The sequence below is a fragment of the Jiulongibacter sediminis genome (genome assembly GCF_001306455.1).
In the GTDB taxonomy this organism is placed as follows: Bacteria; Bacteroidota; Bacteroidia; order Cytophagales; family Spirosomataceae; genus Jiulongibacter; species Jiulongibacter sediminis.
Genome location: NZ_LGTQ01000012.1, coordinates 1 through 57,671 on the forward strand (window position 1 = coordinate 1; position 57,671 = coordinate 57,671).

At 41.4% G+C, this 57,671-nt stretch carries 50 protein-coding genes and 1 tRNA gene (1 of these 51 running past the window's edge); 25 read left to right on the forward strand and 26 right to left on the reverse strand.

Annotation, left to right across the window (positions count from 1 at the left end):
- The coding region (locus tag AFM12_RS14895; RefSeq protein WP_055149652.1) for an Ig-like domain-containing protein at positions 1–4,481 on the reverse strand (4,481 nt) is incomplete at its 3' end.
- A 120-nt stretch (positions 4,482–4,601) separates the two neighbouring features.
- Positions 4,602–4,739 (reverse strand): hypothetical protein, encoded by a 138-nt coding sequence (locus AFM12_RS19730; RefSeq protein WP_157687429.1) that lies wholly within the window; start codon positions 4,737–4,739, stop codon positions 4,602–4,604.
- Between the two features lie 524 nt (positions 4,740–5,263).
- Between AFM12_RS19730 and AFM12_RS20065 the strand changes: the two genes are divergently transcribed.
- From AFM12_RS20065 to AFM12_RS14905, 3 genes are all read left to right on the forward strand, one after another.
- Positions 5,264–5,428 carry a response regulator transcription factor gene (locus AFM12_RS20065; protein ID WP_374754272.1) on the forward strand — a complete coding sequence of 55 codons (165 nt, stop codon included), beginning with the start codon at positions 5,264–5,266 and terminating at the stop codon, positions 5,426–5,428.
- Positions 5,429–5,496: 68 nt separating this feature from the next.
- The gene (locus tag AFM12_RS14900; protein WP_055149654.1) at positions 5,497–6,855 is read left to right on the forward strand and encodes a D-arabinono-1,4-lactone oxidase; all 1,359 of its coding nucleotides are present in this window, start codon (positions 5,497–5,499) and stop codon (positions 6,853–6,855) included.
- A 73-nt stretch (positions 6,856–6,928) separates the two neighbouring features.
- A complete protein-coding gene (locus AFM12_RS14905; RefSeq protein ID WP_055149656.1) occupies positions 6,929–7,453 on the forward strand; it encodes a DUF4199 domain-containing protein in 525 nt (174 codons plus the stop codon).
- A gap of 111 nt (positions 7,454–7,564) precedes the next feature.
- On the opposite strand, the gene AFM12_RS14910 is transcribed toward AFM12_RS14905, so the two are convergent.
- Positions 7,565–8,152 carry a carboxymuconolactone decarboxylase family protein gene (locus AFM12_RS14910; protein ID WP_055149658.1) on the reverse strand — a complete coding sequence of 196 codons (588 nt, stop codon included), beginning with the start codon at positions 8,150–8,152 and terminating at the stop codon, positions 7,565–7,567.
- Between the two features lie 72 nt (positions 8,153–8,224).
- Positions 8,225–8,767 (reverse strand): peroxiredoxin, encoded by a 543-nt coding sequence (locus AFM12_RS14915; protein WP_055149660.1) that lies wholly within the window; start codon positions 8,765–8,767, stop codon positions 8,225–8,227.
- 166 nt (positions 8,768–8,933) lie between these two features.
- Here AFM12_RS14915 and AFM12_RS14920 point away from each other — a divergent pair, with 166 nt between their 5' ends.
- Positions 8,934–9,866, forward strand: a complete 933-nt coding sequence (locus tag AFM12_RS14920) for a hydrogen peroxide-inducible genes activator (RefSeq protein WP_055149662.1) — start codon at positions 8,934–8,936, stop codon at positions 9,864–9,866.
- Between the two features lie 226 nt (positions 9,867–10,092).
- Here the strand turns inward: AFM12_RS14920 and AFM12_RS14925 are convergent.
- Positions 10,093–10,166, reverse strand: a tRNA-Arg gene (locus AFM12_RS14925).
- A gap of 147 nt (positions 10,167–10,313) precedes the next feature.
- Between AFM12_RS14925 and AFM12_RS14930 the strand changes: the two genes are divergently transcribed.
- From AFM12_RS14930 to AFM12_RS14945, 4 genes are read left to right on the forward strand one after another with little or no spacing between them, the layout of a single operon-like run.
- Complete coding sequence (locus AFM12_RS14930) at positions 10,314–11,306, forward strand: SDR family oxidoreductase (protein ID WP_055149664.1); 993 nt, start codon at positions 10,314–10,316, stop codon at positions 11,304–11,306.
- Positions 11,299–12,036 carry a copper homeostasis protein CutC gene (locus AFM12_RS14935; protein WP_055149666.1) on the forward strand — a complete coding sequence of 246 codons (738 nt, stop codon included), beginning with the start codon at positions 11,299–11,301 and terminating at the stop codon, positions 12,034–12,036. The genes AFM12_RS14930 and AFM12_RS14935 overlap by 8 nt, the downstream gene beginning before the upstream one ends.
- On the forward strand, positions 12,037–12,618 hold the full coding sequence (locus AFM12_RS14940) for a DNA-3-methyladenine glycosylase (protein WP_055149668.1): 582 nt from the start codon (positions 12,037–12,039) through the stop codon (positions 12,616–12,618).
- Between the two features lie 25 nt (positions 12,619–12,643).
- Entirely contained in the window at positions 12,644–14,032 is a 1,389-nt protein-coding gene (locus tag AFM12_RS14945; protein WP_055149670.1) for an aminopeptidase P family protein, read from the forward strand.
- On the opposite strand, the gene AFM12_RS14950 is transcribed toward AFM12_RS14945, so the two are convergent.
- Positions 14,029–14,418: a hypothetical protein gene (locus AFM12_RS14950; protein ID WP_055149672.1), complete on the reverse strand. Its 390-nt coding sequence runs from the start codon at positions 14,416–14,418 to the stop codon at positions 14,029–14,031. The two genes, AFM12_RS14945 and AFM12_RS14950, sit on opposite strands and share 4 nt — an antisense overlap.
- A gap of 101 nt (positions 14,419–14,519) precedes the next feature.
- Between AFM12_RS14950 and AFM12_RS14955 the strand changes: the two genes are divergently transcribed.
- The gene (locus AFM12_RS14955) at positions 14,520–14,936 is read left to right on the forward strand and encodes a DUF1761 domain-containing protein (RefSeq protein WP_055149674.1); all 417 of its coding nucleotides are present in this window, start codon (positions 14,520–14,522) and stop codon (positions 14,934–14,936) included.
- A gap of 31 nt (positions 14,937–14,967) precedes the next feature.
- Here the strand turns inward: AFM12_RS14955 and AFM12_RS14960 are convergent, their stop codons facing one another.
- The 6 genes from AFM12_RS14960 to AFM12_RS14985 all read right to left on the reverse strand — a co-directional run bounded on the left by AFM12_RS14960 (position 14,968) and on the right by AFM12_RS14985 (position 22,521).
- On the reverse strand, positions 14,968–15,954 hold the full coding sequence (locus AFM12_RS14960) for an alcohol dehydrogenase catalytic domain-containing protein (protein WP_055149676.1): 987 nt from the start codon (positions 15,952–15,954) through the stop codon (positions 14,968–14,970).
- 5 nt (positions 15,955–15,959) lie between these two features.
- Entirely contained in the window at positions 15,960–17,090 is a 1,131-nt protein-coding gene (locus AFM12_RS14965) for a hypothetical protein (RefSeq protein WP_055149678.1), read from the reverse strand.
- A gap of 51 nt (positions 17,091–17,141) precedes the next feature.
- The gene (gene cysM, locus AFM12_RS14970) at positions 17,142–18,014 is read right to left on the reverse strand and encodes a cysteine synthase CysM (RefSeq protein WP_055149680.1); all 873 of its coding nucleotides are present in this window, start codon (positions 18,012–18,014) and stop codon (positions 17,142–17,144) included.
- 2 nt (positions 18,015–18,016) lie between these two features.
- Complete coding sequence (epsC, locus tag AFM12_RS14975) at positions 18,017–18,826, reverse strand: serine O-acetyltransferase EpsC (RefSeq protein ID WP_055149682.1); 810 nt, start codon at positions 18,824–18,826, stop codon at positions 18,017–18,019.
- 93 nt (positions 18,827–18,919) lie between these two features.
- Positions 18,920–21,310: a TonB-dependent receptor gene (locus AFM12_RS14980; protein WP_055149684.1), complete on the reverse strand. Its 2,391-nt coding sequence runs from the start codon at positions 21,308–21,310 to the stop codon at positions 18,920–18,922.
- Entirely contained in the window at positions 21,307–22,521 is a 1,215-nt protein-coding gene (locus AFM12_RS14985; RefSeq protein ID WP_082391370.1) for a DUF4249 domain-containing protein, read from the reverse strand. Before AFM12_RS14985 ends, AFM12_RS14980 begins: the two co-directional genes overlap by 4 nt.
- A 182-nt stretch (positions 22,522–22,703) precedes the next feature.
- Here AFM12_RS14985 and htpG point away from each other — a divergent pair, with 182 nt between their 5' ends.
- The gene (gene htpG / locus AFM12_RS14990; RefSeq protein ID WP_055149688.1) at positions 22,704–24,518 is read left to right on the forward strand and encodes a molecular chaperone HtpG; all 1,815 of its coding nucleotides are present in this window, start codon (positions 22,704–22,706) and stop codon (positions 24,516–24,518) included.
- A gap of 158 nt (positions 24,519–24,676) precedes the next feature.
- Here htpG and AFM12_RS14995 read toward each other — a convergent pair whose 3' ends face one another.
- Both AFM12_RS14995 and AFM12_RS15000 read right to left on the reverse strand, forming a co-directional pair.
- Positions 24,677–25,633 carry a hypothetical protein gene (locus AFM12_RS14995; RefSeq protein ID WP_055149690.1) on the reverse strand — a complete coding sequence of 319 codons (957 nt, stop codon included), beginning with the start codon at positions 25,631–25,633 and terminating at the stop codon, positions 24,677–24,679.
- Between the two features lie 59 nt (positions 25,634–25,692).
- Positions 25,693–26,292, reverse strand: a complete 600-nt coding sequence (locus tag AFM12_RS15000) for an IMPACT family protein (protein WP_055149692.1) — start codon at positions 26,290–26,292, stop codon at positions 25,693–25,695.
- A 65-nt stretch (positions 26,293–26,357) separates the two neighbouring features.
- On the opposite strand from AFM12_RS15000, the gene AFM12_RS15005 reads away from it, so the two are divergent.
- The 5 genes from AFM12_RS15005 to AFM12_RS15025 all read left to right on the forward strand — a co-directional run bounded on the left by AFM12_RS15005 (position 26,358) and on the right by AFM12_RS15025 (position 32,293).
- Positions 26,358–28,019, forward strand: coding sequence for a glutamine--tRNA ligase/YqeY domain fusion protein (locus tag AFM12_RS15005; protein WP_055149694.1), 1,662 nt, complete (start codon positions 26,358–26,360; stop codon positions 28,017–28,019).
- A gap of 83 nt (positions 28,020–28,102) precedes the next feature.
- Complete coding sequence (locus AFM12_RS15010) at positions 28,103–28,516, forward strand: hypothetical protein (RefSeq protein ID WP_055149696.1); 414 nt, start codon at positions 28,103–28,105, stop codon at positions 28,514–28,516.
- Between the two features lie 100 nt (positions 28,517–28,616).
- Positions 28,617–30,659, forward strand: coding sequence for a TonB-dependent receptor family protein (locus tag AFM12_RS15015; protein ID WP_055149698.1), 2,043 nt, complete (start codon positions 28,617–28,619; stop codon positions 30,657–30,659).
- A 51-nt stretch (positions 30,660–30,710) separates the two neighbouring features.
- A complete protein-coding gene (locus tag AFM12_RS15020) occupies positions 30,711–31,427 on the forward strand; it encodes a pirin family protein (RefSeq protein WP_055149700.1) in 717 nt (238 codons plus the stop codon).
- A gap of 11 nt (positions 31,428–31,438) precedes the next feature.
- Positions 31,439–32,293, forward strand: coding sequence for a pirin family protein (locus tag AFM12_RS15025; RefSeq protein WP_055149702.1), 855 nt, complete (start codon positions 31,439–31,441; stop codon positions 32,291–32,293).
- A gap of 46 nt (positions 32,294–32,339) precedes the next feature.
- Here AFM12_RS15025 and AFM12_RS15030 read toward each other — a convergent pair whose 3' ends face one another.
- Positions 32,340–33,356, reverse strand: coding sequence for a T9SS type A sorting domain-containing protein (locus AFM12_RS15030; protein ID WP_055149704.1), 1,017 nt, complete (start codon positions 33,354–33,356; stop codon positions 32,340–32,342).
- Positions 33,357–34,046: 690 nt separating this feature from the next.
- Here AFM12_RS15030 and AFM12_RS15035 point away from each other — a divergent pair.
- On the forward strand, positions 34,047–35,228 hold the full coding sequence (locus AFM12_RS15035) for a TlpA disulfide reductase family protein (protein WP_165492353.1): 1,182 nt from the start codon (positions 34,047–34,049) through the stop codon (positions 35,226–35,228).
- Position 35,229: 1 nt separating this feature from the next.
- Here the strand turns inward: AFM12_RS15035 and AFM12_RS15040 are convergent, their stop codons facing one another.
- The 3 genes from AFM12_RS15040 to AFM12_RS15050 are packed head-to-tail and all read right to left on the reverse strand — an operon-like array spanning position 35,230 to position 37,671.
- Positions 35,230–35,580 carry a VanZ family protein gene (locus tag AFM12_RS15040; protein ID WP_055149708.1) on the reverse strand — a complete coding sequence of 117 codons (351 nt, stop codon included), beginning with the start codon at positions 35,578–35,580 and terminating at the stop codon, positions 35,230–35,232.
- On the reverse strand, positions 35,577–36,686 hold the full coding sequence (locus tag AFM12_RS15045; protein WP_055149710.1) for a hypothetical protein: 1,110 nt from the start codon (positions 36,684–36,686) through the stop codon (positions 35,577–35,579). Before AFM12_RS15045 ends, AFM12_RS15040 begins: the two co-directional genes overlap by 4 nt.
- A gap of 4 nt (positions 36,687–36,690) precedes the next feature.
- Positions 36,691–37,671, reverse strand: coding sequence for an acyl-ACP desaturase (locus AFM12_RS15050; RefSeq protein WP_172678817.1), 981 nt, complete (start codon positions 37,669–37,671; stop codon positions 36,691–36,693).
- A gap of 111 nt (positions 37,672–37,782) precedes the next feature.
- Here AFM12_RS15050 and AFM12_RS15055 point away from each other — a divergent pair, with 111 nt between their 5' ends.
- Entirely contained in the window at positions 37,783–38,517 is a 735-nt protein-coding gene (locus tag AFM12_RS15055) for a lysophospholipid acyltransferase family protein (RefSeq protein ID WP_055149712.1), read from the forward strand.
- Between the two features lie 57 nt (positions 38,518–38,574).
- Positions 38,575–40,320, forward strand: coding sequence for an aspartate--tRNA ligase (aspS, locus tag AFM12_RS15060; RefSeq protein WP_055149714.1), 1,746 nt, complete (start codon positions 38,575–38,577; stop codon positions 40,318–40,320).
- A gap of 81 nt (positions 40,321–40,401) precedes the next feature.
- On the opposite strand, the gene AFM12_RS15065 is transcribed toward aspS, so the two are convergent.
- The 3 genes from AFM12_RS15065 to AFM12_RS15075 form a co-directional block, all read right to left on the reverse strand.
- Entirely contained in the window at positions 40,402–43,194 is a 2,793-nt protein-coding gene (locus tag AFM12_RS15065; protein WP_055149716.1) for a DUF7133 domain-containing protein, read from the reverse strand.
- A 105-nt stretch (positions 43,195–43,299) separates the two neighbouring features.
- Positions 43,300–44,640, reverse strand: coding sequence for a hypothetical protein (locus tag AFM12_RS15070; RefSeq protein ID WP_055149718.1), 1,341 nt, complete (start codon positions 44,638–44,640; stop codon positions 43,300–43,302).
- Positions 44,641–44,642: 2 nt separating this feature from the next.
- Entirely contained in the window at positions 44,643–45,734 is a 1,092-nt protein-coding gene (locus AFM12_RS15075) for a hypothetical protein (protein WP_055149720.1), read from the reverse strand.
- 88 nt (positions 45,735–45,822) lie between these two features.
- Here AFM12_RS15075 and AFM12_RS15080 point away from each other — a divergent pair, with 88 nt between their 5' ends.
- Entirely contained in the window at positions 45,823–46,584 is a 762-nt protein-coding gene (locus AFM12_RS15080; RefSeq protein ID WP_055149722.1) for an alpha/beta fold hydrolase, read from the forward strand.
- On the forward strand, positions 46,581–47,003 hold the full coding sequence (locus AFM12_RS15085; protein WP_055149724.1) for a secondary thiamine-phosphate synthase enzyme YjbQ: 423 nt from the start codon (positions 46,581–46,583) through the stop codon (positions 47,001–47,003). Before AFM12_RS15080 ends, AFM12_RS15085 begins: the two co-directional genes overlap by 4 nt.
- A 254-nt stretch (positions 47,004–47,257) precedes the next feature.
- On the opposite strand, the gene mdh is transcribed toward AFM12_RS15085, so the two are convergent.
- The gene (mdh, locus tag AFM12_RS15095; RefSeq protein WP_216598519.1) at positions 47,258–48,190 is read right to left on the reverse strand and encodes a malate dehydrogenase; all 933 of its coding nucleotides are present in this window, start codon (positions 48,188–48,190) and stop codon (positions 47,258–47,260) included.
- Positions 48,191–48,355: 165 nt separating this feature from the next.
- On the opposite strand from mdh, the gene AFM12_RS15100 reads away from it, so the two are divergent.
- The 5 genes from AFM12_RS15100 to AFM12_RS15120 all read left to right on the forward strand — a co-directional run bounded on the left by AFM12_RS15100 (position 48,356) and on the right by AFM12_RS15120 (position 53,043).
- Entirely contained in the window at positions 48,356–48,790 is a 435-nt protein-coding gene (locus tag AFM12_RS15100) for a YkvA family protein (RefSeq protein WP_055149729.1), read from the forward strand.
- Positions 48,791–48,857: 67 nt separating this feature from the next.
- Positions 48,858–49,049, forward strand: a complete 192-nt coding sequence (locus tag AFM12_RS15105) for a Sec-independent protein translocase subunit TatA/TatB (RefSeq protein WP_055149731.1) — start codon at positions 48,858–48,860, stop codon at positions 49,047–49,049.
- A 213-nt stretch (positions 49,050–49,262) separates the two neighbouring features.
- Positions 49,263–51,146 carry a LysM peptidoglycan-binding domain-containing protein gene (locus AFM12_RS15110; RefSeq protein WP_055149733.1) on the forward strand — a complete coding sequence of 628 codons (1,884 nt, stop codon included), beginning with the start codon at positions 49,263–49,265 and terminating at the stop codon, positions 51,144–51,146.
- Positions 51,147–51,203: 57 nt separating this feature from the next.
- Entirely contained in the window at positions 51,204–52,178 is a 975-nt protein-coding gene (locus AFM12_RS15115) for a threonine ammonia-lyase (RefSeq protein WP_055149735.1), read from the forward strand.
- On the forward strand, positions 52,162–53,043 hold the full coding sequence (locus tag AFM12_RS15120) for a DNA-3-methyladenine glycosylase family protein (RefSeq protein ID WP_055149737.1): 882 nt from the start codon (positions 52,162–52,164) through the stop codon (positions 53,041–53,043). The genes AFM12_RS15115 and AFM12_RS15120 overlap by 17 nt, the downstream gene beginning before the upstream one ends.
- A 139-nt stretch (positions 53,044–53,182) precedes the next feature.
- On the opposite strand, the gene AFM12_RS15125 is transcribed toward AFM12_RS15120, so the two are convergent.
- The 4 genes in view from AFM12_RS15125 to AFM12_RS15140 are tightly spaced (at most 56 nt apart) and all read right to left on the reverse strand, a layout consistent with a single transcriptional unit that may run on beyond the window.
- Positions 53,183–53,656, reverse strand: a complete 474-nt coding sequence (locus tag AFM12_RS15125) for a hypothetical protein (RefSeq protein WP_165492354.1) — start codon at positions 53,654–53,656, stop codon at positions 53,183–53,185.
- A complete protein-coding gene (locus AFM12_RS15130) occupies positions 53,653–54,105 on the reverse strand; it encodes a hypothetical protein (RefSeq protein ID WP_131458396.1) in 453 nt (150 codons plus the stop codon). Before AFM12_RS15130 ends, AFM12_RS15125 begins: the two co-directional genes overlap by 4 nt.
- A gap of 56 nt (positions 54,106–54,161) precedes the next feature.
- Positions 54,162–56,861, reverse strand: coding sequence for a COG1361 family protein (locus AFM12_RS15135; protein ID WP_055149743.1), 2,700 nt, complete (start codon positions 56,859–56,861; stop codon positions 54,162–54,164).
- A gap of 48 nt (positions 56,862–56,909) precedes the next feature.
- On the reverse strand, positions 56,910–57,671 hold the 3' portion of the coding sequence (locus AFM12_RS15140) for a hypothetical protein (protein ID WP_055149745.1). It continues 12 nt past the right edge of the window; only the last 762 of its 774 coding nucleotides appear in the window; its start codon lies beyond the right edge, outside the window; it ends in the stop codon at positions 56,910–56,912.

The following is a 57,671-nucleotide window of genomic DNA, read 5'->3' on the forward strand; positions in this document are numbered from 1 at the left end:
GATATGGCTTGAGTAAAAGTGTCTCCGGAAATATCTTCCCAAAAGGAAGAACCCGCCGCAGATGAACTCAAATTTCGTTGCCAACTGGTGTAACAAGTACCCGTACCACCTGTAACATGGGCTGTTAAAATAAACGGTTCTAAGGAGCAAATGGTATCAGCATCTGCTGTGACAGTCACCGAGGGATCATCAACTATTTCAATGGTTACAATATTCGAGTAAACCTCAGTATCACATTCATCCGTCACCTTTCTGCGGTAGCAGGTGGTTTGGTAAAGGGTTGAAGGATTAAAAGTTTCACCATTGGCACCTGCTATTTCTGACCAAACGACAGGCCTGGCTGAGCAATCTTCTGACATTTCCCATTGAATGGTCAAAACCCCTTTTCCACCTGAATGGGCGGTGGCATTTTGGATTGTTGGCGGGTTGTAACCTGCACAATTTACTGCTGTACTCTCATCAATAGCTCCGGCGACAAGTACCGGGCTACCAAAAATCTCAACAGAATCAGCAGGAGGACTAGTACAACCATCAAAAGTACATTTAGCAGAATACTTTACTGATGAAATCGGATTAACCACAATTGTAGCCGTAGTTTCATTGGTGCTCCAAAGGATATCTCCCGAGCAACCGGATAAACTAAGTTCTGCAGTTTGGCCAAAACACAGTTCAGTGGTACTCGCCGAAATAAACGGAGCTGCAATGCCTGATTTCACCGTAACGGTAACACTATTTACAGCGGCTTCTGAGCATCCGCCCAAAGTACAATTCGCCGTGTAGATTGTTGTAGAAGCTGGAGACACATCAATACTTTCTCCAGTCTGAGTATCAGACCACTCTACGGTTCCATTGCAGCCGCTAGCGGTCAAAGTGGTAGTTTCTCCTTCACAAATTTCGGCACTTCCGCTTAATGTGGTTTCGTCAATGACCGTCAGGTCAAGTTTACCCTGATCAGAGGTTTCTGTACAAGTTGTCTCGTTCGGGTTGAAAAAAGTCAGTTTTACCCGATAATAGGCATCATCATCAACTGCAGAAGCCGAGGCAATCTCAAAATTCGGAGATGAACCCGTTTGAACCGGATTCCACGAGCCTGATGTACCAATTCGTTTTTGCCACTCATATTCAATGATATTTCCGGTAGAAGCAGGTGGTTCAAAAGTGACATCATCACCTTCACAAGCCGTTTGGTTATCGAGATTGGCGGTGAATTCATTCACAAAAAGCTCGGCGGAGTCAGAGCTAACCGCACATAATCCCGTACCTATAACCATTCTGTAAAAAGTGCTGGCCGGATTTGAGGAATTACCTATTGAGCCGACCCGGAGCCTGTTTTCTGTTTCACCATCGATAGCCTCCCAACTGCCACCAGGCAACTTTTTATACCATTGCTGAGGTGCATCTGTGGAGGGTTGAGACTCAAAATAAACCACGTTGCCCTTGCAATTAGTTTGACCCTCAGGTCCGTAATCAAAACTCAAAGGCGGTTTTTGACCAATGATCACCGACTGGGTAGCCGTGCAACCATTAGCATCTTGTAAAGTAATAGTGTAGGTGCCACTTGCAAGTTCATCAAGAACATTAGTGGCCTGCGGGCTACCGGAGTCCAACTGAAAGCTATAGGGCAAAAAACTAGTCCCTGGAGTAAGTGTTACTGAGCCATCAGCAGCACCTACACAGGTTTCATTGACAACATCAGCAGTGGCTGATGGCTGAGGACTTAAAACTAAATTGACCGGAGTTCTGTCAGACTCACAGGTCATAAGCCCATAAGTTGCAGACGCCGAGACATAAAATACCGTATCCTTAGTAAGACTTGTACTTTCAAAGGGATTACCGCTTTGCAAAACCACAGTGGTGGAATTATTTGCGTACCAATTCAAGGTTGTTCCCGTAACTCCACTTTCATCCGTTGCTTCCAGAGCAACGGCACTTCCCGAGCAAAAAGCGTAAGGTATAGCCTGGCCATTAGCAGTAGCCGTAGGGGTTGGCGTCAGGTCATTTGCAATTGTATTAATGGTCAAATCCTTATTCAATTCACAATAACCTGAAGTCACATTGACAAAATAATTTCCGGAACCTGTTCCGGTATATTCAATTGAATTTTCTCCCACTAAATCTGATCCATTTTTACCCCATTGGTAAGTGTATGAGCCTTTCCCACCAAAAGCTCTTACTGTAAAAAGTACTGTTTTATTGAGATTTCCGTAAGCACAAACATCTCGGTTGGAACTCGAGAGAATGGTCGTCAGTGCAGGGTCAATAGTGACATCAAGTTTAGCCCGGGCACTTTCACAACCCTTTGTATCAGTTTGTGAAACGTAATAGGAAAACACTCCAATAGTGGTGGTGGAAGGTGTGGGAGCTGTGGCGGACGCCGTTCCGCCTGTGGCATTCATTCCGTACCAGTTTAACGTGTGCAAACCCTCTGCTTCTAATGGACCAGAGGTAGAATTTTGGCAAAAACCGGTATCGGCCACCACCGGAGATGAGGGTAAACTTAAAACCGTCAAAATCGCAATAGCCGAAGTACTATCATCACAGCCACCGGTCACCACGCAGGTGATCTCGGCTCCGTTGTCTGTAGCCAAAACGCCCGATAAAATCAAGGTGGGGCTATCAGTTCCCACATCTGCTCCGTCTTTTTTCCATTGGTACGAGAGCGTACCGAAACCCGTGGCACTTAACGTAAAGGTGGCATCTGCCCCGAGACAAACCTCCTGACTTTGGGGTTGTTCGTTGATTTTTGTTTGAGGATTCACAACAATGGCCGCCGCGATGGCTGTTGCCGTGCCGCATTCGCCCGTGGCTGCGTAATGATAATTGCCGGCACTAGTAGTCAAAACAGATGGAATTGAATAAGAAGATCCGGTTGCCCCAGAAATTTCACTGTCTTCAAAAAACCACTGATAGCTGAGAGTTCCTTCGCCGGAAGCATCTGCATTGAAGGTTAAAATATCACCTTCGCAAAGTGTTTGAGGACTCAAAGCAGAATTGATAGCAGTGGGTTCTTTGACTCTTAAACTCAAACTTACTGTTGACTCACAACCTGTGAAGGTATTAAAAATCTTTAGGTCAAAACCATAATTCCCACTGCTTTTGCCGGCCGGAAGTGGAACATCAATTGAGTTTCCCCTGATATAACCCGAGGCATCAGTATAGCCGGTTAGAGTTCCCGAAGTCAATATGACCTGGAAACTGTCAGCATCCGCGAAGCTTGTTAACGGAATTGAGAATGAAATGGCGTCAGGACAAACAGCTTCAATAGTACTCAAAACTACTGACGGTAAGGGATTTACTTTAGCTTCAACCATAGCAAAATCACTGGGACAGCCGGTAACGCAATCAATTTGCCGAACGTAGTAGTTTGTAGTTGCTGAAAGGCCAATATCAGTAAAATCATATTCAAACGGCCCTGATGCCACTGGCGAAGAGGCCGTATCAGTATACCATTCGTACGTTCCGCAGATTTCATCAAGTGCAACTAGAGTTACATCTCCCGGGCCGCAAATGCTATCTCCTAAAGCTGCCAGTAGATCTGGACGATCATATGTTGTATACCCTGTTCGACTTCTGGCATAATTACATGTAGATGCAGAAGTAGAACCATCTGTATTCATCACCTGAGAGACAAAATCAACTTCAAGCTCTGCCTCATCAAGTCCTTGGGGAGCTTTGGAAAGTGTGATTTGTTCTGCGGTAACTGAAAAAGGACTAACCGTCAACACCCCCGAGGACTCATCATAAAAGTTCCAGCTATAGCTATCCAGAGTACCTGTAACTGACGTACTGAAAGTAGCTTCCTCTCCTTCACAGAAAGTGGTTGAAGTTGTAGGCTGAATTGTTCCTATATTATTAATGGAGAGCAAACCAGCATTTGAAATTGTTTCACAGCCATTAGGATCAGTTACTTTTACACGGAAAGCATCATTATCATCAGCACCGTTTACGGTATTGATATTGAAACTACTGGTGGTCTGATCCTGATATTTACTTCCACTAAATGACCCAAAGGCCCCTCCATCGTTAGACCTCTCCCAGGTGTATGTCCAGGTGGCGTTGTTATCTACATAAAAATAAACCCTCTCCCCATAGCACCTCACTTGATTTTGAGGCTGAATGGTCAGTTGAGGCCGTTGGGCATCGATAAAAAATACGTCACTAAAATTGGAGTCTCCCGAGGTGTTATTAGTAATCCGTATCCTAAAATGGTTACTCAGTGTGTAGTTGGGGAGGACAATTAAGATTGACCCAGAAGTAGCATCACCGGTAATTCCTCCATAGTCTGACCAAGTGCCGGAGTCACCATCCTGAATTTGTAATTGATAAACATCTGCACTATTTATACTTGCAGAAATTTGAGCATCACTACCGTAACAAACAAAACCATCAACAAGGCTTGGTTGACCGGTAAACGATGGACTTTGGGCCAAAAGATTAAAATTGCACAGTAAAAGGGGGATTAGAGGGTAAAGTTTTTGCATGGATTAAGGTTGAGTGTGATTCGTTGAGAAATAAAAATACGAAAAACCTCAAATAAAAAAATCCGGTCAAACCTAACGTGACCGGACTTTTCCCTTAACCCTAACCTTTATGAAGTAAACCTATTTTTTATAATAATTCATTTCGTTTTTGTTAACTGAACTAAAGCCTCTGAGGATAAAATTGACCGCAAAGGCCGCTGTTGCGATGACGAAAAACACCCCAATAATTTGGCCGAGAGCCATGACTAAATCTTTCATTTCCATGTGCACTAGTAGTAATTGATTCACAAATCAAATTTCGCTTTAAAGAGAAAACGATAATAGCGTAGAAATACCCTTTTTCATTTCGGGAATACCGCAACTTTTTAACCCAAGACTCCAGAAAATAAAATATAAAGAATTAAAGGCGGCTTCTCTTGTAAAAAAATATTTTCGGAGCTAACTTGTTGCCGTACAGTTTATAAAGCTTATTCAAGCAAAATGGTTTAAGGCGAAACCCATCTCTCTTAGGAGGTGGGTTTTCTTTTAAACTCAGATCAAAACATATCAAAAGGGTCGTCTACATATCAGTCATTCTTGGACTCATTTTAGGTCTCCTCCGCTTAAGCCAGATCAGGATAATAAGCGGGTATTGGTCTGCTGAAGTTTATAGCGGCGTTATTGCCAGCATCTTTCTGGCTTGTGGTGTATATATCGGCCGACAATTTGTAGAGAATCGGACTGAGAGAGCATCTTATTTAAAAACTTCCTTAAAAACGGACCTTACTGAACGAGAACTTGAGGTGCTCAATGCCGCTGCAGAGGGCCTCAGCAATCAGGAAATCGCTGACAAGCTTTTCATTTCTATGCCCACAGTAAAAACTCACCTCTCCAACTGCTACGATAAACTAGGGGTAAAACGACGAACACAAGCTCTATTGAAAGCTAAAGAGCTGGAACTTCTCTGAGGCAACCTTGCGATTCTATAAAAAGCGTTGCAATTTATGGCCTCATAATTCAACCCTTTACTTTACCTATGAAACGCAGACAATTTGTACATGCGGCTACTGCCCTTACAGCCGGGAGTCTCTTTAGCCCCTTAATTTCATGCTCATCAGAAGAAAAAAAGATGACCGGAATAGCCATTAAAAACTGGGCTGGCAATCTGACCTATGCCACAGGCGATATCAGTTACCCGCTTACCACCGAGGAAATTCAGCAGTTAGTTAAAGACCAGAAGCAATTGCGAGCCTTGGGTACTAAGCATTGTTTCAATCAAATTGCCGACAGCAAACATTATTTGCTTTCACAGCAAAAGCGTCAGCAAATGATCAATCTCGATAAAGAAAAACATCAGGTGACCATTGAGGCTGGAACCCGATACGGCGATTTCTGCAAACTCATTGAGGAAGAAGGCTACGCCTTACGCAATCTGGCTTCTCTACCTCATATTTCAGTGGCCGGAGCAGCCGCTACAGCTACTCACGGGAGTGGCGTGGGCAATGGAGGCCTTGCGACAGAGGTGTCAGGTTTTAAAATTATCAAAGCCAATGGCGACCTTGTGGAAATCAGCAAAGAAAAAGAACCTGAGACTTTCAATGGACTGGCTGTTCATCTGGGATGCCTAGGAGTAATAACTGAAGTCACTCTTGATCTGGTGCCAAGCTATCAGGTAGAACAAAGAGTTTACCGAAACCTACCCATGGCGGCACTTGAAACGCATTTTGAAGAGGTGATGTCTGCCGGTTACAGCGTAAGTTTGTTTACCGACTGGCAAAATGAAAACGTCAATCAAGTTTGGATCAAAAGTCGGTCGGACTCCGATTCGATCATGAAAGACCCTGAGTTTTTCGGAGCAAAACTGGCGGATAAAGACATGCACCCTATTGACACCGAATCGTCAGAAAACTGCACAGATCAAATGGGCGTGCCAGGCCCTTGGTATGACAGACTCCCCCACTTTAAAATGGACTTTATGCCCAGCAAAGGAGAAGAGTTGCAGGCCGAGTTTCATGTACCTTTTGAGAATGCCTTCAAGGCCATGAAGCAAATTGAACAAATCAAAGACGATGTGTTTCCGCATTTGTTCATTTCTGAAATACGATCAATTGCCGGAGATGATATCTGGATGAGCCCTTTTTACCAGCAAAAGTCGGTGGCTATTCACTTTACGCTGAAGCCTCATAAAGAGGTACACACGAAAGTATTGCCTAAAATTGAAGCCGCCTTGCAGCCATTTGGCGTTAGACCTCACTGGGGTAAGCTCTTCACTATTCCGGGTAAAACATTACAGGCAAAATACAGCAAACTCGATGATTTTAAAGCTCTGGTAGCCGAATATGACCCTGATGGGAAATTCAGAAATGAATTCATTCAAAAGAACCTGTATAGTTAAAATCATACTTTAGTATGAGCTTTGTGATCAGGCTCTTCCGTTATTTTGGGCCTCTAACCAAAAAATCAGAACAATGTCAAAAGCAGCAATTAAGTATGGACTAATCTCGGGAGCCATTGTAAGCATTCTACTGGCTTTCTCAGCACCCTATATGATCAATAATGAGGGCAGCCTGGGTACATCACAGCTGATGGGGTACATCAGTATGATGCTTGCTCTGGTGCTGATCTATTTCGGAATTCGTGAGCGAAAAATGAAAGAACTGGGTGGAGAAATCACCTTTCTGGATGCTCTGAAAACCGGTGCCATGATTGCCCTTATTTGCTCTGTTATTTATACCATCAGTTGGATGATCATCTCCGGTATTTACCCAGAGGTCAATGAAAGCATCGCTAATATGTACCGTAACGAGATCAATGCAAAAGACATCAATGACGCTCAAAAAGCAGTGGAATTAGCTGAGGTAGATGAAATGATGCAAAACTACCAAAACCCTATCTTCAAATTCGGCATTACGATGCTTGAAATACTGCCGTTGGGATTGGTGGTGAGTTTAATTTCTTCTATCATCTTGAGGACGAAAAACATGAATGATTAGAAGCAACCCGGAAAGGACGTCCACTTTTGATTTTCAGATCATTGTAAAAGATAGAAAAAAAGCCTGTTCTTTTTCCTGAACAGGCTTTTGCTTTTGAAATCGAATTGTTGATCATAAAACTACAATCAAACTTTTGATAACCGCTACTAAGCGAATAGAATCAAAGATTCTGGCCTCGGTGCCACCATGTGATTTCACTGAAGCTTCATGAGATGTGACACATTGCTCGCAGCCATTAACAGCAGAAAGAGCAAGGCTCATCAGTTCGAAAAACTCTTTGCCCAGCACCGGCTTCATCATAATTGACATTCTGATACCGGCCGGCATGTTTTGATAATTTTCATTGCCGCTCATGAAATGACGGAAACGATAGAAAATATTGTTAGCATTCATCAATGAAACGCAACCGGCCACCTCATTCAGCTCATCATCCGTAGCTTCCAGGCTCTTAGCCAATTCTGTCAAACTCGAGGCAAGAACTTCGCTTTTTTCATTAATGGCTACTGAAAGAGCAAGGAGAACAGCTTCTTTCTGAGTCAGTGTTTCCGCTTTCAGAACGTTGGTGACATTAATTTTCAAATCTTTGATGAAACGGGTATCGGCCTCATTATGCCTGTCAAGCCAAACATTTTCGAGTGTTTCTGGCAGATTAACAGCCTCTAGAAGGCTCTTCTTTGTATTTGCAGCTAATCCTATCATAATTTCTTTGAATAAGGGCGGCCGATTGCTCAGCCGCCCTGCTTTTGTAATTTGTGTTTCTTAAAGTTCTGATTAAACGGTTAACGTTTCTTCGCCAGCTTTCCAGTTACATGGGCAAAGTTCGTCTGTTTGAAGAGCATCCAATACTCTCAACACCTCATCAACGTTACGACCAACAGAAAGATCATTGGCAGAAACCCAACGAATAATCCCCTGAGGATCAATAATGTAGGTTACTCGATAAGCAATCTTCTCGTTTTCTTCAAGGATACCAAGGTCCTCAGCAAGGGACTTTGAAGTGTCAGCTAACATTGGAAACTGTAGTCCTTTCAAGTCCGCATGATTTTGTCTCCAGGCAAGGTGAACAAACTCAGAATCAGTAGAAGCTCCGATAAGCATTGTATCTCTGTCAGCGAAATCTTCAACTTTATCGTTGAAAGCAGCGATTTCTGTAGGGCAAACAAAAGTAAAATCTTTCGGCCACCAGAACATTACCATCCACTTCTCTCCTTCGATATGATCCTGATTTGTGATATCATAAAACTCAGATCCTTTTTCAAGAGATACAACTGATGTCTTTTTGAATTCAGGGAATTTTTTACCTAGTCCTAGCATGTTATTAATTAAAATAGTTATTGAAATAGTACAACAATTAGACTCTCAGAAGAGCCTATTTCAGCGTTCCGAATTTAAATAGTGAAATCGGATGCAAAAATGACCTTAATCATTATCAGTGTCAAATACGGATTACTTATCATTGCATAAGTAAAACTTATACCTCATGACTATTAGTCAGATACAGTACCTGATTGCCGTAGCAAAACATAAAAATTTTTCAAAAGCGGCTGCCGAATGCTTTATCTCTCAACCCGCCCTTAGTATGCAAATCAAACAACTGGAAGACGAGCTGGGTGGAAAACTATTTGACCGGTCAAAAAATCCATTAACGCTGACCCCGATGGGCGAAAAAGCAGTCAATCAAGCTGAGATTACGTATTATGAATTCAAAAAGTTAAGTCGCCTGGCTGAGGACAATCAGGAGCCTTCCGGTGAAATAACATTGGGAATTATACCCACTCTTGCACCGTACCTCCTCCCAATTTTCATCAAAGAATACACGAATAAATATCCAGGAGTCAAACTCAATATCAGGGAGTTAACCACCGCAGAAATCATTGAGGAAATTACCAACTATAACCTTGACGCAGCTTTACTCGCCACACCATTACATCATCAGGAGCTCATTGAAATACCACTGTTCTACGAGCGAATGCTGGCTTATGTCAGCCCCGAGTCATCGCTGTATCAAAAAGAGTATGCCATAGCTTCTGATATCGAGCCCAACGAACTTTGGCTGCTGGAAGAAGGGCATTGCCTGCGTTCACAAATTTTGAAATTGTGCGAACTTCGGAATCAATCAGAAATGAGCTCTAACATCACATTTAAAGCAGGAAGTGTGGAAACATTAATGCGTTTGGTAGACAATTATCAGGGCATCACTATTGTTCCTGAGCTGGCAACAGTCCACCTAAATGAAATTTCAAAAGCCAAGCTTCGAAATTTTCTCAAACCTGAACCCACGCGTGAAATCAGCCTGATTCACCACCAATATTGTTCAAAACAATCGATCATAAATAGCTTGGAAGAATCAATACGGGGACAAATTCCGGATAAGTTTCTTCAGGAAAATAAGAGAGTGATTGAGGTACTTTAGTTGAATAAATCTGTCATCAATTAGACTTTTAAAGAAGTAGATATAAATCATTGAAGTCAGTTATGCTCGGAAATAAAAAAAGCGAGCCAAAATGACTCGCTTTGCGTGATCCCGGACTGGGCGTCCCCGAACGATTCGAACGTTCGACCGTCCCTGGAATTCGGAATCTTCTATCCAGCTAAGCCTATAAAAACAAAAAAAGCGAGCCAAAATGACTCGCTTTGCGTGATCCCGGAACGATTCGAACGTTCGACCGTCTGCTTAGAAGGCAGATGCTCTATCCAGCTGAGCTACGGGACCTTCCTAAATCGGAGTGCAAAGGTAAACAGCTTTGAGATTCTACACAACGTTGACCAAAAGAAAAATTTTCGACCCGAATCCCTTTTCCATTTTTGCAGGCTTCTGACGGAAACTTAATAAGTTTGAAAACTTAACCAAAACGCACTCATGAAAGCACTATTTATTGGCGGCACGGGTAATATAAGTACGCCTGTAAGCGAAATTGCCGTTCAACGGGGTATCGACCTCTATCATTTGAACCGTGGAAACAGAGAGCCTATTCCGGGGGTAAAAAGCCTGGTGGCTGACATTACCAAACCTAAAGAATTGGAAGCTGCCCTGAAAGGCCACACCTGGGATGTGGTGGTCAACTGGATAGCCTTTAACACCACCGATGTAGAAAGAGACATCGAGCTTTTCAAAGGCAAAACAAAACAGTACGTCTTTATCAGTTCGGCTTCCTGTTATCAGAAACCTCCGGTCTCACCTATTATAACAGAGTCCACACCTTTGAAAAATCCATATTGGGATTATTCCAGAGAGAAAATCGCTAGTGAAGAAGTGTTGATCAAAGCTTTCAGGGAAGAGGATTTCCCAATGACGATTGTCAGACCGTCGCACACTTATTATTCCGTGTTCCCGATTACACTCGGAGGCTGGACAGAATATACCGCCGTTCATCGAATGAAAAAAGGTCTCCCTGTGGTAGTGCAGGGCGATGGCACCTCCCTTTGGACGGTGACCCACGCCCGTGATTTTGCTAAAGCTTTTCTAGGCCTAATGAATCATCCGCTGGCTATCGGAGAAGCTTATCATATTACTTCTGATGAAGCATTGACCTGGAATCAGATTTATACTTTCCTGGCCGATGCTGCCGGGGTAGAGGCCAATATTGTTCATATTCCTTCTCAAAAAATCATTGAATATGCTGATCAAAATGGCTTTCCATCTGAAGAGGGAAATCTATGGGGGGATAAATCACACTGTGCCTTATTTGATAACTCAAAAATCAAAAAACTCGTACCTGATTACGTTGCCACCATTCCGTTTTCCGAAGGCATTAAGGAAACCCTAGCCTGGTTTGAAAGCAAACCTGAGCGAATGATCATCAATGAAACGACCAATCGTTTCTTAAGCGAACTTGTTAAAAATTATGGCTGATAAAAAGTACCATTTTGAGCTTTGCTCATTTACCATTGAGAGTTCAAGAACTGCTCAAAAAGCGGGAGCTTCTCGTGTAGAGCTCTGTGACAACCCCATCGAAGGTGGCACCACTCCCTCCTATGGCGTTATCAAAGCGGTAAGAAATAAAATCGATATTGAACTTTACCCGATTATTCGCCCAAGAAGTTTGAACTATTTCTACTCTGATGATGAATGGGAAAGCATACTTGAAGACGCCAGAATCTGCAAAGAACTCGAATGTGATGGCATCAGTATTGGTGTTCAGAAACAAAATGGAGAAGTGGATACCGAGAAAATGAAAGCTTTGGTAGAGCTCGCCTACCCGCTAAAAGTGACCAGCAACAGGGTTATCGATGCCGCACCTGATCCTTTTGAAGCTTTGGATTCCTTGATAGAAGCAGGCTGTTACCGCGTCTTAACCTCCGGCCAGGCCGCGGCCGCACCTGAAGGAATTGACGTTTTGAAAAAACTTGTGGAACAGGCTAATGGAAGAATCAGTATTATGCCTGGAGCAGGAGTCAATTCAGGCAATATTGCGAGTCTGGCAAAAGCAACTGGAGCCTTTGAGTTTCATGCCTCAGCACGTATTAAAGCCCAAAATCCAGTTAACTATCAAAACCCAAAAATTCTTGACTCGGGTGATATGTTTATTGCTGATTTTGGGGAAGTGAAAGCAATGGTAGATGCCTTAAATGCTTTGCAATAAATGACTTCAATTCTCAATCAGGATTTCTTTGAATCATTTGACACTTTGACATTGGCTCAAAAACTCCTGGGAAAAGAATTGATTCATGAAAGCACCGAAGGCATTACCTCAGGTATTATTGTAGAAACGGAGGCCTACCTTAATAACGACAAAGCCTGTCATTCTTTTGGCGGAAAAACACTAAGAAATAGTCCTATGTTTGGGCCGGCAGGCACATCCTACGTATATCAAATCTATGGTATTCATCATTGTTTTAATATCGTCTCCTCAAAATCAGGAATTGGCGAGGCCGTACTCATCCGTGCTTTGGAACCGGCCTCAGGCATAGATTTGATGCAAAGCAGAAGACAGAAAGTAAAACTGAAAGACCTGTGTAGTGGCCCGGGAAAGTTGGTTCAGGCAATGGACATTTTGAAAAATCAAAATGGAAACAAATTGTTCAACCCACCTTTATATCTAAAAGAAGGGATAGAAGTAGGAGCAATCATTGAAACTACCCGAATTGGTATCGGAGAGGGAAAAGACGAGCATCTCCCCTACCGATTTTATATCAAGGACAACAAATTCATAAGCAAACCGTAAATTGCAGAATCAACAAACACATTTCATGAAATTATTCCCTTCTCAGACCTATATCAATCGTAGAAACGCCCTAAAAGAAGCTGTCGGCTCCGGCTTGATCTTGTTTCAAGGCAATGATGAGGCCAGTATGAACTATGCCGACAATCATTACCGATTCAGGCAAGACAGCACTTTTCTTTATTATTTCGGAATTAACCAGGCCGGTTTAAATGCGGTAATCGATTGCGACAGTGGAGAGGAAATCATTTTTGGTGATGAGTTTTCTATCGATGACATTATTTGGATCGGTCAGCAGGAGACTTTGAGTAACAAAGCCGAGAAAGTGGGTATTTTGAACGTTCGCCCCGCTCACGGAATTGACTCTTTTCTAGAAATTGCCCGGCATAAAAAAATACATTATCTCCCGCCCTATCGTGCAGATAACCTGAATAAACTGTCACAGTGGCTGCATTTGCCCGGCTCCAAAGTAAATCAGGAAGTCTCTCAAAAGCTGCTAATGGCTATAATTAACCAGCGGTCATACAAAAGCGAAGAGGAAATCGAACAAATGACCGAAGCGGTTAATATTTCCGGGCAAATGCACATCAATGCAATGAAAGCCGTAAAACCGGGTCAATATGAATTTGAAGCCGTCTCCGAGATTTACAGAACCGCCAAAGCCAGTAATTCATACCTGGCCTACCCAGCCATTTTCTCAATAAACGGACAGATTTTGCATAACCATTATCATGGCAATAAAATGCAAAGCGGCCGATTGGTTCTTAATGATTCGGGTGCCGAAAATGAGATGTGTTATTCCGGCGATATTACGCGAACCATCCCGGTTGACGGTAAATTCACAACACAACAGAAGGACATTTATGATATCGTTTTAGAGATGGAAACAAGCTCTATTGATAGCCTGAAACCTGGACTACTTTACAAAGACATCCATGTCAACGCTAACAGACTTATGCTTTCTAAACTCAAAGAATTAGGTTTGGTAAAAGGCGATATCGAAGAAATGACCAATCTGGGAGTAGGTGGCATATTTATGCCTCACGGCCTTGGCCACATGATAGGCATGGACGTTCATGATATGGAGAATTTCGGGGAACAGCTGGTAGGCTATCGGGAAGGCTTGGAAAGAAGTACTCAGCTCGGTTTAAAATCATTGAGACTAGGCCGCGAACTTGAAAAAGACTTCGTCATTACCGTAGAGCCGGGCCTGTATTTTATTCCGGATCTGATAGAAAAGTGGAAAGCTGATAAGATCTTCACCGACTTCATCAATTACGACAAACTCAAAGAATACTATGATTTTGGCGGTATCAGAATTGAGGACAATATATTGATCACTGAAAACGGTTCCCAAATTTTGGGTAAACCAATTCCTAAAACGACAGAAGAAGTCGAAGAAACAATGGCTCTTTAGGCACATTTATAGATTTTGGCCTCCTCGTCATAAATCAAAGTAAAAGTACCAAACTCCTGATCCTCAACCTCGACGTTGAGGATCATTTCTTTATTTCTCACGGTTCCGAAAACCCGGGAAGGTTTTGGAATGTATAAGGATTCATCATCAAACTGAACCGGATATTCCTGAGTATACATAGCTGGGCTGTTGAATTTACCATCCTGTACCAAAACCGGCTGATTAACTTCTAAATGAGCACAGTCAAACTCAACGTACCAAGAAGTTTCAGCTACATCAAGTCTTGCATGTTCACCGCCCCACTTACCGGTTTGAATTCGATCAAATGACTCATCTTTACAGCCAAAGGCTATAATCACGAATAATAAGGGATAGATTTTTACCATTGCTTTTTCATTTTTGACTCATTAGAAAAACGTATATTCGTTTATAAGCTTATACCTTAAAATAAGTTTAGCAACAGATTTAACCCTTAACCTTAAACAACATGGATTTTTCAAACATCAATTTTCTGGCCGTACTGGTTGGTGGCATTCTTGCCTTTGCTTTTGGAGCACTGTGGTATTCTCCGGTTTTGTTTTCAAAAGCCTGGCAGGCCGAAGTAGGTCTAAGTGAAGATGACATCAAAGGAGCCAATATGGCCAAAATTTTTGGAACCAGTTTACTACTGATGCTCGTAATGTCATTAGGTATGGCCATTATGCTCAGAGGGCACGACGAAGGTGAAATCACCACTGTGACCGGCCTGATGCATGGTCTCTATGTCGGCGTCATGTTTGTAGCTACCTCGGTAGGTATTAACATTCTGTACCAAAGAAGATCTGTCAAATTATTTTTGATTGACGCCGGATATCAGGTCATTATGCTGATGATCATGGGTGCCATTATCGGAGCCTGGGCCTAATCATTAATTGCCTCGCAAGGCTGCGGGGCAATTACTTGCTTAAATTAAAAAGCACCTTTCCTTTTGACATTCCGCTGGCATAAGTTTCAATGGCTTTCTCGAAAGCATTGAGGTCAAAAGTAGCCTGAATATCATTCTCAAAACCTGAAGATAGCATTTTCTGTACTTTCCGTGTATCGGCCATAGCCTGAACAAATGACTTTTTAGCAGCCGTTTTACTTAGCCAGTAACCTCCTATTTCGTACTCATAAAAGATAAAATCCCGAGGAACATAAGCTCCGGGATCCTCCTGATTCATACTTCCATAAATCAACATTTTTGACTTTGGAGGCAAACAACTCAATACCTTAGAGGGCACTTTACCTCCTCCAATGGCATCAGGCAGTAATACTTTTTTAAAAGTACCTGCCCATTGCTTAAGCTCATCTCTCCAGCCTTCTTTTTCAGAGTTAACCACAAAGTCAACGTTCCAACCTTTGAGTTTTTCCACTTGTTCCTCGCGTCTCACAACACCACCAAAAGCAAGTCCTTCTTGCTGAGCAAGATGATGAACCATTTTTGACAAGGAACTGGCAGCCGCCGTCATAACCAGAGCATCGCAGCCATCGGCCTTTGCAATTTTTATAAAATCAAGGGCGGTTAAAGGGTTTACAAAGGACATTGCTCCCTGCTCCATGGGAACGCCCTTAGCCAAAGCAACACACTTAGTAGCATCTGTTAGCATATATTCTGCCCAGGGCCCGTCTAATTTATCAGATGCCGCACAAGCCACTTTTTTACCTTTAAGGTAATTGGCATATAGCCCGCCTCCACTTTCCACTACTGTTCCACTACCTTCAAAACCCGGAGCTGTAGGAAATGGCTTCTGAATACCATATACACCAGTCAAGAAGGCTAGATCAGACGGGTTTATTGGAGAAAAAGCCATTTTCACCAAAACCTGCCCTTTCCCTGGTTTCGGTATTTCTTTTTCTACAACTTCCAGTTTATTCGGGGCAGTCAGGTGTAGTGCTTTCATTTCAATTAATTATTATTTCCGATGGTATATACAAGATTTGTTTGAAACAAACTTACTTTTTGAAATATATCATAACCCGCTTTCGGCATATAAAAAGCTTCTAAAGCCAATTGCCTTTTCCATGAAACTCCCAAACCTCCATATAATTTAAGGTTGTTCTCAAACCCGAAAACAAACTTGGGTTTTACAAGAGAATTTCCTCCAAAATATTGATTGTACTGTAACCTATAGCTCAGCCTTTCTATTTGCGGCTGAAACGATAAATAAAAGTCGATAGATTTATTATAGAAGTCTCCCGGAATATTCAGGCGGGCACCAACAGAGGCCGATGCGAGCAAAGCCCTGTCGGTATATGATTTGTCTCCAAATTCGAGATTCTGTTCCTCAAAAGATAAACGGCCTAAGCCAACGCCAAACAACCCCGAAAACTTCAATTTTGCTTTATGAAGGTCCTCATTAATAGCTTGACCCTTTTCTTTCGAATATTTTCTCAATAAAGCAGCAATAGGCCTGACTGCATAATCCAGCTGAGTTTTCTGGCTAAAAAAATCAGCCCCTAGAACCTTTTCTAAAGTCTTCTTATACTCCGTATTTCTTACCTCATACTTTGAACTTGCAGCTACGTCACTATAAGTCATATACCGATAACTTTTCAGCTCATTTATAACCCCGTCAACAGAAAGAAAGAGTCTTGATTTTTCGTACTTATCTATTAATTGAATAAGCTGAAGTCCTTCAGATTCGAAAACTACCTCAGCAAACATATTGATATGTTCTGTTTCAAATTCGTGACCAAATTCATACGTAGTGGAAGCGACAACGCTGTTCAGGTCATCATTGGCACCTATATAAGAGATGTAAATATTTCTGAGAGCGATAAATTTACGGTGCAACCCTTCAGCAGTGATATCAAAAGAGTTTATCTCACCTACATTTCCTGATTTTTTTTGACCATCTATGCTTTCGCCGTAATAGATGTGCTCAGGAGATATGAGCCAATCCTGATATTCGACATACCCTTCTTTTGTATTCCCATTTAAATCAACAATTGTTGACTTCAGCATAGGATAGTTCTGACCAAATAGTAATGGTGAAATGCCTAGAAAGAAGGCAAAAAAAACTAGTCTTTTTTTCATTAGGGTTTATTTCGTTCAACTACAGAATATAAGAAACGGCTTTCTTTTTCTTTAAGCAAACAACTCACTACTCAAGTACCGGTCACCGCGATCACATACAATAAAAACGATCAAGCCCTCTTCCAGCTCCTCGGCGAGCTTCAATGCGGCATGTGCTGCTCCTCCACTGCTCATTCCAGCGAAAATCGACTCCGTTTTGGCCAGATTTCGGGCCATCGCTGTAGCATCCTCTGTTGAAATATCAATTACTCGATCTACTCGTGAAGCATCAAAAATCTTCGGTAAATATTCTTTTGGCCAGCGTCTTATTCCTGGTATTGAAGAACCATCTGTCGGCTGACAACCTACGATCTGCACAGAAGAATCCTGCTCCTTGAGATACATTGATGTGCCCATGATCGTACCTGTTGTACCCATTGAGCTTACGAAATGAGTCACTTTCCCATCGGTATCTCTCCAAATTTCAGGTCCTGTGCTCTTGTAATGGGCTTCGTAATTATCCGGATTAGCAAATTGGTTTAATTGAAAATACTCATCCGACTGCCCTTTTTCATCGGCATAATCCCGACAGGCCTCGATGCCATCCAATTGAATAACCTTTGCACCATAAGCTTCCATAGTTTGGGTACGCTCCCGGGTACTTTTCTCAGGAAGTACAAGCTCAATTTCAAGGTCGAACTGGCGAGCTATCATAGCCAGAGCAATACCTGTATTTCCACTAGTGGCCTCAATCAGCTTCATTCCGGGTTTAATATCCCCTCTTTCTAAAGCAGATTTGATCATATTCAAAGCGGCTCTGTCTTTTACCGAACCACCCGGATTATCACCTTCCAGTTTTGCGTAAACCTTAACTTTTGGATTTTTATTAAGTTTTTTGATTTCAACCAGCGGGGTGTTCCCAACCAGATCTAAAATGGTGGCCATAGTTAAACGAGTTCTTTTTCTTTGACCTGAATTTCAGGTTTATGATAGACAACAGAATTGGCCGGCACACTCTTGGTTAACCAAACATTACCACCAATCACACTTCCTTCTCCAATCGTGGTTTCACCGCCCAGAATAGTTGCATTGGCATAAATCACAACGCCGTCTTCCACAGTTGGATGTCGTTTTACATTGGCCATTTCTTTCTCAACACTCAAAGCTCCAAGGGTCACACCCTGATAAATTTTCACATTCTTACCAATGACGCTGGTGCCTCCAATCACAATTCCTGATCCGTGATCAATAAAGAAATGCTCCCCTATTTTCGCTGCAGGGTGGATATCAATTCCTGTGAGACCATGCACATACTCGGTCAAAATTCTTGGAATAAGATTGACCTCCATTTGCAAAAGCAAGTGGGCAAGACGGTAGTAAGCAATAGCTTTGAAGCCAGGATAAGCCCTGATAACCTCAAACTCACTAACAGCAGCTGGGTCGCCTTCGAGAATGGCTTTTACATCCGTATTAAGAACCCTGAAAAGTTCGGGTAAAGCCGCTTTGAATTTCTCAGCACGCTCCTCATTATCACATTTTTTGCACTGATCAGTCGCATTCAGGATATGTTTCAATTCATTTCCCAGATTCCAGATTTCTCCTTCTATCTCATGTACACTGGGGAAAAAGTCCTTTGCCTGCTCAGGAAAAAGCAAGTTAAAAACCTGATTTGCCCATGAACCTATCTTACTGGTTGGTGGCACCGCCTCTGTATCCTGATGCCTTCTGTAAAGCGTTTCTAAAAATTGTTGATCCATGATCAATGCAGTTATTATGTCACAATTAACGAACAATTTACCTGCCACGTTCGGCAGGCACAAAGAAAGAGTCAGAATTTTATCTTGCTGCGTCTACTCAAAAGTGAAATTATAGGCCAAAGAAACCACAGGAATCTTGAAGATATGAAGCCTGTAAGCTTTGGTCAGGTTATTCTCAGTTCTGAAAAATACCGAGTAAACATTTTTACGAGCATACAAGTTGTAAACAGAGAAAGCGAAATTCCCTTTCCAGCGTTTATCCCGCATTGATGGATTCATGATGTTCCATGAAAAATCAAGACGGTGATAGTCTGGCACCCGCTTATTATTCCGCTGATCATAAAATGGATAGAGGCTATTGAGGTAATTAACAAAGCCTACAGGCTCGGTGTAGGGTCTTCCGGTGTTGTATACAAAATTGAAAGAGAAGCTGTTGTGTTTGTCAACACTAAACTCTACCGAAGAATTAAAACTATGAGGGCGGTCGTAATTCGCGGCGTACCAGTCTCCGCCATTAACTAGTTCCGTAATATCAGCAGCTTCAGAGACCTTGTTAAAAGTCCGGGCGAAGGTGTAGTTTAACCAACCGGTCATTACTCCTTTCTTTTTTGAAATCATGGTTTCAATTCCGTAGGCTTTACTCACTCCCTGAACCAGTTGGGTTTCAGGATACATCTGAAGTAAAAAGTCAGCTCCCGGCTTATAATCAATGATATTGTTTGTAAAACGATAATAGCCCTCAATAGTGGCCTCATAAACACCTTGAGGAAAATTTTTATACAAACCTGCCGTAACCAAATGACTCACCTGAGGTTTAATATGCGTATCACTCGTTTTCCATCGTGAAGTAGGTATCGGCGTGGTGGTGTTTGAGACAATTTGAAGGTATTGTCGCATCAGATTGTAGCCCAATTTTACCGAAGTACCTTCTTGAATGGAATATCTTAATCCAAAACGTGGCTCAAAACCACGATAACTTTTCACCAATTCACCATCCTGATAGTCAACAGATTCTATGACAGAGAAATCATCCCGAGGCTGGCCTTCTCTGTAACTTCTTACATTCGCAGCTCCCAGGTTTTGAAACAAACTGTAACGAAGACCAGCCGTTAAAGCCAACTTTGACGAAACCGAAAACTCTTCATCCACAAAGGCAGCCCATTCATTGCCTTGTTCCTGAGGCGTCTGAATGAAGTTTACACTGGTACTGGCTCCCGGGTCAAGGGTGCCGGGATTGATTTGATAATTCGTTAATACTGCTCCAAACTCCGTTTTGTGCTTTTGGTTTTGATAATACGTACTCGCCTTAATCTGCCTTTGACGTACACCACTTTTTAACTGGATCGGATTATTCGTATCAAGCTCTCTGGTTGCAATCGTTGGTCGGTAATCAGCCACCATCGCCGAGAGCTGCACATCCATTTGATTATTAATAACATGCGTAAACTTACCAATAGCGTTCACGGTGTTATGCTCAAAGTAGGTCGTTGTGCCCACCACATTCGGCAAATTGGTCAGCAGATTCGTCTGGAAAAAATCCTGATTAACATAGCCCGTAGCCGTCAATGTATTTTTGTCATTGATTCGCCAGAAGCCCTTGGCTACACCTTCACCAAAAGTCGCTTTGATAGCCTCGAGGTCTGAATCAATGAAAGGAAGCAAGAAGTCATGATAGGAACCCCGCCCTGCCACATAAATCGCTGCTTTGTCTTTGACAATGGGAGCGTTAACCATCAATTTCTCTGAAATCAGGCTTAAGCCACCTTTGACCCGGAATTTGGTAACATCAGGATTTTGCAAAGCAATATCCATAACTGAAGCGGCTCTTCCTCCATACCGTGCCGGAACATTGCCCTTGTAGAGGTCCAGATTTCTCACCGCATCTGGAGGTGTTACCGAAAACAGCCCAAACATGTGAGTAGGATTAAAAACCGGGGTATCATCAATCAGAATCAAATTCTGGTCTGTAGTGCCTCCCCGGATATTGACCCCGTTTGAGGCTTCGCCGACGCTGGTAACCCCGGGAAGCATTTGAATACTTCTGAAAAGGTCAATTTCCCCGAAAGCCGAAGGAAGCTTTTCGAGTGTTTTGATATTGATGGAGTTGGCACCTAAAACAGGTTTTCTCACATTTTGATCGAAGCCTTTACTGGTTACCACCACCTGTTCGAGTCGATTACTGACTTCTTCCAGTTTGATTGCAGCATCAATCAAAGATTTGCCCTCCTGCAAAATGATCCACTCAGAAACATAACCAGTGTAGCGTATCTGAATCACATTTTCGGCATAGGGCAGTTCCACTCTGAATTTCCCTTCAGCATCCGTCTTTGTTCCCGTATTTCTCCCTTGATAATTAACTAGAACACTGGCTCCTTCCAATGGTTTATTGCTCAGCGAATCAAGCACGGTTCCCGAGCAAAACAATTGTGCTTTCAATGCCATAGAAGAAAGCAGAAACAGGAATATGATTGAAATCTTTCTCATTGTCCAAACTGCCAGTTACGTGGTGCTATCGGCGTTCTGTTTTCAGAAGCTCTGCATACTGCCAAGGGAATGAAAGTTCTTACCTCACTCTCCGGCTCCAAAATAGGATCACGATTATTCAGTGCCGCAAAAAGGTGATCGGGTAAAACGCCTGGAACATCAGCTCGTGATAACATATGCCTTAACTCTTTGACACCCGAAGCGGTAAAATAACCAAGCACAAGCTCTTCCGGTTTGTTGATATTCAAGACATTGCTTTTGATCGGTGCCGGAGGTGTATCGGCAAGTGAGCCTGAATTTACCGATTGATCTTCTATTAATTTAAGATACCTAAAGGCTCCGGGAGTCAAGGATTTTTGCTGAATCACCACCAGACTTGTATTCTTTTGTAAGGCCGGCACCTGAGCTATAGGCTTCTTCGTTTGCAGCTGACCATCGGTAAAAACATCAGAAAAAATCTGAATATCCTCACCTGGAAAAATCTCCCAGCAAAAGCCTGAGCACTCATAATCATAAAGGGTATTGGGGTGCAGGTTTGAGTCTATTACGCAGTCCCCCTCAGATGATGCCGTACCATCCTCGGTATAATATCTTCCCTGTTTGCAGGTATGGCAAATTTTCTGAATTTCGTAATCTGTCCAACTCCAGCTGTAAAAATTCTGCTCACCAGCGGGGTCTTTAAAGTCCAGATAAAAATCTTGAGTAGGTATCCTGATATTATACAATCTTGGCGTTTGAATTCCCTCCAGATTAAGTCTCACTTCAAAATTCTCAATATCGGCCACAGGTAACATTTCTTCTACTGAAGACTCGTAATTACGACCATCCGGCATTTTGATTTGCAATTGATAAGTATGGCCTACGTTCGCAAAAAACGTTTGAGGCATATCATAAATACCGGGTTCAGTCTCGGTTAAATTCCAAGAAGTTGAGCCATTCTCCAGAATTTTCACCTCTGCTCCCTGAATCGGCAAGGCTTCGCTATCCGGCGAAAAAATAGTTTTTGAAAATTGCGTGCTGACATATTCACTTTGGTCATCGGTTTCAAAAATTTTCACCCGTTGCCTTTCGTCACTCACATTGGTGATGGTGCCCTCTACAATCAAATATTTTTTACTTCCTGAAATGCGGACATCATAGGTATCAACACAGGAAAAAAACAGAGTCAAAAAGAAGAAGAAAAGAAGGAGTCGTCCGCTGTGTTGCTTCATGGAAAGCTTTAAATATTTCGTCAGGATTGTCACTTACACAATGCTTCAAAAGTACAGAATAAATCATTTTGTCAACAGCAAAAAGGACGAAACTGTCAATCTGTCAGCCTTTCTACCTTTGGAATGCCCTTTGATCATATCGATGTGAATTCAAAAGATTATAACAACAAAATTCATATACAATGTCAACAGAGAAAGGTACAATTTCTATTAACACGGAAAACATCTTTCCGATCATTAAGAAGTTTCTATACTCAGACAATGAGATTTTTCTTAGAGAGCTGGTTTCTAATGCCGTGGATGCTACGCAAAAAATCAAGAAGCTCTCTGCTATGGGCAAATACGATGGCGAGCTAGGTGATTTAAAAATCAACGTAGCGGTAGATAAGGAAGCAAAGACTATCACCATCTCTGATAAAGGTTTAGGAATGACCGCCGATGAAGTAAAAAAATACATCAACCAGATTGCCTTCTCCGGTGCTAAAGACTTCTTAGATAAATACAAGGATGTTGACGATAAAAACCCAATCATCGGTCAGTTTGGTCTGGGCTTCTATTCTGCCTACATGGTGGCCAAAGAGGTCGAAATTCATACCAAATCGTATCAGGATGAGCCTGCGGTAAAGTGGACCTGCGATGGTACAACAGAATACGCTCTGGAAGACATCGAGAAGGCCGAAAGAGGTACAGATATCATTCTTCACATCGCCGAAGACTCTGAAGAGTTTCTGGAAGAAGCCAAGATCGAGCAAATTTTGACGAAGTACGGTAAGTTCCTTCCGGTAGAAATTGAGTTCAAAGAAAATGTGATCAATAACCCGACACCGATTTGGGTAAAATCACCTTCTGATCTAAAAGACGAAGATTACCTGGCTTTCTACAAGGAGCTTTACCCGATGTCTGAAGATCCGCTTTTCTGGATTCACCTGAATGTGGATTATCCGTTTAACCTGACGGGCGTTTTGTATTTCCCGAAAATCAAGCAGGATTTCCAATTGAGCAGAGAAAAGATTCAACTCTACAGCCGTCAGGTATTTATTACGGATGATGTAAAAGATATCGTTCCGGAGTTCCTTCAATTGTTACACGGGGTAATTGACTCACCGGACATTCCATTGAACGTATCGCGTTCATATCTTCAGGCCGATGGCAACGTACGCAAGATCAATAGCCACATCACCAAAAAAGTGGCCGACAAACTTTCTGAACTTTTCAAAGAGGACCGCAAAGCCTTTGAAGAGAAGTGGGATAGCATCGGTTTGTTCGTGAAATACGGAATCATTTCTGATGAGAAGTTTTACGACAGAGCCAAAGACTTCATTCTTTTCAAAAACACCGAAGGAGAGTACTTTACACCGGAGGATTACAAAACTAAAGTAGAAGCTCTTCAAAAAGATAAAGACGAAAACACCGTGGTGCTTTACACCAGCCATCCGGAAAAGCAAGATAGCTATATCAAGGCCGCGAAAAAGCGTGAATATGATGTGATAGTTCTTGACGATGTGCTGGACTCACACTTCATCAATACGCTGGAGCAAAAACTGGAGAAAGTAACTTTCAAACGTGTAGATGGCGATTCTCTGGATAAGTTGATTGACAAAGGCTTAAATGAAGAATCTGTATTATCAGACAAAGAAAAAGAGAAAGTTGAAGGTCTTTTCAAAGAACTGGCCGGCAATAATGTGGTGGAAATCAAAGCTCTATCGTCTGATGACGCTCCGGTAAGCATCGTTCTTCCTGAATTCATGCGTAGATGGACAGACATGAGCCGAATCAATGGTCAGAGCAATATGTTCGGTGAAATGCCAACCATGTACAATCTAGTGGTGAACGGAAACAGTCCGGTGATTGCCAAAATGCTGAAGCTTAGAGGTGAAGAAAAACGTCAAACCTATGCCAAACAATTGTATGATCTGGCTCTGCTTTCTCAAGGCATGCTCTCCGGCGGAAACCTGACTGACTTTGTGAACAGAACGTTTGAGGAGATGGCTGAATAGGAAGTTTGAAAGTCATCAAGTTTTAAAGTTTGAAAATGAACCCTGGAGTGAGAGCTTCGGGGTTTTGTTTTATCATATACATAGAGTTCCATGTTTTATGGTCTGATAATTTTCAAGTATTTCTCATAAGATTCCATTGAAAGAAACTATATAATTCACTAAAAAGAGTATTTGAACTTAAACTGTAAAGTATAGAATCTGTCATTTTTGGGATGCCCTCTTAAAATTGAATCTTCATAAGGATTATACCCTATTTTATCGATCAATTCTGATATTGAAATTGAATCTTTGTATCTACCATAGCTATATTCTTCATAAATTTTAGCAAGAACAGGAATCCTAGTTGAGCCACTTGGAGAATTAATAACCTCTTTGCTTCGATAGGAGAAGAAAACTGACTCTTGCCCATATTGCTCCTCTAGACTTTTAAAATTTGGATAACTGGCAAACCCTACATCATCAATCCAATCAGATAAAACAAACCTATAATTCAAGGTCAATCCAATTTCAAGTTTCTTATTGACCCTAAATTTAAAATCACCAAAAAGGGGAATACCCATTAACCACTTTGAGTAATTGTAATTTTGACCACTAGTATGTAAAGGCCTAAGTTCAAACCATTCTGTAGAATCATCATTAATTCTTTTTGAAGCTTTGGGATTACTAAGTATCCAAGAAAATCCACTTCCAAGAGAAAGACCTGTTCTCTTTCTTGGAAAAATCTCTTGGCTTACTCGCCATGAAATCACATGTATGTCATTTCTAAAATGAAGATTTCTCACAAAACGTTGCCAGTAAACATCAAAGTTTTTTTGAGCCCAAGTGTAGTCATCTCCATACAATCTTGCATAAAAGTAGGTGGCGTGAAAATCAGGACCAAATTTAAACTTCTTAGACAGGGATAAACTTGCGGAATGTCTGATATTGGTTACAAAAACCTTGGGAGAAGGGATTTTGGATACAAAAGACAAATCTCCCAAATAGTTTACTGTTCCTAATCCAATTTGAAGTTTCAATGGCGAATTTATCGCACTATCCACCGGAAAACTTGGGGACATAGAAAAGGCATTTAACTTCAAAACCAGTAGAAAAATGAGTGGACTTATTATTCTCATTAATTCAGTTTTAATTTGAGGTAAATCTAAAAACAATTCTTTGAGAGTAAAATGTCAGTTCACCTCACCTCAACAAACCTTAACTCCTCCACCTCCCTTATCACCTCTTCCAACAGAGAAAGCCGTACCTCAATCGTCAGAATATACTGCGTGGTATAATCTTGCGAAATGATATTCAGTTCATGCTTTTTGATGATTCGCATGACGTCATTCATGTGAGCGATATCGAAAGATAATTGTAGCGTTTCATTGATGGTTTTTTCTTCCAACTTGGCTTCGGCCAAGGCCTCTTCAGTAGCGGTTTTGTAGGCATTGATTAGTCCGGGTACACCGAGTAAAGTCCCGCCGAAATAACGGACGACTACCACAAATACATTCCGTAAGTTTTTTGACAGCAGTACATTGAGAATGGGCTTTCCGGCAGAACCGCTGGGTTCACCGTCGTCATTCGCCCTGAAATTGAGATCATCGGTTCCTAAACGATAGGCGTAGCAGTGATGCCGGGCTTTGGGATGTTGCTTTTTGATTTCTTCCGAATAAAGCTTTACTTCTTCCTCATCTGTTACCGGAAAAGCATATCCGAAAAATTTGCTGCCTTTGTCTTTAAATAATCCTTCTGATGGTGCAGAAATCGTAAAATAGGTATCAGAAACAGACATGGTTTAAGGATTTCTTAAGTAATTTTGACGCCTTATAGATCGCAAGCTAAAATATATCGACCGGAATGTCCATCAAAGAAGAAAAAGAACGCAGTCTACATTTTATTGAGGAAATTGTAGAGGCAGACCTGAAAGCCGGAAAACACGAGTCTATCCTGACACGTTTTCCGCCGGAGCCAAACGGTTATCTGCACATTGGCCACGCCAAATCCATTGTTCTGAACTTCGGTCTTGCCCAAAAATATGGAGGAGCTACCAACTTGCGTTTTGATGACACCAACCCGGTTACAGAGGATACCGAGTATGTTGACTCCATCAAGAATGACGTTAAGTGGCTAGGCTACAACTGGGTTAACGAATTTTACGCCTCCGACTATTTCGACACCCTGTATGGGTATGCAGAAAAGCTAATCAATAAGGGATTGGCCTATGTAGACGAAAGCTCCTCTGAAGAAATGGCGGAGCAAAAAGGTACACCAACCGAGCCCGGCCGCAGAAACAAATTCAGCGAAAGAAGCATCGAAGAAAATCTTCGCATTTTTAGAGAAATGCGTGACGGTAAACATCCTGAAGGAAGCATGGTTTTGAGAGCCAAAATCGATATGAAGTCCTCAAACATGCTCATGCGTGACCCTATCATTTATCGTATCAAGTTTGCTCATCATCACCGCACTGGCGACAAATGGTGCATTTACCCGATGTATGACATGGCCCACGGCCAGTCAGATTCCATCGAGAATATTACCCATTCAGTTTGTACGCTGGAGTTTGTACCGCACAGAGAACTCTACGACTGGTTTATTGATAAGTTGGAGATTTTCCCATCAAAACAATATGAGTTTGCCCGACTGAACCTCACTTATACCGTGATGAGTAAGCGAAAACTGAAGCTGCTGGTAGAAGAAGGCTTTGTCAGTGGCTGGGATGACCCACGCATGCCTACTATCTCCGGTTTGAGAAGAAGGGGGTACACACCGAAATCCATCAGAGATTTTTGTGATCGAATCGGCATCGCCAAAAGGGATAACCTTATTGACGTGAGCCTTTTGGAGTTTTTCATTCGCGACCACCTGAACAAAATAGCTGAACGCGTCATGGTGGTCACTGACCCGCTCAAGGTTACCGTTACCAATGTACCTGAAGGACATATTGAGGAATGTATCATTGATAATAACCCTGAGGATGAAAACAGCGGATCTCGTTTAGTTCCATTTGATCGGGAGATTTACATTGAAAAAGAAGATTTTCTTGAAGACGCTCCTAAAAAGTTCTTTCGCCTGAAACCGGGTGGAGTGGTTCGTTTAAAGGGTGCTTATATTATTGAATGTGATGAGGTCATCAAAGATGAGAACGGAGAAGTCATTGAGCTGAAATGCCACTACATTGAAAATAGCAAAAGCGGACAGGATACTTCAGGGGTTAGAACCAAAGGTGTTATTCATTGGGTGAGTCAAAAACACCATGTACCTGCAGAATTACGCGTCTATGACCGCCTTTTCAAAGAGGAAAATGTAAGTGCTTATGAAGGCGACTTCAAAGATTTGATCAATGAAAATTCTTTGGAAATTATAAAAGGCTATGCCGAGCCAAGTCTGAAAGAAGCTACTCAGGACAAAAAATACCAGTTCATGAGAAATGGCTATTATGTATTGGATGATAACTCAACGACTGAGAAACTGATCTTCAATAAAACGGTCGGGCTTAAAGATAGTTGGAATAAGAAATAGGGGCTGATAAGCTTTAAATTGTCGTAAGTGTAGGCAACCATTGCTTTTTTTTCGCCATCTTAAACAAAAAAATTAAACCTATTATGAAGAGAATCTTAAGTCTGGCCTTTATTATAATGGCCATATTTTCAGCATCAGCTGCCGAATTTGATTTTGATCAGAAGGAATTAAACGCCGAATTCAGCGAGTTAAATGCTCTTGAAAACCTTATAATCGAGCAAAATTTAACTGCTGAAGAAGTTTTGGAAGTCAGACCAGAACTAATGGAGAATATTAAACATACTTCTGCCGAAGCTTCAGTAACTCAAACAAACGGAGACATGCCGCTTCTAGGGCCTTTCTGGTGGGGTTGCTGTCTTGGAATTGTCGGTTTATTGATAGTTTACATTGTCACTGATAATGACAAGGGACAGGTAAAAAATGCACTTTGGGGTTGTCTTATCGGCACTGTTCTTTTTGGAAGCGTTTATGCCTTTAACCCTTTCGGTTGGTTCTAATTTTACCTTTTGACTACATTTCAAAGCCGCTGATCTTTTTAGGTTTCAGCGGCTTTTTTATTGCTTAGCTTTGTAACACGATAATTTCTACCCAAAATACATGCTGAAGCAATTTCTGACTTTCAATTTCCTTCTTCTTACTTCTCTTGGCCTTTTGGCTCAAACAGACAGTACCCAAAACCTCAATGAAGTGACGGTTAAAGCTTTTTCAAGCAACCGTAATATAACTGAGGTAGCCGCTCCAGTGCATGTAATAGACCAAAAAGAGATTGAGCGATTTGAAAATGATGGCTTCATCAATGTCATCAATCAATACCCCGGAATCAGAATGGAAGAGCGTTCACCCGGTTCTTACCGGCTTTCCATTCGGGGGAGCTCGGTTCGTTCGCCTTTTGGAGTCAGAAATGTCAAAGTTTACTGGAATAATATCCCGCTAACCGATGCTGACGGCATCACTTATTTCAATCAGCTGGATATGAACAGTTTTCAGGGAATTGAGATATTGAGGGGCCCATCTGCGAGTATTTACGGGGCTGGTATTGGCGGAGTTATTCTATTGGACAGTAAAGCGGGGCAAACCGTTGAAAACAAAGGAAATAGTTTGAAAGTGAATTCTCTTTTCGGTTCTTTTAATACACAAAACCGTTCTGTTACCTTCACTTCTGCAAGCTCAAAAGTCAATACTCTACTCAACTATTCTCATGCAGGAACCGACGGTTATCGTGACTATTCTCAAATGCGTAGAGATGCCTTTAATTTCAGAAGCAGCTTCTTTTTAAATGATAAGCATACTATTCATCTTTTCAGTTTCTATGGTGACTTAAATTACCAAACTCCAGGGGGATTGAACCTCGAACAAAAAGAGGAGAATCCGAGATGGGCACGTCAGGCTACGCGATTTACTCCAAGTTCAGAGGAGCAGAAAGCAGCCATTTACCAGAAACTTTTCACATTCGGTGTAAGTCAGGAGTTCAGAATTAGTCCGAAATTCAAAACAGAAATCTCACTTTTTGGTACAAGAGCAGATTTGAAGAACCCGTTCATCACCAATTTTGAAATAAGAGAACAACGTTCTGTCGGAATCCGAAATAATAATATCTGGCAACTCAGCGATGTCCTGAAAATGGTGGCAGGCCTGGAGTTTCAGCAGACCAATTCTTCTTATGACGTTTTTGATAATAATGGCGGGGTAACTGGGGACCAACAGTTTGCTGAGCAAATCAAAGCCAATCAAAGTACCTATTTCGCTCAATTTGAGGCCAGTCTGCCCTCTGATTTTTTCTTGACGGCAGGCTTGAGTTTGAACCAGCAACTCTATGATTATGATCGGGAAGGAGGTCTCAAAGTCAACCAAAACTCTGGAATTCCTTTGATGCCCCGAATTTCAGTTTTGAAAAAAATAGCCCCGGCTATCTCAGCCTTTGCAAGTGTTTCCGGAGGTTATTCACCACCAACTGCTCAGGAATTAGTTGCAAATTTTGAATTACAAAACAGCAATATTTCTCCGTTGGAAGCAGAATCTGGTACCAACTATGAGGTAGGCATTAAAGGCCGAAAGCTACATTTTGGCTACGAAGTCAATGGTTATTTTCTCAAAATGAATGATGCCATTATCAGAAATGTAACCAATGAGGGTCGTGACTTCTTTAGTAATGCCGGTGAAAGCCTTCAAAAAGGGCTTGAAATTCTGGGAACATTTGATCTACCTGTCTCAGCCGATTTAACTCTGGTTGGCCAGGCTGGCATTGATCTCAAAAGTTACGCTTACACTAACTTCAGCGACCGTGAATCTATTTTTGATGGAAATCTGATTCCATCTGTCCCAAAGCAAACTTATATGCTGACGGCAGATCTGAAACACAACGCAGGTTTTTATTTCAATAATAATTTCACCTATCTCAGTGAAGTTCCACTCGATAATGCCAACACCGTTTTTGCCGATCCGTTTGCTCTTCTCAACTCCAGGTTGGGTTTCAAAAAAGAGTTTGACCGCTTCACTTTAGATTTGTTTGCCGGAGGCAATAACCTTCTCAATGCGGATTACAGTCTGGGAAATGACATCAACGCTTTCGGAAGCCGCTATTATAATCCCTCCCCTACCCGAAACTGGAACGGAGGTGCGTCGTTTACTCTTCGTTTCTGATGAACCAAAAACTAGAATATATGTTACTACATATATTAATTTACAGGAGCAATGACAAAAACCATATATAAAGGCAAAGATCGCGGTCACGCTAACCATGGGTGGCTAGATACTTATCATACGTTTAGTTTTGCGGGTTACTACAATCCAGATAGAATTCATTTTGGAGCGTTGAGAGTACTTAACGACGACACCGTATCAGGCGGCATGGGTTTTGGCACTCACCCACATGACAATATGGAGATTGTTTCGATACCACTGGAGGGTGCACTGGAGCACAAAGACACTATGGGAAATACCACGGTGATTAAAAAAGGAGAAGTGCAAATCATGTCGGCTGGTACGGGTATCCAACATTCAGAAAAAAACCATTCATCTAAGGATACCGTCAAATTCCTCCAAATATGGGTATTCCCGGAAGAAAGAGGCCTGGAACCACGTTATGAACAAAAGCTTTTCAATGAAGATGATCGACTGAACCAATGGCAAACTGTTGTCTCTCCGATGGACTCAATTGACCCGGGAGTGAAGATTAACCAGAATTCATGGTTTTCAATGACCAAACTGGAGGAAGGAAAATCTTTGACTTATCAATTGAAGAATAATAAAAATGGGGTTTTCATTTTCAACCTTTCCGGCTCAGCTAAAGTGGCCAATGAATTATTAGAAAATCGTGACGGAATTGGCATCAAAGACATCAACAACATTGAGATAAACGCCACCATTGATGCCGAATTATTGGTAATGGAAGTACCCATGTTTACATAAATTTGAATATCATGACAGAGAGAAAAATAAAAAGAATCGTGAGTGCTGATCGCCAACGAATGGGCGAACACCAAATGTATCAACCATTACCAAATCATGATTTTGACAATATTGACCCGTTCTTACTGATTCATCATCATGGCCCGCATACATTTCAGGCTTATAATCAGGGGCTTCCTTTCGGGCCTCATCCACATCGTGGTTTTGAAACATTGACTTTCATTTATTCAGGGGAGGTTGAACATGCCGATAGTCAAGGTTTTAGGTCGGTGATTAAACCGGGTGGTATACAGTGGATGACCGCAGGTAGAGGTATAGTCCACTCTGAAAATATGCCCGAACATATGAGGGAAAATGGTGGAGAATTGGAGATTATCCAATTGTGGATGAATCTTCCAAAAAGACTAAAAATGACTCCGCCGAACTATCAAGGACTTCAGAAAAAGGATATTCCGGTAGTACTATCCAAGGATTCCCTAATTGAGACTCAGGTTATTTCCGGCGAGCACAGTGAGGTAAAAGGTTCAGCTAAATCGCTGACGAACCTGACAATACTTAATGTAAAAGCACAAAAAGGTGGTCAGGAGACTTATACTTCAAAAGAGTCAGAGAGTGTTATGCTATATGTGCTTAATGGTGAAGTCAAAGTAAATGGCAAACTGATGATAGCACACCAAATCGCAGAATTTACGGATAAAGATAGTTTGATAAATATCGAATCTTTAACAGCTAGTCGCTTTATACTTTGTGCCGGAGAACCTCTTAATGAGCCGGTGGCCGCTCAAGGCCCATTTGTCATGAATAGCACAACTGAAATCCTGCAAGCCATGCGGGATTATCAAATGGGAAAAATGGGAGTTATGTGATGCTGAATTTTGACTGGTTTCTATGTTCTTAATGATTCAAGAAAGCTTATTCCTTCAGAATAAGCTTTCTTGAAATTGTCTCGTTTACAGTATTTATCCTGAAGGTATATATCCCTGGTTTGAGAGACTGACTAAACTGATTAACAGCTTGATTTCCTTCTTTTAGCGAAGTTACGGGAAAGACTCTTCCGTTAGAATCAATCAATTCAGATGCAAGAATATCTCCTGTAATACCATTCAAAACAAACTCCTTGTCAATCGCAGGATTTGGGAAAAGAACTAGTTCCTCTGACTTCCATTCCACAGCAAGAGCTTTTGAGAATTGAAAAGAGCCATTCAAATCTATTTGCTTCAATCTGTAATAGCTAGTTCCGTACAGGGGGTTGGAATCTTTAATTTCATATTTCAAAACTTCTGTTGAATTCTCAAAGGCCGATACCTCTGTTAAAGTTGTATAGAAACGGCCATCTTGGCTTCGTTGAACCAGAAACTTGTCACTCCCTAATTCTGCTTCAGTCTCCCAAACCACTTTTACGCCATCAAATTCTTTGTCCAGTTTAAACGTTTTTATCCTTACAGGAAATGGCCCCGAAGTTATCGGAATAGGAATCTCCCCACCTGTACAAATTCCACCTGAACTTGCCGCGGCATTGGTATATCCTGAATAGGTAGCAGTACCACCTGAGGCAGAACACGGGAAAGTAAAATTGGCATCCGGGTAATTCGGCGGCGTGCTAGGCAATACATTTCCACCTCCTGCTCCAGAACAGTTGGATGCTGTAGACTCAGATACCAATATATTGGCACCATCATAGGTGTAACACAGATATTTAGTAGTTCCACCCATTGTAAATGATAGTCTTACCAGTTTCGCTCTTTGCCCATTTGGAGGGACAACAATGGCTGTCGGAGTTAAGCTATAGTTGCAGGTTTCATTTGGAGCAGTACCTGTTTTTGTAAGATCAAGAGTTGTGTTATCGATCCTAACACATTGTCCATAAGCATCAACGGAGATGCTGAAATATGACAACAAAGCAATAAAGACCAGTGTTCTTTTAAACATTTTTGAGATTTTAGGAAGGAATAAAGTTGAATATTGAAGAGGATCCGTACTGTTTAAGTCTTCGGAAGTATCCTAATAATATCTAATTCTATGGTTGAAACTGATTGGAGCCAAAGTCACTGACTGAACCTGTTTTAAGTGTGATGGTTTTAACATTTCCCAGCTTTTTCAATTCTGGTTTAACGTACTTTTTTTTAGTTTTTTCCATTTTACTTTGAAGGATTTATTTAAAAAGGGGTAAAAGATTAAAATGTGAACTCAGTCATTTTATCTGAAGACGTTTTCCGTTTTTCCACAGTTGTTGTTATCTGGATCCCTTGGGAAACAAAAAAAATCGGAGTACATCATTTATAATATTGAGAAATAGAGGAGAGATGGATTACGTCGTGCTTTAATCGTTATGTTTTTGTTTGCCTTCATTTGTTGAAAAATTGCCGAAAAATCTGAACAACATCAACCCTGAATCAAATCTTTGACCTTAAATGGTATAGTGAAAAAAACAATTTAAATACCTCATAAAGTCTTTGGTCAAAGTTAGATACTTTCCTAATTATCTCAAAACTATTATTTAGACGCCTTCATTTGGTTTTAGTTACATAAATCTTCAGGAAAAGTTTAATTTTGGAACAAATCCACTTTTTATTCGTTAGTTAAGCAAGTCAGAAAAAGTACCCGATGCAAAATCTAGAAATGAAGAGAGTCTTAAATCAAAATCTCCTGGTCGCACTTATTACCTTTACTTTTTTCAGTTTCTCCTGCAATTCACAGGACAATGCCAGTTCAAAGACCATGGAGTCCTTGGATTTACACATTCAGGGTACTGTCAAAAGTGATATACCCGAAAAGGTATATCTTGAAAGAATGAATGAGCGAAACCTTGCGGTTCTTGTAGATTCTGTCAAGATAGGTTCTGACAAAACTTTCAAGTTTAACACTTCTATTCCGCAGCCCGGAATTTACCAACTCAATATTGATGAACAACAAGTTATCGGGCTTATTATTGATGGAGGTGAAAATCTTACGATAACGGCTGATGGAGAGACATCCCCTGACAAAATGCCTGAATACACAGTTGAAGGTTCAGAGAATATTAATCGCTTTAACGCTGTCTTGAAAGAGGCTCAGAATTTCGGTCAACTGAGAGCATCGCTTGAAGAAGAATTTAAAACAGCTAATGCAAAACAACAACAAGAGTTGCGTCAGCAATATCAAATGTCTTTCAATAACCACAGAGAAACCATTAAACCAATGATAGCCCAAATGGGAACTTCATTAGCTGGAATCATTGCGGCCAATAATTTCCTGAATCCTGACATGGATGGCGAGTTTTTGGTCAGCCTTAAAGACCAACTGATTGCGGAAGGTAAAAATCATCAGTTTGCTCAGCTTTTTATTCAAACGATTAATCAGCAAACTGTAGGTAGTGAAGGCAGTATCGCTCCTGATTTTGAACTGACAAATCTTAAAGGCGAAAAGGTTAAACTAAGTGAACTTCGTGGCAAAACAGTTATTATAGATTTTTGGGCTACCTGGTGCGGACCTTGTATTCGCTCTTTCCCGGGAATGAAACAGGCTAAGGACAAATATGCCGATAACCCTGATGTTGAGTTCTTGTTTGTAAACACTTTTGAGCGTGTAGGTGAAGATCAGTGGAATTCTCATGTTCAGAACTTTATCTCCAAAAGAGGTTTTCAATACCTCAATCCTCCATTGGATATCGGTAACCAAACGGCACTCGCCTATGGTGTAGAGGGCATTCCTGCTAAATTTTGTATAGACCCGGAGGGTAAAATTAAGCACAAAAGCACTGGATTTTTAGGCACCTCTGAGGCCGTTTATAACGAAATGGTTGAATGGGTTGAGGGAAAATAATTCATTCCAAAATCCTTTTAGAGAGCAAGTATACTGGCAGACCGATCAAGGCACCTATACTATCGGCAAGCCAATCGTACCAATCAAAACTTCTATGGAAGCTTTCAGGCAATATACCCTGAATAATCTCTATTATAAGGCCGAAAAGAATTGCCAGCAGTATTACTCCTAAGAATTTGGGCCTCCACCATAGCCAGAAAAAAGCTACTCCTGCAAAGGCGATAAAATGGCTCCACTTGTCATATAAGCCTACAGTTTCAGGCAGTTCATCCCCCGGCCAAATACAAAGAATTAGAACAAGAAGAGTATAACTGAAAGCCAGCCATGGCTTATTCAAAATAGTCTTAATCATTTTATAGCGACATAACGGGTACCATCAGAGAACAGCTCTATACTGTAATGTCCCGATTTATTTAAAAGTTGATTTCGTGTTTCTGATCCTTCATAGTAGGGTTGGCTAAATGTAATAATTCCTGAACCTGTATTTACGATTTTCCAAGTCATCCCTGTTCTAATGGCAGGGTCTGGCAAGGTATATATAGCATCCCCTCCGTTATGGATGTAGACATAATATTCGTCTGATAAAGCGGTGTCGTCATTAACAATAACAAAGTTTTGATTCATGGCCTGAAGAGAGATTTTATGAATCTCTCCATCCTCATCCGTGGTCAGTATTTCTTTGTCATTAGCGGCTTGAATCCCGGTTACTTTTAAAGGGTTGTCTGCAGCCTCAATGGTGAGAGGATGACTTACTGTTTCGGTGCCAATACCCACTTTGCCTCCGAAAAAATTATTGAGAATCACAGGCTTCATGTAAATCCCCCATCCCTTTTCAATAATATTCAGATTCACCCCTCTGAAATCCTCCATACGAACCGCATAGAAGTTCTCTATAGAAGCCTGATTGTCTTCCGTCTGACTTGTAAAAAAACGCAAATTCAACAGATCAAAATTATCGTTATGGTATGGCCGCCCATTGTTTCCGAAGGATCCGGAAAGTCTCAGCGTTGCTGATCTCCCGAGCTCGCCACCATCTCTAAATCCGTAATGGTCAGGCATACCCCGTAAATAATTAAATTCTGCCGTAGAATTATGGACATCCGTAAAGACTGTATCTGCCTGAAAGTTTGCGTAGTTGTTCGCCAGAATAGCGGTGTAATTGGCATTGGAGTATTTCGCTAATCCTACTCTTGTCGAGTCGCCATCTCCATTATACCAATCATCAGGTTCATTCAGCAAAACACTCAGCCCTTTGTTTTGAACAGAATCGTAGAGGGTTACAATACCCAATTTATTGTCTTCAGGGTTTCTAAGATATTCTGATATCGAAACCGGACCGCTTCTCCAAACGCTGTCAGTTGCATTCGAATTGCCGACAGTACTATCCACTATATTCCAGTTTTGAGCCCATAAGTGAGAGTTAAAAAGTAAAAGTGTGAATAGAAGAATAGGACGCATAGGGTCAACGACTTATCCAGCTAAACTCATACTCCAGTTCAGGCACTTTAGTTCTTTCAGCCACACGTTTTAGACGGGCTGGTAGTCCAATGATATAATCCCTCGCTTTTTCAGCTTGCTCTGTTATGTCACGAATACCCTCTATATTCCAGTCTTTGATCAGACTCTCCATGATTTCGATATAGTCATTTGCCGTATAAACACCTAGCCTTTGAGCAGCATCAGAGAAATGAGAGAATGTCTGACCCATTTTCACTCCCGTTTCACGTAAGAAGTGAGCAGGCATTACAATTTTACGCTTCATCATATACTCAAAAGCCAGCATCATTTCCGAAGGGTCTATTTCAAAAATTTTACTGACAAAAGTTTTGTAGGCTTTGTAATGTCGCATTTCGTCGGCGGCAATAACACCACAGATTTTTGACAACGTAGTATTACCGTAACCTTTTGATAAAGAGGCTGTTCTTCGGTGAGAAATATTGGTTGCCAATTCCTGAAAAGAGGTATAAATAAAGTTTTTATAAGGGTCTGTACCTGTACCAATATCAAATCCATCAGCAATCAGATACTGCGTTGAGGTTTCCATTTCACGCATATTAACTCGTCCTGATAGATACAGGTATTTGTTGAGTAAATCGCCATGACGATTCTCTTCTGCAGACCACCATCTCACCCATTTGGCCCAACCCTGAGGGTCTTTGTCGTTTTCTACCCCTTCTACTGACATCAGCCACGACTCATAAGTAGGCAGGGCTTCTTCCGTTATTGTATCACCGATAAGCACAGCGATATAGTCATAGGGAAGCTCTTTGCAAGATTCCTGAAGCAATTTAATGTCAGTCAGAAAATCCTCTGAATCTGATTCAGGAAGCATATCAGAGGGCTGCCAGTTCGTCTCGATTGGCTTTAAAAACTGCCCTATAAGCTCGTCCATTTTTAAGCCAATAAACTTCATCACTTCTATTCTGGAGGCAGGTAATTGCATATTGTTAATTTAAGAGTGTCAAATTTTCTGAATTGCAAAGGTAAAAAATAAACAGAGCCTTATGAATGATTACAAAGAATTACCTTTGCATGGAAATACAACATTTTTTTAATGAAAATAGTCATTGACTACATCTTAAGTGTCATTTATCTCCTTTATTTCGGGCTGATACTTGTCATATTTCATGGAATTCAATGGGTCACATTTACCCTATTCGGTTCAAAGGCTCACCAGCAAATAGTGCATGCTTTAAACTTTTGTTTGGTTTATGGCTGGTACCTCACCGGAAGCTCAGTCACTGCCAGAAAGAATGTTGAGCTACCTACAGACAGGTCGATACTTTTTATTGCCAATCATCAGAGCATGTTTGATATCCCGGGGATCATCTGGTTTTGGCGTGAGCATATCCCGAAATTTGTCGCCAAAAAGGAATTAGCCAAGGGCATCCCTTCCATATCATACAACCTTCGGGTGGCTAATGCTGCTTTAATTGATCGTAAAGATGGGAAAGCCGCAGTTTTAGAAATTGCAAAGCTCGGGAAACACATTTGTGAAAACACTTATTCCGCAGCTATTTTCCCGGAAGGAACACGGTCAAGAACCGGAAAAGTGAAAGAGTTTAATGTTGGCGGAGTAGCCACCTTACTCAAAAGGTGCCCCAATCTTTTGGTGGTACCGCTTGCTATTGAGGGAACCCAAAAGTTTAATCCGAAAGGATTATTCCCTCTGAGATCATTCTCAAACCTTAAGTTTACTTCGTTGACCCCAATAGAGCCTGAAGGTAAAAAAGCCGAGGAAGTTGTGGCAGAAGCCAGAAACCAGATTCTTCAAATAGTAGAAGGCTAAAAGGTCTCAAAAACAATTCAAATCCCTAATTTTGCACTCCAATTTTCAAAAAAGACAATGTTAAGAACTCATACTTGTGGTGAATTAAGACTCTCAAATGCATATGAAACCGTGACCCTCTGTGGGTGGGTTCAAAAAAGCCGCGATAAAGGCGGACTGGTATGGGTAGACCTGAGAGACCGCTATGGCATTACTCAATTGATGGCCGAAGAAGGGGTAAGTTCTGAAGCTGTACTTGATCAGGTTCGGGAACTAGGTCGTGAGTTTGTGGTCAAAGTAACCGGAAAGGTTAAAGAGCGTGAAGCCAAAAATGAGAAGATATCAACAGGAGAAATTGAGATCTTGATTGAAACTCTTGAGATTTTAAATCCTGCAAAACTTCCCCCATTCTTAATTGAAGATGAGACAGACGGTGGTGACGAACTCAGGATGAAATACCGCTACCTTGACCTGAGAAGAAATACTGTAAGAGAGAAACTAAGGCTTCGTCATAAAGTGGGTTCGGCGACCAGAAATTATCTGGATAGTCAGGACTTTATTGAGGTGGAAACACCAGTTTTGATAAAATCTACACCGGAAGGTGCCAGGGATTTCGTAGTGCCGAGTCGAATGAATCAGGGAGAGTTTTATGCTTTGCCACAATCGCCTCAGACATTTAAGCAACTATTAATGGTTTCGGGTTTTGACCGATACTATCAGATAGTCAAATGTTTCAGAGACGAGGATCTGCGAGCCGACCGCCAGCCTGAATTTACGCAGATTGACTGTGAAATGGCTTTTGTAGAACAGGAGGATATCCTCAACACTTTTGAAGGATTAATCAGACATCTGTTTAAAACTGTGAAAGGAATTGAGCTGGATGAGGTACCAAGAATGAGCTATGCTGATGCTATGCGTTTATACGGTTCAGACAAACCTGACACTCGATTTGAAATGCAATTTGTTGAGCTCAATGAGCTTACTCAAAACAAAGGATTTGACATTTTTGATTCGGCGGAACTGATAGTCGGTATTAATGCCTCCGGATGTGCAGCCTACAGCAGAAAAGAAATCGATCAGCTTACAGACTGGGTAAAAAGGCCGCAGGTGGGAGCTAAAGGGTTAGTTTATATCAAATATAACGAAGACGGCAGTTTCAAATCTTCGGTTGATAAGTTTTACTCTGACGAAGACAAAAAAGCCATTGCTGAGAAGTTTGGAGCAAAACCGGGTGATATGATACTCATCTTATCCGGCGAAACGGATAAAGTTAGAAAACAACTCAATGAACTACGTCTGGAAATGGGTAGCCGACTAGGGCTAAGAAACCCGGATGACTATAAAGTACTTTGGGTGCTTGATTTCCCGCTTCTTGAGTTTGATGAAGAAACCAACAGATGGCATGCCATGCACCATCCGTTTACCAGCCCAAAGCCGGAAGATTTGAGTAAAATTGAAAGTGCACCTGGCGAAGTAAGGGCCAATGCTTACGATATGGTGATCAATGGTACCGAAGTGGGCGGCGGCTCGGTTCGTATTTTTGAAAAACCCCTTCAGCAGCAAATGTTTAAACTACTCGGCTTTACGCCTGAAGAGGCCGAAGCCCAGTTTGGCTTCTTAATGTCAGCTTTTGAATATGGTGCACCACCACATGCCGGTATTGCATTTGGTTTTGACAGACTCTGCTCACTTTTTGGAGGCTCTGATAGTATTCGCGACTATATCGCTTTCCCGAAAAACAACAGCGGTCGTGATGTGATGATTGACTCGCCGGCAACGATTTCTGAAGAGCAATTGAAAGAGTTGGGGATTGACGTGAAGTAAATGGAATTGATTTCGATATAAAAGAGAAAGGAGAGCCCGAATAGCTCTCCTTTTCCTTTCTTTATTTAGAATGAAGATGTTTTAAACCCCATTCCCAAAACCGAAAAATTTCATCCCTTCCATAATCCATGGGGCTTTTTCGTCAGAACCTGTTTGCCTGAAACGAATGTAGCGGGCATTGACAGGAGAATCAAAACGAATCACATTCGGGGAATCTGCTCCCTCTCCTTCCCACACGGTTTCCCACTTCTTGCCATTCATAGAATACTCAATAGTCAACATTCTTGGATGCGTTTTTATCGGAGGCAAACGATCCCGCCAGCTGCCCTGTCTGATATTTCTGGATTTAAACTCCAGCTCAGATATTGATTTCGTTTGAGGAAATTCCACCTGAAAAAACATATCCTGAGTCTGAGGGACGCCTGTAGTCCACCCTTCAAATGTAAAGGCTCCAGAGGGCTTCCCTGTCCCCCCTTTTCTGATTAAATCAGAATGACTGGCTGTAACCACCCAATCTTCACCATACGTAATTTCTGCCGGTACCGAAGCCTTCAGGCTTTTGTATTGATAAGGCGTTGTTTGCTTTTCTGTTGCTTCTCTTACCCTCTTAACATCCTCCGCAGTCACCAAAGATGCTTCGTTTTCAAACCCGGCCCGAATAAACGAGGCAACCTGAGAAACCCATTCGTCTGAGTTTTGTCCCATGCCAACCATCACGACACCTTCGTAGGACTGTCCTTCAATCTCACCCGTAACTCCACGGAGTATTGTTTTCACGACATAATCAGGATGTGACCGAAGGTTTTTATTCCCCACGAAAGAAGGAGCCATAAGCCCTGAACCTACCGGTGTCCCCCGGCCGTCAAGTCCATGACATTGAGAACATAATTCAGTGTAAATCTTTTGTCCTTCTTCAATTCGGGCCTTCTCCTCATCACTGTAATTTGGGTTATTTCTTCCAAAAAACGAATGAACAACAGGAGGTTCCAAAATTTGCTGACCTACCAACTGAACTCCTGCAGCCGCGTTTTTCTGCATAGCAATTTTGATATTCTCTTCAATATCAGGCACCTGTAGTACTTTGGCCGTTTGCATGGCACGGATAGCCACATCGGTATTCTTGTCAAGCATCAGCTTTTTGTAATACTCGTCAAAAGACTTGTCGCCCGCTTTATACAAACTTTCTGAAACCCACATGGCCATATTACGCACCCTGTAGTTAGGGTCAGCCATCAAATCTTTGACAAGTTTAGCATCCAAAGCCCCTATACCTTCCAACACCCATAGAGCATGAAAACGCGGCTCTGGTTTTGAGGAATTACGAGCCATTGCTTCTAATTGAGGTACCACAGATTTGTCCTGACGTAAAACCAACAATTGCTGAGCTTTATCACGCCACCAGCCATTCGGGTGCTCCAAATGTTTTACCAGTTGTGCTGAAGTTTCCTCAAACATTCTTGGTTGCGTTTGATCTCTCGGGAAGTCCTTATGACTTAGTCGCCAGATTCTACCAAGACCCACTACCTTATCCAATTGATATTGTTCAATTTTCACTCTCAGATATGAGCCTTTTCCGGCCCATTCGCCTTCCTGAATAATACCGTGGTACATATCAGTAATGTACATGCTTCCGTCAGGAGCCGTAGTCATATCTACTGGCCTGAAGAGTGGATCAGTGGACCGAATAAACTCGGCTTTCTCATTTTGGTAATAGTTTTTCAGTTGTGTTATTCCACCATTATTTTCTTTGCTGATTCTTCTGACAATTCTTGCAACCGGTTCTCCATAAAAATACTCTCCATACAGCTCCTGAGGTAATCTGTGCCCTCTGAAAATATCGTTTCCTGCAGCTCCGGTAACTTCGTTTAATGATCCATCCGGTTGTCTTACAGCCCTCATCCCACCTTGCATGTCAGCAATTTTTACCGGTGCACCCCAAGGTACTCTGAAGCCTTCCTCAAATTGACCCTCTTTGACCACATAATCACCCAGATGAATGGGAAACTGCCAGTAAGAAGGCACGCCACTGGCCCCACCCTGAAACCAAAGTTTTCCGTCGTCATCATGTGTTACTCCCCATTGACCGTGATTTGAGCCCGTAGCCTCTCTTTTTACGCCATCGGGAGTCCAGCGAACTCTGAACGGATTCACCGTGCTATATAGCCAGTTATCCATTCCCCAGTACATGAAGGCCTGCTGATGTTCCACATTGCCTGATCGCCCGTAATTATCACAGAAGAACTCCTTTTTGTCAGCATGACCGTCCCCATCTGTATCGGTGTATTTGTAGACCACATCCTGATTTGACTCCATCGTAAGAATGCAATCCGGACCAAAAGGAAGGACAAATCGGGGAAAAACTAAATTGTTGACAAACATGCCGCCCGACTCGTAGACGCCATCGTTGTCTTTATCCTCCCATCTTGATATACCTGAAATCGGCTCTAATTCATTGTCGGAGTCTGCAGTGAGCATGTAACTTCTTAGCTCTAAAACGTACATTCTGCCGTTACCATCAAAGGCAATAGCCCCGGGCTGTTGAATCTGTGGTTCGGTAAGAATGGCCTCAATATCATAGCCATCCATCAGGATGAACTGATCTTTTTGTTCAGCTACAGAAAGCGGCAATACAGGTGGCTTTGGATCCAGGTCAATACCTTTCCAATAATCCATTGTAGTATCCGCGGTTTCCGGCAAAGCAATTACAGGATAACCTTTTTCATTGGTCACAACTTCTTCGGAAGCAGAAATTATCTGACCTGTGGCGTTATCAGCTGAGGACGTTGAAGAACCCGGCTTTTGGCATTGCCAAAGCATCAAAGAAGCTGAACAGATGGCCAGCAGAGAAGTACTAAAGCTCAGAGGCTTATTCATTTGTTTACGTTTATTTATTTCAATAGCTACACCAAATTATACGCAAAAGGCCAATGTTTCAAAACATTGGCCTCTCATTAGACAAAATTGCCTTTTTTAAAGATTTCAGTTCTCTCCAAAATTGTCAGAAATGATTTTTCGCAACGCCTGATGAGGTCTTAATCCTGCCTTTTTATACACCTTTGGGTTTGATTGTGAAGAAGTAGCCGGCTCATAGTCTTTCAGGTTTTCTTTGCGGTAAACCTCATATTCTTCGTCGGTCATTTCTTTACGGCTTCGTTCTCCGGTGCTGTATCCGTTTTTATAATCACTTACTCTGACCCCGGTCTGAGCTTTGCGAAGCATTTCAAGCAATTCTTTGTTCTCCGCTTTCAGTTCTTCTTTTTCTGCTTTGAAATCTTCCATGGAGCCAATCAGGTTCAATTGATTCTGAAAATGAGATTGTTCCGCCATAAATTTTTGAATGTTTTTCTGCAATTCCAGCTTTTGGGGATAAAGCTTTTTTAGTCGCCTTTTCGCCCTCCTAATCTTAGGATTCAAAGAAAAACCACGGACCCAATAGGTTTGTAGAATCGGGAAGGCAATTCCAAGACAAATTGCTCCGGCAATGGCAAAAAGAACGCCACTCAAAATAAATGACAACATAGCCCATGGGCTACTCACCAGATCAATATTGAGTTGATCGTATTCGAGTAATTTTTGATCTATTTTTTGCAATAATTCCTCCTGATTTACCGCCATTGCAGGGTCAATCGGGGTACTTTCTAATTGTAAAGATTTGATCTGTCGGTTAATTCCTTCTTTGAGCTTATCCGTTTTATAAGCCTCATATCTAAACCAGCCAAGCACCACCAGTGTACCCACCGAAACAGTTAATAGAACTACCTGAAAAGCTCCGTAGGCTTTCTTACCTTGTCCATTGAGGTAAGGCTGCTCCACCAGTCTTTCGTAAGCCGGCTTTAAAAGAATGGATAATGAGGCTAAACCAACGGCAAATGCCCAGGCCTCAAACGTATTTCTGATGTTAAGGGCATAGGCCACAATCTCATGAGAAATGATCAGGTCACCAGCGACAAAGGCTATACCAGCGAGCAAGTATAATACCCCGGCCAGCATGGCATAAGGCGTTTTCCTATTTTCTTTTTCTGACTCTGATTTTTCTTTTTCAGCCTCTGTTTTTGAAATGTTTTCCTCCACGCCCTCCAATTCCTTCTCCAATGAATTTACCGCAGCTGTTTTGGTCAATAATTGCTGATTAACAGGCTTTTGTTCCGTTTTAAAGGTTTTAATATCACTATCTATCTGCTTTAACCGATCCTGATTTTCGGTAATCCGATCAGTAATCCACCTCTGTTCTACATCAGACTGCAAGTATTCCTGAAAATGCTCAGCTTCCACATTGACCAATCCACTTTTGAAGCCTTCGTTATAATCCTGATTTTCCATTTTTATTCAATGATTTTTTTGATCTCTGCTCTTGTCAGTTTATCTCGATATGAGCGAGCCAATTTAAATTCGCTTTCAAAAAGGTGAATTAATGCCTGTTTCTGATTTTTCAATTCCTCCAGCTTTCCTTCAGCCTTGTTCAGGTCAGGTATAATTTTCCATTTTTCCATTCTGATTTCATCCAATTGTATTGAGAGTTCATTGAGTTTTTCCTCAATACCATCAATACCCTTTTTCTGATTCCTTTTGACTTCCAGATTACTTTTCCAAACATCCAGATCTTCCTTAAAAAGGCTGATGTTTTCGAGAAAGAGCTTTCCCGAATACAGAAACAGCGAAAAAATGAAAAGAAACAATCCGACTGAAAGTCCCGCACTCATACTACCCAAAGCCTGTAAAAACACAAAAACAGAGGCCGATAAAGGCAGTAAAGTTTCACTCAAAACTCTTCGCCAGTTCACCTCTTCATCTGAATGTTGTAAAAAACTTTTGCCGGTAAAGAAGCTATACATCCCGGCAAAAAATACGCCGATACTGACAAGAAAATGTACTTCCGGATATGCATCTTTCATCACGGTATCAATTAGAAAGAAATTACCACAGGCCATAATAATAGAGAGAATCAGACTAACGGAGGTTCTGGGTAACTGGTGATTTTCAAGTGACGCCAAAGCAAAGGTTTCTTTTTTCTGTTTGTGCTCGGCAACCCGTTCTTCCAGCTGAGACATTTTGAGATTATGTTCACCTATTTTCTCAGAATGAAGCTCGGCCAGCTTTTTATTTTCCGCAGCTTTTTCGTCAAATACAGCTTCGATCAATTTTATTTTGTCGTTGGCATCGGCATCCGTCAAACCAAAAATAACACCTTCGTCTCTCAGCAGATCTTCGTCCTGAAGCCAGGCCGGTAAATCTGATTTCAAAGGAGCGGGATCAAATTTTGAAATTAAAGCAGGCTCCGGATTTTTAAGTTCTTTTTGCGGCAAGATTACCGGTGCCAAATCTGGCTGTTGGTCTTCAGGAAGTTCAAAATAGGGCTCTTCGAGCTCCTGAAGCTCTTTCTTAAAAAACTGACTAATGAGAAGGAAGGGATTCATAGAAATTCAACGGTAATAGCTTTCAATCATAAACTTTCAAAGTGAATAATTTATTTTTGTAATTCAATAAAAAAATGATGAGCGGCGAATGAATTTGTACTTTAGAAAATTAGGAGATGGGAAACCACTGGTCATATTACACGGCGTATTTGGAAGTAGCGACAACCTCTACACGGTTTCCAAAAAACTGGCAGAAAAAAACCTCGCTGTTTATACTTTAGATGCCCGAAATCATGGGCAGTCGCCCCAAAGTGACGAATTAACCTACGAAGCCATGGCGGCTGACCTTGACGAATTTCTAACGAAAGAGGATATAGAAAATCCGGTCATTATGGGTCACTCAATGGGTGGTAAAACGGTGATGCAATACGCACAGCATTATAATAATTTTGAAAAACTGATCATTGTCGATATCGCTCCCCGCTTTTACCCGACACATCATGATCATATCATTGCGGGCCTTAACGCCATTCCGATTAATGAAATCAATAACAGAAAGGAGGCCGAAGAAATTTTCGAGGAATACGTCCCTAGTTTTGCCGAAAGACAGTTTATTCTCAAAAATATTTACAGAACCGATGATGGTAATTATGCCTGGCGGATTAATGTGCCGGTAATTTCCGAAAATATCCATGAGGTGGGTTCTGAAATTATCAGCGACAGGCTCATTGAAAAACCAGTATTATTCATCCGTGGTGGCGAGTCCTCTTATATTACAGATGCCGATTTTAAATCCATTCAAAAAGGATATCCGAATGCAGAAATGGTAACCATTGAGGGAGCAAACCACTGGGTGCATGCCACCAAACCGACGGAGTTTATCAAAGCTGTCGAGGACTTTGTACTATGAAAGTCTTTCAAAAAGAAATAAGACTTCGGGGAATGCGACGAGGCTTTCATCTAATCACGGATGAAATTCTCGGAAGCTTTCCTGAGATTAAAGAGATAAAGGCTGGCCTTTTGCAGGTTTTCATCAAACATACCTCCGCCTCACTAACCCTGAACGAAAACTGGGACCCGACCGTAAGAGGTGATTTTGAAAGGCATATTAATGTTATGGTTCCTGAAAATGCTCCTTATTATGAGCATAATTATGAAGGCTCTGATGACATGCCAGCTCATATCAAAGCTTCCCTTTTTGGTAGTTCCATTCAGATTCCAATAACCAATGGCAAACTGAATACCGGAACCTGGCAAGGCATTTACCTTTGCGAACATCGGAATTCAGACTCCGGGCGTAGGCTGGTTTTAACGGCATGGGGAGTTTAGAGTACTGAGGGTTTCACGGCTGGGTTGAAACCCGGACCTTAGTATTACTGACGATGCTACACATCTAATAGTAAAGGGTCATAGACCTGGCCTCATATAGTAAAAGCCGGTTTTTAACCGGCTTGTGAAAACTGAGAACATAAAATTGTGTCAGAGGCACTGGACATACGACCAGGTAAGGCCAAAGAAAAGTGGCTGTCCCAAAACCTGAGACAGCCACTTTCAATATTGAATTTCTCTGAAAAAAAGATCCCTTAAGACAGAGCCTCATTCATTTTTCTCACTGCTGCAGCAGAAGCTTCAAAAGCTGCTTTTTCTTCATTGCTTAAACGAACATTGATGATTTTCTGCCATCCGCCTTTTCCGATAACTACCGGCACACCGATACAAATATCTTTCTGACCGTACTCACCGTTTAGATAAACACAAGAAGGGATAATTTTCTTTTCGTCTCTAAGAATAGCTTCCACTACCTGACAAATAGCCGCACCCGGAGCATACCATGCTGATGTACCTAATAAACCAGTAAGTGTAGCACCGCCAACCATTGTCTTTTGTTTTACCTCTTCAAGACTGTCGGCGTTAATAAAGCGACTCACCGGAATACCATTCCATGTAGCCAGTCGTGTTAAAGGAATCATTGTGGTGTCACCATGACCACCGATTACCATACCACTAATATCGTTTTGGGAAACACCCATAGCTTCTCCAAGTCTGTAACGGAAACGAGATGAATCCAATGCTCCACCCATACCGATTACACGCTTTTTATTGATACCCATTTCTTTAGCAATCTGATAAGTCAGATAAGTCATGGTATCCATAGGGTTAGAAACAATAACGATTACTGCTTTAGGAGAAACTGCTAAGGCATTGGTCACTACAGTTCTAACGATACCTGCATTAATACCAATTAATTCTTCACGGGTCATACCAGGTTTACGCGGAATACCAGATGTCACCACAATCACATCAGACTTTGCTGTTTTTTCATAGTCATTTGTGGAACCTGTGATGGTCGTATCAAAGCCTTCCAGAGAAGACGTCTGCATAAGATCCATCGCCTTACCTTCTGCATAGCCTTCTTTGATATCCAACAAAACGACTTCATCGGCCACCTCTCTTCGTGCTATAACGTCAGCAGCTGTAGAACCTACTGCACCAGCACCTATTACCGTTACTTTCATTATTTTTATCTTTTTAAACTGTAAGTCAGGGAAATTCCTGTTTGCGGAGCAAAATTATCGGCCTTAAAGGCTTTAGCCAAACACTTTGCCGCCTATTTTCAATAAAAACTGCCTGAAAGCGTAATTTTTTATTAATTGCGGGTGTTTCAAATAAAAGTCTAAGAAATGTCAAATCAGAGCTGGAACGAAGATATGCTCAAAAGGGTACTAAAGTCCGTTTTTTTCAAAAACTCTATGGGCAAGGCGGGCCGTATTTCAAGAAACGCCGGCAGCCTTCTGGCTCTTTTGAAAAATGCTCTCAACAAAACACAAGAATTAGGGGTAGGTGGAGCTTTTGACAGCATTCGCGAAAAGGTGGTTACCCTTGGTAAACTACTGAAAGCTTATGCCAGCGGACAATACCGGGACATTGAACTCAAAAATTTGATCATCATGATCGCCAGTCTGGTCTATTTTCTGTCGCCGATTGATCTGGTGCCCGATTTTTTACCATTACTTGGCTATGCCGATGACATCGCACTTCTTACCTACGTTTTACGTTCTGTGGCTGAAGAGGTCGAAAAATTCGAGCTTTGGGAAATGAATAAAGATTTGAATTGAGAATCTAACAGGCTTTGATTTAATTTCTTTTTCTTACCTTTGTTTTTACTATTTAATTAAGAAAATCATGGAGTTATTATTTCTAGGAAATCTGGGTGGTACTGAGATATTTGTAATCCTTTTCGTCATTTTATTGTTCTTCGGAGCTAAGAAATTGCCAGAATTGGCAAGAGGTTTAGGGAAAGGCATCAAAGAATTTAAAGATGCTACCAATGACGTAAAAGAAAACATTGAAAAAGCAGCGAAAGGAGACGATTAATCAATCCTCTTTCTCTGGAGAGAAAAGCAGCGGTATCTTCGGGTATTGCTGCTTTTTTTTGACTTCTTTGAAAAATACAATTAGATACTCTACTAAATATGTACTTGTATGCGTTAAAAATGTAAAAAGCCTTTAAATTTTCAGGAAGTCCCTTTACATTTGAAAATAAGCTTTCTTAATAATTGCTCCATTAAATTAATCGTGACACCAAACATGCCAAAATTGTCTTTCTCTAAACTGCTGATTGTCCCTTTTTTATTCGTTTCTGCAGGTCTGATCGCTCAAGATTCAAACAATAACGTCAAGGAGGTAGAAGCCCTCGTGATCGGTAAAAACCCTCAACGAATTGTCACCGTTCAAAAGGCAGATAGTCTATCGGATGATTCTCAGAAAACAGCAGCTTCCGGGATAGTCAAAAAGCAACCCATCCGGAAAGACTCGGCCGTTATCTTCCCGGGGTCCATAGAAGTGACTGACATCAGGGATAATGTCAAATTCCATATCATCCCGGCCTCTGATGAGGTAATTGAGCAGCGTATACGTGGTTTAGAGAACCAAATGCCTATGCCCTATAACGAGCATGTGAAGAAATACGTGGATTACTTTCTTTACAAAAGACCGAATTTTGTAAAGCAGATGTTGGAAAGAAAAGAGTTCTATTTTCCGGTTTTTGAGAAATACCTGGCCAAGCATAATATCCCGGATGAGATGAAATATCTGGCTCTTCTGGAGTCAGGTCTAAACCCTAACGCAGTATCCAGAGCTAAAGCCGTAGGCATGTGGCAGTTTATGTCGTATACAGGTAAAGAGTACGGTCTGAAAATCAACGATTACATGGACGAAAGACGCCATGTAGAAAAATCAACTGACGCCTCATTCAGATACCTAACCAAACTATACAGTTGGTTTGACGATTGGGAGCTTGCTCTCGCTTCATACAATACCGGTCCGGGCCGAATAAGAAGAGCTATTAGAAAATCCGGCAAAACTGATTATTGGGCTTTGCATAACTACATTCACCCGGACACCAGAGCTTATGTGCCGCAATGGGAAGCTTTAAACTATCTGATGAATTACTCGGCTGAGCACGGTATCTATCCTGATTATGCCAAAACACTTTACCCAATGGAAACAGAGAATCTGCTTCTTGACGGACCGCTTAACCTTGTCACTTTCGCTCAGTTGAATTATTTGGATTTTGAGACCCTCCAGCTTCTCAACCCTCACCTTCTGAAGCATGAATTACCCGGTTATGCCAAAAACGTTGAAATTAAGATACCTACCTTAAATTACGTGTATTTTGAAAATAACCGTGAATGCGTTCTTGATTCAGCCTGCGTTTTAAGTTCACCTTCAACCGATGTTATCGCACTTGAAGACGACAAGGGTCATTATCATTTTGAGTATAAAGATATTAAACATTACTACAGTGTAAGATCAGGCGATTATCTGGGAAAAATTGCGGAAAGGTATGGAGTTGGCGTTAGCGATCTAAAACGTTGGAATGGACTACGTTCAAACACCATTATGAAAGGGCAGCGACTAGCCTATTATAAACGAGAAAGCATTAAAGTTTACGATGCTTATCATGAAACCAAGAAAGAAACCGTGGTGGCCAAGGCGGAGCCTAAAAACACAAAGCCTGCCACTGAAACCCGTTCAAACGTTAAGGTTACGGGTGAGAAAAATACAGCTTTAGAAAGCACCAGTTCAGCTCCGGCAGAGCGTCCTTTTCACTATGAAAAGAAAACTGTAGTACGTTATCATTCCATAAGAAACGGTGAAAACCTGACTACAATAGCCCGCAAATACGGAACTTCAGTTAAGGATTTAATGAAGCTGAATAATATCGCCTCTGCTAACAAAATCATGAGAGGTCAGCGATTAAAATACGAAACCACTGTTTCTGAGAAGGTTTATGACAAAGTGGCTTCAGAAGAAGATGGAAATACATTTATCGTGTATACTGTTCAAAGTGGGGATACGCTTTGGAACATATCTCAACGCCATGGATTGACCATCAGTGAAATCAAAAAGATCAATGGAATGACTTCAAACAGTATTCATGTGGGTCAGAAAATTAAGCTGAAAGGATAAGGTTACATAAAATCGAGTCGATAAATTAGGGCAACGTTAATTCGCTGCCCTTTTTTTATGTTTAAGGAACCCACTAAGCAAGAAATAGATCAAACACACGAACTGATCAAACCTTTCATACACAAAACCCGGCTGGTCAGGTCTGAAGAGCTGAACGAGTTATTAGATTGCGAAATATGGTTGAAATGTGAAAACGAACAAGTAGCTAGTGCCTTTAAAACACGGGGAGCACTGAATGCGGTGCTTAGAGTGTCTGAGGACGAAGCTTCTTCTGGCCTGGTAACACACTCTTCCGGTAATCATGCTCAGTCGCTCGCTTATGTGGGCAAAATGAAGCAGATAAAAACTTACGTGGTTATGCCAGAAACCGCTCCAAAACTGAAAGTAGAGAAGGTAAAGTCTCTTGGAGCCGAACTAACATTCTGCCAAAACACCCCTGAGGCTCGTCAGGCAGCCGCCGATAAGATTATGAGAGAAACGGGAACCACCTTCATTCATCCATTTGACAATCATCAGGTGATTTGCGGCCAGGCTACGGTGGTAAAAGAAATACTCGAAGAGCTACCGGAAACTGAGATTGTTATTCCTCCTGTAGGTGGTGGTGGCCTATTGAGTGGAAGTGGACTTTCTGCCGGGTTTTATTCTGAAAAGTGTTTGGTTTTTGCAGCCGAGCCTGAAGGTGCGGCTGATGCCGTAAAGTCGTTTTCAACAGGAAAGGTGGAGAAGGCTGATTATGTCAAAACGTTTGCAGACGGTCTTCAGACTCACCTAAGTAAGAGAACTTTGCAACTGATTCGTAAATCCGTAGAAGACGTACTTCTGGCAAAAGAAGCCAGTATTCCCAAAGCAATGGAACTGGTTAAAACCTTTTTTGACATGTACATTGAGCCTTCCGCTGCAGTTCCATTGGCTATGCTAATGGATCATAAGGAAATATTCTCAGGCAAAAAAGTCGTTCTAATTATTACCGGAGGAAATATTGAGCCAAGTGAGGCTGAAGAATTAATGCAATTAGATGACGCTGAAAATTGACCTGCCAAAAGACTTCAACAAAGAGCTTCTTTTTCAATATTTAAGAAGATCTTCTGATGAAATCAGTTTTAGTCTGGAAGGTGAATCAGTTTTCAAGCTTTTCTTTTTTGCTACTAAAGTTGTGCTTTGCAAAATTGATTTCAATGAACGTCAAATCAGTGTTGACTTTTTAAAAAGCAATCCTAACACTCAGGAAAAAGAAGACATTGAAAACTATATCAGAGACTGGTTTGACCTCGATACCAACCTGAGTGCTTTTCAGGAAATGGCTGCTAACGATTTTATTCTGAGGCCACTTTTAAAACAATTCCCCAATCTCAGAATCGTAAAATCGCCAGACCTGTTTGAAGCATTAAGCTGGAGCATAATCGGCCAACAGATCAATCTAACTTTTGCATACCAGTGTAAAAGGAGGCTTGTTAAATACTGTAATCGAAGCATAGAATTTGAAGATAAGACCTATTACGCATTCCCAACCCCTGAGCAAGTATTCCATATGGAAGATCAGGTTTATACCGATCTAAAGTTTTCTCGGCAAAAGGTCAGATATCTCAGAAAAGTTGCTGAAGCTTTTATCCATAATGAACTCTCTAAAAAAGAACTACAATCTCTCAGTTTCACAGAAGCTGAAGCCAGGCTTACCGCACTTAAAGGTATTGGAAAATGGAGTGCAAATTACGCTCTGATGCGTTGCCTAGGTTTCAGAGAGGCCTTCCCTATTGCCGACGTAGGACTACACAATGCCCTCAAAAAACACCTGAATTTAGACCATAAACCAAACCTTTCAGAAATCGGCGAATGGGCTAAAAACTGGAAAGGCTGGGAAGCCTATGCTACTTTTTATTTGTGGCATTCCTTATTATAAAAAGTAACTCTACACCTTTTCAGAACAAAAATTAAGGTTATCCCCAAAACGTCTCGAAATAGAGCTAACATACCTCTAGCCATTTTGGCTCAGGGCTTTGCTTTACTCTTCGGTCCAAAGTAGTTTCATCGAAAAAAGACTAGTTTGTAATTGTGTAAACCACCGTCGTTGTATGGTTTTTGACTTCCATAGTCACACTCATCCCCTTTAACCTATATTGCAACGGAATGTTATTATAGTTTTTACCTCCACCGACACTTACAAACAAAAAGGGCTGGGGACTGTTTCCAATAGGCAGAAAGGTCAAACCACCGGTCGGTATGATATTGGGATTACCCGTACCAGTACCCGTCCGTTGCACCGAAAGTTCAAGATTAGGATCCCAGTCGATATCAATTTTATGAACCGAAACTGTATATGTCCCATTGTTCAGATCCTTTAAATCAAGCAATGTTTGATTAGATTGAGAAAACAGGTCCTCATCATAATCCCTTCCGGCTTGAGAAATTAAAGTTGCGTCAAGTACAGTTTGCCAGCCAGAATTGACTGAGAGTGATTGAGCTCCTGCAATGGCCGGGAACATTATAGAAATATATAATAGGAAATTTCTCAATTGTCAATCATCGTAAAAAGTACTGTTAACGTTTTACTTTCACTTCTCAGGACAGTAAAATCTGAAACTGATAAAGAATAACTCAGATTGTATCCGTTATTAACTCCTTCACCTGTATATGCACCTCCTATATTATCAATTATTGTCTGAGGGCTACCATTTAAAACAACTTGTCCTGAAGAACTACCCAGAGTTCCTGCACCCGTGCCGGAATACGATAAAGCGGTCAGTGTTAAATCAAGACCATTAATAGCACCTCCAGATAATTCAGCCCTAACGCTTCGGGATACCCCCGGAAGGACAGCCGAACTGAAGTTTATCCATTTACTATTATTGGTACTTACCTGAACAGACTCTCCGGCATCAGACGGGTTATTTACAGAGAGGTCAAAAGCACTGCTGTTAGGTTCAATATCCATGATCGCCACCGACTGTAAATTTAAATTCACCTGGACGTTTTGTCCAAAACATGCGACAGATATCAATATGAACGAAAGCGTTAATCTCACCTCTTACTAGATGAAAGTTTAAATTCCTGTCCGGTAAAACGTACCTTTCTCTGAACCATATTCAGTGTAAAACTGGCCATTTCTGTTTTATCGGGTTCCACCTTAATTTTAACAATATTGTTCGGGATCTCATATTCAGATTGAGAACCCGGCATATATACTTCCAAGGTCCAGTCTCCGGGCTTTACTTCCCCAAAATTAAATGTATTTCTACGATTTACACGGGTGACAAACTCTTCCTCTCCATTGGATAACTTGGCTAATATGAGAATATCTTCTCCTTTTTCTGATTCGTCAAAATTGTATTTTTCCTGAAGCCTGTAGGCAATTTCACCTTTCACACTTCCGGTTTTCACCAGCTCCACGTCAAAAACCATTGTCGTATCTGCTTTTATATCAACTAACAAAGGGCCACTTGATACTGTTTTCACACCTTCCAGCTCAAAAGTAGATGGAATGCTCAAGATATATTTTTCGGGAAGAATATTATTAAACTCAAAAGCCCCGCTCCCGTCAGATAAAACTTTGTAAGGACCCAATTGGAGTAAAACTCCTTTTTTCTGAAGGTCATCATTAAGACCAATAAGTCTTCCTTTCAAGTGACCTATGTTTTTATTTTTGGCCACCGGGGCGTCAATTCTGAAAGCATATTTCATGGAGAAAAAGGTTGAGAATCTACTTTCTGAAAATGAAATCGGAATGTAGGTTTTACCGGCTACTACAGAAAGTTGATGCTTCCTGAAATCAAAGACCAGACTTCCATTGGTAAACCTTCGGCTTTGATATAACTGATCAGGCGTATAATTATTTCTGTACATCCCGTTCAGGCTTATTACGTTATTCACATTTAGCCTTACATTCCCGCCAAAATAGATCAGGTTTTGCAGTTCATTTTGCTGAGAGAATTTACTGGTATGCATATACTCAAAATAGCCCCCTAGCCAGAACCACGATGTTATCCCAAATTCGGGAGCAACAGACGTATTAAATGAAGCAGTTTTTTCGGCAAAATCTTCTTTCAAAAGGTTATTCACATATCCCATCCTCCCCGAAGAGGTTAGTGTAAACCGCGAAGAAGTATAGGTATAGGTTAGATTCCAGAAACTCTCTTTATAATGATAGCTCGCCGGAACCTGACGGTCTTCCCTCTCCTGCTGTGTGAGGTTAAAGAAGAACTGATTCTTCTGATTGGGCATATAACTCAGATAGACCATTTTAACCTTACTCAACGGCGAAGTCACAAAAACGTTAAGATCAAGACTAGGGTTAATGTTTGAGTTATTGGTATTTACTCCAGCACTTAAATGACTATTGAACTGATAATTTACAGAATTCAAAAGGAACCGGCTGTTTGTATAATAACCGTAGTAATTTTTACCCGCCTGAATAAATTCATTTCGCAATCTGAGTTTACCAAGTGAATAACTTAAACGGTTATAAATGGCACCGTCAATTTTAGCATTTGCATTGCCCATACTGGCTTCAGTAAATGACTCGAGTCCCTTATATTCAAACTTACCTGAAATACCGATCAGGTTTGACCAGAAACTTTTTTCACCCTGGACCAGGTTTTTTGACATATATCGCAAGCTCAGCTCATTGCCTCCTTTTAAAACTTTAGTATAGCCAAGCCCAAAAGACCCTTTTTGACTTTTAATAAATCTGGCATTTTGAATAAAAGCTACCCAACGGTCTTCACCAATTCTTTGTTCAAATTTCAACCCTCTACCGAATCGCCCAAACTCAAGAAGTTGCCCAAAGCGTAGCAAGTAGTCTCCGGCATCAATTTTATTTTTCTTGCTCTCATAGCTCAGAGAGTATTGATCATAGCTTCCAAGTTGAGGTAAATGAATGTTATTTGGCCCGCGAAGCAAAAAAATCACATGATGTTTTTTGTCAAAATCCAGATATCCATTTCCTGAAATATTGAACTGCACCGAATTAAACCGTTGCTCTCCAAATGTGGAATTCAAATATTCAAGTCCCGCATTAATGGGTAATCTAAGATAGGGGTCAGCTTTTTTTGAATTATTAGAGTAAACCGGAATAGAAACTACACTATAAACCGGTTTTCTCCCTTCTATTTCTGCCGTTAAATCCACGGGAACCATCCAGCTTGACCTTTCTGAATAAGGTACATACTGCCTGACAAGAATTTCTGATGATGAATTTGGGGCGATAAAAAGAGTATCTCTACTATTGAGGACCTCACCTTTAGAAGAATGCAACAGTATCTTTTCGGTGGTATTTCCCAGATTTTGAATCAGAAATGGAGTAATCAAGGTGTCTCCTTCCTTTACCCATTCTTTCGAGTCCAATGGTTCCATTTCTAACTGAAAATGCTCTTTCACAGTCAAAGTGGCATTACTAGCCAGATATTCTTCGCCAATTCTCACAGAAAATCTTATCGGGTATTCTCCACTCAAGGTTTCTTTGGGAGTGGAGATCGTGAACATATACCTTTTTCCCCTTGTTCGTTCAAAAATCTTTTCAGAGAGTATTTTCCAATTCAGTGGTAAAACCAGCTGATGCTTTGCTTCAGAAGATAGTGAGCTATTCAGATCAAAAAAAAGAGTGGCGTGGGCACCAGGGCTAATACTCGAATGCTCTTTCACCAGTTGGAGAGCATCAATATTCTGGGCACTGGTAGTGAAGACCACCAGAATAAGAACCACTATTTTGACGAAAGCTTTCAAGAAGTTGGTTGTAGTGTAGTGATTTAAAGTTGTAATCCTTGGAGAGCCTTAAATCTCCAGAGAAATGTTGGACGCAAAAAGATCTTTACCATTATCCATTACCAAAACGGCTTCATAGGTTCCTTTTTGGAGGTTTTCAAGGACAAGCTTGTAATCTGAACACATTCTTGGGTATACTCTTCTACTAAGCCCCTTGATGGTGGAGATTTGCTCGCCGTCTTCATTGTAGACCTCAAGATAGAGTCTTACTTTCTCAGAAAAAGCCCCATTGTTTTGAACGATCACATCAAGTGAAGGTGTTTCGGAATTTTCCATTTGAATATCTGCTACAGACAAATTCGATTCTTCATTGAAACCGATATCTGCGACGACCTGAATCCCGTATCGTACGATGGAATTTACAGAGACTCCATTGGATTGTTTTTCAGTGTACGGGTCTGTGCCCTCCACCATGATCATCGACCAATATGAACCTGTTTCAGCGTTTTCCGGCGTTTGAATTTTATAGAAGAAGGTAAATTCTTCACCGGCATCAAGCACTTTTTCTTCAATGGTCATACTTAACCAATCTTCAAGGGAGTACTTAAAATCCTCGTGTAGAATGTATGAACTGTTTTGACCGCATTGGGTGATCAAATCCATTTTGTAAATCAGAATCTTCGTGGATTTCGCAGACTCATTTTTTACGATGATTTTACCCGTATCTTCCCCTCCTTTTGTTATGCCATGAACATGGGTCAAACCATTTTTAATAACAATAGACGCTAAACCTGAGTGAGTAGCAAAAAGACTGAAGGCGATTAGAACGAA

What these genes read in the sequence shown, in the direction of transcription:
- AFM12_RS19730 (WP_157687429.1), bottom strand. Translation starts at nt 4,739, where the DNA reads ATGAAAGATTTAGTCATGGCTCTCGGCCAAATTATTGGGGTGTTTTTC.
- AFM12_RS14900 (WP_055149654.1), top strand. Translation starts at nt 5,497, where the DNA reads ATGAAACGCAGACAATTTGTACATGCGGCTACTGCCCTTACAGCCGGG.
- AFM12_RS14905 (WP_055149656.1), top strand. Translation starts at nt 6,929, where the DNA reads ATGTCAAAAGCAGCAATTAAGTATGGACTAATCTCGGGAGCCATTGTA.
- AFM12_RS14910 (WP_055149658.1), bottom strand. Translation starts at nt 8,152, where the DNA reads ATGATAGGATTAGCTGCAAATACAAAGAAGAGCCTTCTAGAGGCTGTT.
- AFM12_RS14915 (WP_055149660.1), bottom strand. Translation starts at nt 8,767, where the DNA reads ATGCTAGGACTAGGTAAAAAATTCCCTGAATTCAAAAAGACATCAGTT.
- AFM12_RS14920 (WP_055149662.1), top strand. Translation starts at nt 8,934, where the DNA reads ATGACTATTAGTCAGATACAGTACCTGATTGCCGTAGCAAAACATAAA.
- AFM12_RS14930 (WP_055149664.1), top strand. Translation starts at nt 10,314, where the DNA reads ATGAAAGCACTATTTATTGGCGGCACGGGTAATATAAGTACGCCTGTA.
- AFM12_RS14935 (WP_055149666.1), top strand. Translation starts at nt 11,299, where the DNA reads ATGGCTGATAAAAAGTACCATTTTGAGCTTTGCTCATTTACCATTGAG.
- AFM12_RS14940 (WP_055149668.1), top strand. Translation starts at nt 12,037, where the DNA reads ATGACTTCAATTCTCAATCAGGATTTCTTTGAATCATTTGACACTTTG.
- AFM12_RS14945 (WP_055149670.1), top strand. Translation starts at nt 12,644, where the DNA reads ATGAAATTATTCCCTTCTCAGACCTATATCAATCGTAGAAACGCCCTA.
- AFM12_RS14950 (WP_055149672.1), bottom strand. Translation starts at nt 14,418, where the DNA reads ATGGTAAAAATCTATCCCTTATTATTCGTGATTATAGCCTTTGGCTGT.
- AFM12_RS14955 (WP_055149674.1), top strand. Translation starts at nt 14,520, where the DNA reads ATGGATTTTTCAAACATCAATTTTCTGGCCGTACTGGTTGGTGGCATT.
- AFM12_RS14960 (WP_055149676.1), bottom strand. Translation starts at nt 15,954, where the DNA reads ATGAAAGCACTACACCTGACTGCCCCGAATAAACTGGAAGTTGTAGAA.
- AFM12_RS14965 (WP_055149678.1), bottom strand. Translation starts at nt 17,090, where the DNA reads ATGAAAAAAAGACTAGTTTTTTTTGCCTTCTTTCTAGGCATTTCACCA.
- cysM (WP_055149680.1), bottom strand. Translation starts at nt 18,014, where the DNA reads ATGGCCACCATTTTAGATCTGGTTGGGAACACCCCGCTGGTTGAAATC.
- epsC (WP_055149682.1), bottom strand. Translation starts at nt 18,826, where the DNA reads ATGGATCAACAATTTTTAGAAACGCTTTACAGAAGGCATCAGGATACA.
- AFM12_RS14980 (WP_055149684.1), bottom strand. Translation starts at nt 21,310, where the DNA reads ATGAGAAAGATTTCAATCATATTCCTGTTTCTGCTTTCTTCTATGGCA.
- AFM12_RS14985 (WP_082391370.1), bottom strand. Translation starts at nt 22,521, where the DNA reads ATGAAGCAACACAGCGGACGACTCCTTCTTTTCTTCTTCTTTTTGACT.
- htpG (WP_055149688.1), top strand. Translation starts at nt 22,704, where the DNA reads ATGTCAACAGAGAAAGGTACAATTTCTATTAACACGGAAAACATCTTT.
- AFM12_RS14995 (WP_055149690.1), bottom strand. Translation starts at nt 25,633, where the DNA reads ATGAGAATAATAAGTCCACTCATTTTTCTACTGGTTTTGAAGTTAAAT.
- AFM12_RS15000 (WP_055149692.1), bottom strand. Translation starts at nt 26,292, where the DNA reads ATGTCTGTTTCTGATACCTATTTTACGATTTCTGCACCATCAGAAGGA.
- AFM12_RS15005 (WP_055149694.1), top strand. Translation starts at nt 26,358, where the DNA reads ATGTCCATCAAAGAAGAAAAAGAACGCAGTCTACATTTTATTGAGGAA.
- AFM12_RS15010 (WP_055149696.1), top strand. Translation starts at nt 28,103, where the DNA reads ATGAAGAGAATCTTAAGTCTGGCCTTTATTATAATGGCCATATTTTCA.
- AFM12_RS15015 (WP_055149698.1), top strand. Translation starts at nt 28,617, where the DNA reads ATGCTGAAGCAATTTCTGACTTTCAATTTCCTTCTTCTTACTTCTCTT.
- AFM12_RS15020 (WP_055149700.1), top strand. Translation starts at nt 30,711, where the DNA reads ATGACAAAAACCATATATAAAGGCAAAGATCGCGGTCACGCTAACCAT.
- AFM12_RS15025 (WP_055149702.1), top strand. Translation starts at nt 31,439, where the DNA reads ATGACAGAGAGAAAAATAAAAAGAATCGTGAGTGCTGATCGCCAACGA.
- AFM12_RS15030 (WP_055149704.1), bottom strand. Translation starts at nt 33,356, where the DNA reads ATGTTTAAAAGAACACTGGTCTTTATTGCTTTGTTGTCATATTTCAGC.
- AFM12_RS15035 (WP_165492353.1), top strand. Translation starts at nt 34,047, where the DNA reads ATGAAGAGAGTCTTAAATCAAAATCTCCTGGTCGCACTTATTACCTTT.
- AFM12_RS15040 (WP_055149708.1), bottom strand. Translation starts at nt 35,580, where the DNA reads ATGATTAAGACTATTTTGAATAAGCCATGGCTGGCTTTCAGTTATACT.
- AFM12_RS15045 (WP_055149710.1), bottom strand. Translation starts at nt 36,686, where the DNA reads ATGCGTCCTATTCTTCTATTCACACTTTTACTTTTTAACTCTCACTTA.
- AFM12_RS15050 (WP_172678817.1), bottom strand. Translation starts at nt 37,671, where the DNA reads ATGCAATTACCTGCCTCCAGAATAGAAGTGATGAAGTTTATTGGCTTA.
- AFM12_RS15055 (WP_055149712.1), top strand. Translation starts at nt 37,783, where the DNA reads ATGAAAATAGTCATTGACTACATCTTAAGTGTCATTTATCTCCTTTAT.
- aspS (WP_055149714.1), top strand. Translation starts at nt 38,575, where the DNA reads ATGTTAAGAACTCATACTTGTGGTGAATTAAGACTCTCAAATGCATAT.
- AFM12_RS15065 (WP_055149716.1), bottom strand. Translation starts at nt 43,194, where the DNA reads ATGAATAAGCCTCTGAGCTTTAGTACTTCTCTGCTGGCCATCTGTTCA.
- AFM12_RS15070 (WP_055149718.1), bottom strand. Translation starts at nt 44,640, where the DNA reads ATGGAAAATCAGGATTATAACGAAGGCTTCAAAAGTGGATTGGTCAAT.
- AFM12_RS15075 (WP_055149720.1), bottom strand. Translation starts at nt 45,734, where the DNA reads ATGAATCCCTTCCTTCTCATTAGTCAGTTTTTTAAGAAAGAGCTTCAG.
- AFM12_RS15080 (WP_055149722.1), top strand. Translation starts at nt 45,823, where the DNA reads ATGAATTTGTACTTTAGAAAATTAGGAGATGGGAAACCACTGGTCATA.
- AFM12_RS15085 (WP_055149724.1), top strand. Translation starts at nt 46,581, where the DNA reads ATGAAAGTCTTTCAAAAAGAAATAAGACTTCGGGGAATGCGACGAGGC.
- mdh (WP_216598519.1), bottom strand. Translation starts at nt 48,190, where the DNA reads ATGAAAGTAACGGTAATAGGTGCTGGTGCAGTAGGTTCTACAGCTGCT.
- AFM12_RS15100 (WP_055149729.1), top strand. Translation starts at nt 48,356, where the DNA reads ATGTCAAATCAGAGCTGGAACGAAGATATGCTCAAAAGGGTACTAAAG.
- AFM12_RS15105 (WP_055149731.1), top strand. Translation starts at nt 48,858, where the DNA reads ATGGAGTTATTATTTCTAGGAAATCTGGGTGGTACTGAGATATTTGTA.
- AFM12_RS15110 (WP_055149733.1), top strand. Translation starts at nt 49,263, where the DNA reads ATGCCAAAATTGTCTTTCTCTAAACTGCTGATTGTCCCTTTTTTATTC.
- AFM12_RS15115 (WP_055149735.1), top strand. Translation starts at nt 51,204, where the DNA reads ATGTTTAAGGAACCCACTAAGCAAGAAATAGATCAAACACACGAACTG.
- AFM12_RS15120 (WP_055149737.1), top strand. Translation starts at nt 52,162, where the DNA reads ATGACGCTGAAAATTGACCTGCCAAAAGACTTCAACAAAGAGCTTCTT.